Origin of the sequence: Amycolatopsis jejuensis, assembly GCF_000717335.1 — a bacterium.
GTDB lineage: Bacteria > Actinomycetota > Actinomycetes > Mycobacteriales > Pseudonocardiaceae > Amycolatopsis > Amycolatopsis jejuensis.
Map to the genome: position 1 here is coordinate 229081 of NZ_JNYZ01000010.1, position 56437 is coordinate 285517.

The 56437-nt window shown below is 68.5% G+C and carries 53 protein-coding genes, 2 tRNA genes, 1 other RNA gene and 2 pseudogenes (1 of these 58 cut by a window edge); 23 read left to right on the plus strand and 35 right to left on the minus strand.

Annotation, left to right across the window (positions count from 1 at the left end; genetic code table 11):
• Positions 1–41 precede the first annotated feature (41 nt).
• The gene (locus OO71_RS14720) at positions 42–251 is read left to right on the plus strand and encodes a hypothetical protein (RefSeq protein WP_033290299.1); all 210 of its coding nucleotides are present in this window, start codon (positions 42–44) and stop codon (positions 249–251) included.
• The gene (locus OO71_RS14725; RefSeq protein WP_033290300.1) at positions 248–976 is read left to right on the plus strand and encodes a hypothetical protein; all 729 of its coding nucleotides are present in this window, start codon (positions 248–250) and stop codon (positions 974–976) included. The genes OO71_RS14720 and OO71_RS14725 overlap by 4 nt, the downstream gene beginning before the upstream one ends.
• On the opposite strand, the gene OO71_RS14730 is transcribed toward OO71_RS14725, so the two are convergent.
• From OO71_RS14730 to hutH, 7 genes are all read right to left on the minus strand, one after another.
• Positions 958–1179: a hypothetical protein gene (locus OO71_RS14730; RefSeq protein ID WP_033290301.1), complete on the minus strand. Its 222-nt coding sequence runs from the start codon at positions 1177–1179 to the stop codon at positions 958–960. The genes OO71_RS14725 and OO71_RS14730 overlap by 19 nt on opposite strands.
• Positions 1180–1191: 12 nt before the next feature.
• Positions 1192–2505 carry an inorganic phosphate transporter gene (locus OO71_RS14735; RefSeq protein ID WP_245633670.1) on the minus strand — a complete coding sequence of 438 codons (1314 nt, stop codon included), beginning with the start codon at positions 2503–2505 and terminating at the stop codon, positions 1192–1194.
• 668 nt (positions 2506–3173) lie between these two features.
• Entirely contained in the window at positions 3174–4319 is a 1146-nt protein-coding gene (gene hutI, locus OO71_RS14740; protein ID WP_033290302.1) for an imidazolonepropionase, read from the minus strand.
• Positions 4307–5611, minus strand: coding sequence for a formimidoylglutamate deiminase (locus tag OO71_RS14745; RefSeq protein ID WP_033290303.1), 1305 nt, complete (start codon positions 5609–5611; stop codon positions 4307–4309). Before OO71_RS14745 ends, hutI begins: the two co-directional genes overlap by 13 nt.
• A complete protein-coding gene (locus OO71_RS14750; protein ID WP_033290304.1) occupies positions 5608–6804 on the minus strand; it encodes an allantoate amidohydrolase in 1197 nt (398 codons plus the stop codon). Before OO71_RS14750 ends, OO71_RS14745 begins: the two co-directional genes overlap by 4 nt.
• On the minus strand, positions 6801–8459 hold the full coding sequence (hutU, locus tag OO71_RS14755) for a urocanate hydratase (RefSeq protein ID WP_033290305.1): 1659 nt from the start codon (positions 8457–8459) through the stop codon (positions 6801–6803). Before hutU ends, OO71_RS14750 begins: the two co-directional genes overlap by 4 nt.
• Entirely contained in the window at positions 8456–9985 is a 1530-nt protein-coding gene (gene hutH / locus OO71_RS14760; protein ID WP_033290306.1) for a histidine ammonia-lyase, read from the minus strand. The genes hutU and hutH overlap by 4 nt, the downstream gene beginning before the upstream one ends.
• A 169-nt stretch (positions 9986–10154) precedes the next feature.
• Here hutH and OO71_RS14765 point away from each other — a divergent pair, with 169 nt between their 5' ends.
• On the plus strand, positions 10155–10940 hold the full coding sequence (locus tag OO71_RS14765; protein ID WP_033290307.1) for an IclR family transcriptional regulator: 786 nt from the start codon (positions 10155–10157) through the stop codon (positions 10938–10940).
• A 2-nt stretch (positions 10941–10942) separates the two neighbouring features.
• Here the strand turns inward: OO71_RS14765 and OO71_RS14770 are convergent, their stop codons facing one another.
• Positions 10943–11878 carry a zinc-dependent alcohol dehydrogenase gene (locus OO71_RS14770; protein WP_033290308.1) on the minus strand — a complete coding sequence of 312 codons (936 nt, stop codon included), beginning with the start codon at positions 11876–11878 and terminating at the stop codon, positions 10943–10945.
• A gap of 91 nt (positions 11879–11969) precedes the next feature.
• Here OO71_RS14770 and OO71_RS14775 point away from each other — a divergent pair, with 91 nt between their 5' ends.
• Complete coding sequence (locus tag OO71_RS14775; RefSeq protein ID WP_063740066.1) at positions 11970–14456, plus strand: winged helix-turn-helix domain-containing protein; 2487 nt, start codon at positions 11970–11972, stop codon at positions 14454–14456.
• Here OO71_RS14775 and OO71_RS14780 read toward each other — a convergent pair.
• Complete coding sequence (locus tag OO71_RS14780; protein ID WP_033290309.1) at positions 14440–14694, minus strand: hypothetical protein; 255 nt, start codon at positions 14692–14694, stop codon at positions 14440–14442. The genes OO71_RS14775 and OO71_RS14780 overlap by 17 nt on opposite strands.
• Positions 14695–15057: 363 nt before the next feature.
• Between OO71_RS14780 and OO71_RS14785 the strand changes: the two genes are divergently transcribed.
• A complete protein-coding gene (locus OO71_RS14785) occupies positions 15058–15264 on the plus strand; it encodes a hypothetical protein (protein ID WP_033290310.1) in 207 nt (68 codons plus the stop codon).
• Positions 15261–16196 carry a hypothetical protein gene (locus tag OO71_RS14790; RefSeq protein ID WP_033290311.1) on the plus strand — a complete coding sequence of 312 codons (936 nt, stop codon included), beginning with the start codon at positions 15261–15263 and terminating at the stop codon, positions 16194–16196. Before OO71_RS14785 ends, OO71_RS14790 begins: the two co-directional genes overlap by 4 nt.
• 47 nt (positions 16197–16243) lie before the next feature.
• On the opposite strand, the gene ssrA is transcribed toward OO71_RS14790, so the two are convergent.
• Positions 16244–16618, minus strand: a transfer-messenger RNA (tmRNA) gene (ssrA, locus tag OO71_RS48220).
• 165 nt (positions 16619–16783) lie between these two features.
• Between ssrA and OO71_RS14795 the strand changes: the two genes are divergently transcribed.
• The 7 genes from OO71_RS14795 to OO71_RS14825 all read left to right on the plus strand — a co-directional run bounded on the left by OO71_RS14795 (position 16784) and on the right by OO71_RS14825 (position 22209).
• A complete protein-coding gene (locus OO71_RS14795) occupies positions 16784–17476 on the plus strand; it encodes a sensor domain-containing protein (protein ID WP_033290312.1) in 693 nt (230 codons plus the stop codon).
• On the plus strand, positions 17473–18606 hold the full coding sequence (locus tag OO71_RS14800; protein WP_033290313.1) for a sensor histidine kinase: 1134 nt from the start codon (positions 17473–17475) through the stop codon (positions 18604–18606). The genes OO71_RS14795 and OO71_RS14800 overlap by 4 nt, the downstream gene beginning before the upstream one ends.
• A 55-nt stretch (positions 18607–18661) precedes the next feature.
• Entirely contained in the window at positions 18662–19303 is a 642-nt protein-coding gene (locus tag OO71_RS14805; protein WP_033290314.1) for a response regulator transcription factor, read from the plus strand.
• An 85-nt stretch (positions 19304–19388) separates the two neighbouring features.
• Positions 19389–19607: a hypothetical protein gene (locus OO71_RS14810; RefSeq protein ID WP_033290315.1), complete on the plus strand. Its 219-nt coding sequence runs from the start codon at positions 19389–19391 to the stop codon at positions 19605–19607.
• 239 nt (positions 19608–19846) lie between these two features.
• Positions 19847–20308 (plus strand): Panacea domain-containing protein, encoded by a 462-nt coding sequence (locus OO71_RS14815; protein ID WP_033290316.1) that lies wholly within the window; start codon positions 19847–19849, stop codon positions 20306–20308.
• Positions 20309–20428: 120 nt separating this feature from the next.
• Complete coding sequence (locus OO71_RS50080; protein ID WP_063740067.1) at positions 20429–20731, plus strand: hypothetical protein; 303 nt, start codon at positions 20429–20431, stop codon at positions 20729–20731.
• 188 nt (positions 20732–20919) lie between these two features.
• On the plus strand, positions 20920–22209 hold the full coding sequence (locus OO71_RS14825; RefSeq protein WP_033290317.1) for an acyltransferase family protein: 1290 nt from the start codon (positions 20920–20922) through the stop codon (positions 22207–22209).
• Here OO71_RS14825 and OO71_RS14830 read toward each other — a convergent pair.
• The 9 genes from OO71_RS14830 to OO71_RS14870 all read right to left on the minus strand — a co-directional run bounded on the left by OO71_RS14830 (position 22199) and on the right by OO71_RS14870 (position 30635).
• On the minus strand, positions 22199–23095 hold the full coding sequence (locus OO71_RS14830; RefSeq protein WP_033290318.1) for an amidohydrolase family protein: 897 nt from the start codon (positions 23093–23095) through the stop codon (positions 22199–22201). The two genes, OO71_RS14825 and OO71_RS14830, sit on opposite strands and share 11 nt — an antisense overlap.
• The gene (gene smpB / locus OO71_RS14835; protein ID WP_033290319.1) at positions 23092–23574 is read right to left on the minus strand and encodes an SsrA-binding protein SmpB; all 483 of its coding nucleotides are present in this window, start codon (positions 23572–23574) and stop codon (positions 23092–23094) included. The genes OO71_RS14830 and smpB overlap by 4 nt, the downstream gene beginning before the upstream one ends.
• A 52-nt stretch (positions 23575–23626) precedes the next feature.
• Positions 23627–24520, minus strand: coding sequence for a permease-like cell division protein FtsX (gene ftsX, locus OO71_RS14840; protein ID WP_033290320.1), 894 nt, complete (start codon positions 24518–24520; stop codon positions 23627–23629).
• A 45-nt stretch (positions 24521–24565) separates the two neighbouring features.
• On the minus strand, positions 24566–25255 hold the full coding sequence (ftsE, locus tag OO71_RS14845) for a cell division ATP-binding protein FtsE (protein ID WP_033290321.1): 690 nt from the start codon (positions 25253–25255) through the stop codon (positions 24566–24568).
• Between the two features lie 74 nt (positions 25256–25329).
• Entirely contained in the window at positions 25330–26433 is a 1104-nt protein-coding gene (gene prfB, locus OO71_RS14850; protein WP_033290322.1) for a peptide chain release factor 2, read from the minus strand.
• 63 nt (positions 26434–26496) lie between these two features.
• Positions 26497–26997 carry a PadR family transcriptional regulator gene (locus OO71_RS14855; RefSeq protein ID WP_033290323.1) on the minus strand — a complete coding sequence of 167 codons (501 nt, stop codon included), beginning with the start codon at positions 26995–26997 and terminating at the stop codon, positions 26497–26499.
• A gap of 223 nt (positions 26998–27220) precedes the next feature.
• A tRNA-Met gene (locus tag OO71_RS14860) sits at positions 27221–27297 on the minus strand.
• Between the two features lie 247 nt (positions 27298–27544).
• A tRNA-Met gene (locus tag OO71_RS14865) sits at positions 27545–27618 on the minus strand.
• A 68-nt stretch (positions 27619–27686) separates the two neighbouring features.
• Positions 27687–30635, minus strand: coding sequence for a UPF0182 family protein (locus OO71_RS14870; RefSeq protein ID WP_211260528.1), 2949 nt, complete (start codon positions 30633–30635; stop codon positions 27687–27689).
• A gap of 146 nt (positions 30636–30781) precedes the next feature.
• Here OO71_RS14870 and OO71_RS14875 point away from each other — a divergent pair, with 146 nt between their 5' ends.
• Positions 30782–31333 carry a PPA1309 family protein gene (locus OO71_RS14875; RefSeq protein ID WP_033290429.1) on the plus strand — a complete coding sequence of 184 codons (552 nt, stop codon included), beginning with the start codon at positions 30782–30784 and terminating at the stop codon, positions 31331–31333.
• On the opposite strand, the gene OO71_RS14880 is transcribed toward OO71_RS14875, so the two are convergent.
• Positions 31334–32353 carry a YlbL family protein gene (locus OO71_RS14880; RefSeq protein WP_156096304.1) on the minus strand — a complete coding sequence of 340 codons (1020 nt, stop codon included), beginning with the start codon at positions 32351–32353 and terminating at the stop codon, positions 31334–31336.
• Between the two features lie 191 nt (positions 32354–32544).
• On the opposite strand from OO71_RS14880, the gene OO71_RS14885 reads away from it, so the two are divergent.
• Positions 32545–33885 (plus strand): zinc-dependent metalloprotease, encoded by a 1341-nt coding sequence (locus OO71_RS14885; protein ID WP_033290326.1) that lies wholly within the window; start codon positions 32545–32547, stop codon positions 33883–33885.
• Between the two features lie 49 nt (positions 33886–33934).
• Here OO71_RS14885 and OO71_RS14890 read toward each other — a convergent pair whose 3' ends face one another.
• The 3 genes and pseudogenes from OO71_RS14890 to OO71_RS14900 form a co-directional block, all read right to left on the minus strand.
• Positions 33935–34513, minus strand: a complete 579-nt coding sequence (locus OO71_RS14890; protein ID WP_033290327.1) for a dihydrofolate reductase family protein — start codon at positions 34511–34513, stop codon at positions 33935–33937.
• Between the two features lie 67 nt (positions 34514–34580).
• Positions 34581–35403, minus strand: a pseudogene (locus tag OO71_RS46410) (helix-turn-helix domain-containing protein).
• Positions 35404–36348: 945 nt separating this feature from the next.
• Positions 36349–36858: a M48 metallopeptidase family protein gene (locus OO71_RS14900; protein ID WP_033290328.1), complete on the minus strand. Its 510-nt coding sequence runs from the start codon at positions 36856–36858 to the stop codon at positions 36349–36351.
• A gap of 216 nt (positions 36859–37074) precedes the next feature.
• On the opposite strand from OO71_RS14900, the gene OO71_RS14905 reads away from it, so the two are divergent.
• The 3 genes from OO71_RS14905 to OO71_RS14915 all read left to right on the plus strand — a co-directional run bounded on the left by OO71_RS14905 (position 37075) and on the right by OO71_RS14915 (position 40613).
• Complete coding sequence (locus OO71_RS14905) at positions 37075–38169, plus strand: ThiF family adenylyltransferase (protein WP_033290329.1); 1095 nt, start codon at positions 37075–37077, stop codon at positions 38167–38169.
• A 60-nt stretch (positions 38170–38229) separates the two neighbouring features.
• On the plus strand, positions 38230–39573 hold the full coding sequence (locus OO71_RS14910; protein WP_033290330.1) for an ABC1 kinase family protein: 1344 nt from the start codon (positions 38230–38232) through the stop codon (positions 39571–39573).
• 101 nt (positions 39574–39674) lie between these two features.
• On the plus strand, positions 39675–40613 hold the full coding sequence (locus OO71_RS14915) for a hypothetical protein (RefSeq protein WP_051791559.1): 939 nt from the start codon (positions 39675–39677) through the stop codon (positions 40611–40613).
• 692 nt (positions 40614–41305) lie between these two features.
• Here the strand turns inward: OO71_RS14915 and OO71_RS48815 are convergent.
• From OO71_RS48815 to OO71_RS14945, 5 genes and pseudogenes are all read right to left on the minus strand, one after another.
• Entirely contained in the window at positions 41306–42439 is a 1134-nt protein-coding gene (locus OO71_RS48815; RefSeq protein WP_342669931.1) for a methyltransferase domain-containing protein, read from the minus strand.
• A 216-nt stretch (positions 42440–42655) separates the two neighbouring features.
• A complete protein-coding gene (locus OO71_RS48820; protein ID WP_084144947.1) occupies positions 42656–42919 on the minus strand; it encodes a hypothetical protein in 264 nt (87 codons plus the stop codon).
• A gap of 200 nt (positions 42920–43119) precedes the next feature.
• Positions 43120–43452, minus strand: a pseudogene (locus OO71_RS14935) (WhiB family transcriptional regulator); the annotation flags it as partial.
• A gap of 154 nt (positions 43453–43606) precedes the next feature.
• The gene (locus OO71_RS14940; protein ID WP_033290333.1) at positions 43607–43852 is read right to left on the minus strand and encodes a hypothetical protein; all 246 of its coding nucleotides are present in this window, start codon (positions 43850–43852) and stop codon (positions 43607–43609) included.
• A 207-nt stretch (positions 43853–44059) separates the two neighbouring features.
• Positions 44060–46159, minus strand: a complete 2100-nt coding sequence (locus OO71_RS14945; protein WP_033290334.1) for an ATP-dependent DNA helicase UvrD2 — start codon at positions 46157–46159, stop codon at positions 44060–44062.
• Between the two features lie 64 nt (positions 46160–46223).
• Here OO71_RS14945 and OO71_RS14950 point away from each other — a divergent pair, with 64 nt between their 5' ends.
• Positions 46224–46952: a DUF4191 domain-containing protein gene (locus OO71_RS14950; RefSeq protein WP_033290335.1), complete on the plus strand. Its 729-nt coding sequence runs from the start codon at positions 46224–46226 to the stop codon at positions 46950–46952.
• 67 nt (positions 46953–47019) lie between these two features.
• Here OO71_RS14950 and OO71_RS14955 read toward each other — a convergent pair whose 3' ends face one another.
• A complete protein-coding gene (locus OO71_RS14955) occupies positions 47020–47505 on the minus strand; it encodes an RDD family protein (RefSeq protein ID WP_033290336.1) in 486 nt (161 codons plus the stop codon).
• 172 nt (positions 47506–47677) lie between these two features.
• Between OO71_RS14955 and glnA the strand changes: the two genes are divergently transcribed.
• Both glnA and OO71_RS52940 read left to right on the plus strand, forming a co-directional pair.
• Entirely contained in the window at positions 47678–49102 is a 1425-nt protein-coding gene (gene glnA, locus OO71_RS14960) for a type I glutamate--ammonia ligase (RefSeq protein WP_033290337.1), read from the plus strand.
• A 284-nt stretch (positions 49103–49386) separates the two neighbouring features.
• Complete coding sequence (locus OO71_RS52940; protein ID WP_281178419.1) at positions 49387–49515, plus strand: hypothetical protein; 129 nt, start codon at positions 49387–49389, stop codon at positions 49513–49515.
• 213 nt (positions 49516–49728) lie between these two features.
• On the opposite strand, the gene OO71_RS14965 is transcribed toward OO71_RS52940, so the two are convergent.
• Entirely contained in the window at positions 49729–50484 is a 756-nt protein-coding gene (locus tag OO71_RS14965; protein WP_033290338.1) for an SDR family NAD(P)-dependent oxidoreductase, read from the minus strand.
• Positions 50485–50532: 48 nt separating this feature from the next.
• The gene (locus OO71_RS14970) at positions 50533–51201 is read right to left on the minus strand and encodes a helix-turn-helix domain-containing protein (RefSeq protein WP_162186072.1); all 669 of its coding nucleotides are present in this window, start codon (positions 51199–51201) and stop codon (positions 50533–50535) included.
• Positions 51202–51361: 160 nt separating this feature from the next.
• Here OO71_RS14970 and OO71_RS14975 point away from each other — a divergent pair, with 160 nt between their 5' ends.
• Both OO71_RS14975 and OO71_RS14980 read left to right on the plus strand, forming a co-directional pair.
• Entirely contained in the window at positions 51362–52291 is a 930-nt protein-coding gene (locus OO71_RS14975; protein WP_033290340.1) for a helix-turn-helix transcriptional regulator, read from the plus strand.
• A gap of 42 nt (positions 52292–52333) precedes the next feature.
• Positions 52334–53134, plus strand: coding sequence for a dioxygenase family protein (locus tag OO71_RS14980; RefSeq protein WP_033290341.1), 801 nt, complete (start codon positions 52334–52336; stop codon positions 53132–53134).
• Between the two features lie 50 nt (positions 53135–53184).
• Here the strand turns inward: OO71_RS14980 and OO71_RS14985 are convergent, their stop codons facing one another.
• From OO71_RS14985 to OO71_RS52180, 4 genes are all read right to left on the minus strand, one after another.
• Complete coding sequence (locus tag OO71_RS14985) at positions 53185–54087, minus strand: hypothetical protein (RefSeq protein ID WP_033290342.1); 903 nt, start codon at positions 54085–54087, stop codon at positions 53185–53187.
• Between the two features lie 216 nt (positions 54088–54303).
• Positions 54304–54834, minus strand: a complete 531-nt coding sequence (locus tag OO71_RS14990; protein WP_033290343.1) for a hypothetical protein — start codon at positions 54832–54834, stop codon at positions 54304–54306.
• A 143-nt stretch (positions 54835–54977) separates the two neighbouring features.
• A complete protein-coding gene (locus OO71_RS14995; protein WP_033290344.1) occupies positions 54978–55901 on the minus strand; it encodes a glycoside hydrolase domain-containing protein in 924 nt (307 codons plus the stop codon).
• Positions 55888–56437 carry the 3' end of a DUF6519 domain-containing protein gene (locus OO71_RS52180; protein ID WP_051791560.1) on the minus strand. 1610 nt of this gene lie beyond the right edge of the window, so 550 of the gene's 2160 nt are visible here — the last part of the coding sequence; its start codon lies off the right edge, out of view — the gene reads right to left on this strand; it ends in the stop codon at positions 55888–55890. The genes OO71_RS14995 and OO71_RS52180 overlap by 14 nt, the downstream gene beginning before the upstream one ends.

Below are 56437 nucleotides of genomic sequence, written 5' to 3' on the forward strand. Positions count from 1 at the left end.
CCGAAAGTCAAGGTCAGCCCCGCGGGTGCATGATGAGCGGCATGGCTGAGCGCACTCTGGCCGACCAGCTCGGCGGCCCGCTGCCGGACGGCATCGAAACCTTGCCTGAGCAGCACAAACAGGACCTCGCGGCGGCACTGCGAGACGCCCGGCACCGGCAGGCGCAAGCCCTCGCCCGCGCGGGTGAGGAAAGCCTGAAATACGTACCTGCCCTGCTGCGGGGCGCGGTGCGGAAAGCGGTCGGCCTGTGAACCCGGAGATCCTCAAGCTCGCCCGGGTACTCGACGTCGCCCCCGAGCGGCTCGGCTACCTCGCCGACGTCGACCAGGGCGAGGTACGGCTGCTGCGCGAACAGGTCACCACGACGCTGTTCGACGCGAACGTCGTCGTGCTCGAACGAATGGCGCTGGCGAGCAGACTGCTTCCGGCGCCGATCGTCGCGAAGATCGCGGAGAAGGTGTTCGGCCCGCTGCTGTGCGCGCGGATCGCCGGGCTGGTCGACGTGTCCCGCGGAATCGACGTGGCGAAACGGCTGTCACCGAAGTTCCTCGCGTCGGTAGCAGCCGAAATCGACCCGCGGCGCGCGACGGCGATCATCACGCGGATCCCAGTGCCGACAGTCGTGGCGGTGGCCGAGGAACTCACGCGCCGGGAAGATTGGATCACGCTGGGCCGGTTCGTCGGACACCTGCCGGACGACACGGTCCGCCGCTGCATCGGCCTGCTGGACGACGCCGGTCTACTGCACACCGCGTACGTACTGGACGACAAGGACCGTGCCGACCACGTACTCGGCTTACTCGCCGACGGACGGCTGACTGACCTGGTACGCACGGCCGCCGCGGACGAGTCGCTGTGGGAACCGGCGCTGGACGTGCTGGCGCACCTTGGTGAAGCCCGCCGCGCTGCAGTTCGGCCGCTGCTGGACGAGCTGCCAGACGGTCTGCGAGCCCGCGTTCAGGCCATGATCAGGTAGATCCCGTACCCGATCACGGCAGCACAGACGGCAAAACACACGACGGCGCCGGTGAGCTGCATCGTGCCGGTCCCACCGTTCGCGCGGGCGGTGACGCGCTCGGACAGGCCGCGCACACCGTACGCGAACAGCCCAGTGAGCACGACGGCCGCGGCGAGCGCAACGACGAACACGATGCCGAGGCCGCTCCAGTTGATGTTCACGTGGTTGCTCCTTCAGGCTGTCCGGTTGCGGTCCACGCTGTGTGCTGCTCGGTTGATGCGCACGCTGCGAGCTTTTCGGCTGTCCGGGTTGATGCGGGCGCCGCGTTCTTTCAGACCGGCCCGGTTGATGCTCACGCCGTCTTCCTTCAGACCGGCCCAACCGATACTCACGCCGCGTTCCCTCAAACCCGCCCGATCGATACTCACGCCGGATTCCCTCAAACCCGCCCAACCGATACTCACGCCGGATTCCCTCAAACCCGCCCAACCGATACTCACGCCGGATTCCCTCAAACCCGCCCAACCGATACTCACGCCGGATATCGTGCCCCAGCTGCCCCGGGTGGACACCGCGGCAGCGACGGCGCCGACGATCGCCGCGGCGGGCAGCGTCAGCGCCCAGGCGATCACCATCTTGCCCGCGACGCCCCAGCGGACCTCGGCGAGCTTGCGGCCCAGCCCGGACCCGATGATGCCACCCGACGTGACGTGCGTGGTGGACAGCGCGAACCCGAGGTGCGACGAGGCCAGAATGACCGCCGCGGAGCTCGTCTCGGCCGCGAACCCTTGCGGCGTCTGGATTTCCGTGAGCTTCTTGCCCATCGTCTGGATGATCCGCCACCCGCCGAAGTACGTGCCGAGCGCAATTGCCGCCCCGGAAGCGAGGATGACCCAGAGCGGCGGGTTCGAGCCGGGAGCGAGCGTGCCGCCGGCGATCAGGGTGAGCGTGATGACGCCCATGGTCTTCTGTGCGTCGTTGGTGCCGTGCGCGAGGGAAACCAGGCTGGCCGAAAGGACCTGCCCGGTCTTGAACCCCTTGCCGACGACGTCCTGGCGCGCCCGCGCGGTGATCCGGTAAGTGAGAAAAGTCCCGACGAGCGCAACGATTCCCGCCACCACCGGCGAGGCCAGCGCCGGAATCAGCACTTTTTCCACGACCTTCGCGAAGTGCACGGCGTCCGCACCGGACGCAATCCAGGTCGCGCCGATCAACCCACCGAACAGCGCATGCGAAGAACTGGACGGCAACCCGACGAGCCACGTCACCAAATTCCAGACGATCGCCCCGATCAACCCGGCGAAAATCACCACCGGCGTGACTTTGGCGTCGTCGACGATGCCACCGGAAATCGTCTTGGCGACCTCGATCGAGAGAAACGCCCCGACGAGATTCAGGACCGCCGAGATCGCCACCGCAACCCGCGGCTTGAGCGCCCCGGTGGCAATCGAGGTGGCCATCGCATTCGCCGTGTCGTGGAACCCGTTGGTGAAGTCGAACGCCAGCGCCGCGACGATCACCACCAGGACGATCAGAGAAAAGTCCATGCCCGCGTCTCCAGTCCGGAGTGTCCTGCAGCTCCTGACGCTACCGATCAGCCCCAGACACCCAGATCCCTCGACGAGTGGCGAGTGGTTGAACTCTGCATGAACCGGCGCGCGCAAATGAGCGGGTCTCCGGCTGTTCACCTGCCGGTCGGCAACCGGCCGGGATCCGCCGGTCCGGTGAAGGCGTGACTGCCAGGCAGGATCGGCATGGCGAGACCGGCACGGCGGGATTGGGCTTGGCGGGATTGGGCTTGGCGGGATCGACACGGCCGGGTCGGCACTGCCGGTTCGGCTTCGCGGGAGTCGGCTGACGGCGGTCGGCGCGGCACCGGAACCGGAACTGCCGAGCCGCCCGAAGACCGGCCTGGCAACACTCGATGGGGCACCTGCCCCGCGGAGCAGCTAGCAACGTTCGGCGCAGCACCCGACACCGCCGAACCTCGCGAACCGGCCCGGCAACACACAACGCACCGCCCGAAACCCCGAACCTCCCGCGGACCAGCCCAGCGACGCTCGCCGCACCGGGCGCCCGAAAACACCGCACGTCACGCAGAACCAGCCCAGCCACACTCGCCGCACCGGCCACCGAAACCGCACGTCACGCGGAACCAGCCCGGCAACACTCCCGCAGACCCGGAAACCCCGTCACCCGGCGTCCCGGCTGCGGATTACCTCATCCGCACTCCCTTCCGCCACACTGCGTGGGTCAGCGGTACCCCTGGGCGGTACGCGAGGTGGGTCGTCGATGGGGCGGCCAGGACGTGCACGTCGGCGCGGGCGCCTGGGCGCAGGTAACCCACGTCGCCTCGGCGGAGGGCTTGGGCGCCGCCTGCGGTTGCGGACCATACGGCCTCGTCGATGGTCATTCGCATTTGCAGTACTGCCGTCGTCACGCAAAAGGCCATCGACGTCGTGTACGAGCTGCCTGGGTTTGCGTTGCTTGCCACCGCGACCGTCGCGCCTGCGTCGAGCAAGCGTCGCGCCGGGGCTAGGGGGTGGCGGGTCGACAAATCGCACGCGGGGAGCACCGTTGCGACCGTGCTGGACGACGCGAGTGCCTCGACGTCTGCATCGCTCAGGTACGTGCAGTGGTCGACGCTCGCTGCATCCAGCTCCACTGCCAGCTGGACACCCGGGCCCTCACCGAGCTGGTTGCCGTGCACCCGAAGCCCGAGACCCCGTTGCGCGGCGGCCTTGAGCACCCGCGCCGACTGGGCCTCGTCGAATGCGCCGGTCTCGCAGAACACGTCCGCCCACCGGACGTGCGGCGCGACTGCGTCCAGCATCTTCCCGCACACGAGGTCCACATAGGACTCGGCGTCGGCGCCTGGCGGCACGAGGTGCGCACCGAGGAACGTCACCTCGTCGGCAACCGTCGCGGCGATCCGGGCCGAGCGGGCCTCGTCGGCGACCGTCAGGCCGTACCCGGTTTTCGTTTCCAGGCAGGTGGTTCCCTGCGCGGTCGCTTCCTCGACATGTCGACAAAGATTCGCCAAAAGCTGGTCGTCCGACGCGGCCCGCGTTGCCTCGACGGTGACGGCGATTCCGCCTGCGGCGTAAGCCTGTCCGGCCATCCGTGCTTCGAACTCGGCCGTACGGTCGCCTGCGAACACGAGGTGCGTGTGGCTGTCGACCCAGCCCGGCAGCACCGCCCGGCCCTCGACGTCCACGCGCTCGTCGGCATCCGGCGCCTGCGCGGCCGGACCGACCCACGCGACCGTGTCACCGTCCAGCACCAATGCGGCGTTGCGCAGCTTGCCGAGCTCCGGGTCGTTCGTGGTGAGCTCGCCGATTCCGGTGATCAGAATTGCCACAGCGCCTCGATCTCCTTGGCCAGTACGGTCTCCGGTCGTTCGATCAGCACGTGCACCCCATCGCGCACCACTTCGCGGCCTGCCACCACGACCGTCCGGACGTCGGCCGCCGTTGCCGCGAACAACACTCCCGACGGTTCGATTCCGGCGGTCCGCACGGTGCCCAGCGCGACGGTCACGAGATCAGCCCCGGCACCAACCGCAATTGCGCCGTTCTCCGGCCAGCCCGCGGCGACGTGGTCGGTCCCGGCGGCGAGCAGCTCGTCCGCGGTGAACCGGCCGCGTTCCTCGCTGGCCAGCCGCTCGTCGAGTTCGAGCGCTCGGGTTTCCTCGAACGCGTCGACCACCGCGTTGCTGTCGCTCCCGACGCCGAGCCGGACCCCCTCGTCGAGCAGGCTCCGTGCCGGGCCGATGCCGTCGCCGAGGTCCCGTTCGGTGGTCGGGCAGAAACACGCGCCCGCCCGGGATTCGCCCAGCCACTTGATGTCTTGCGTCGTGAGATGGGTGGCATGGACCGCGGTGAGCCGCTCGTCGAGCAGGCCGTAGTCCCACAGCATCCCGGTGGGTGTCCAGCCGTAGGCCGCTTCGCACTGCTCGTTTTCCGCCCGCTGCTCCGACAGGTGGATGTGCAGCGGACGGTCTCGCGGCACCGCGTTGCCGACCTCCGGCAGCTCGTGCTCCGGCACCGCACGCACCGAGTGAATCGCCCCGCCGACGCGGAACAACTCGTCCTCCTTCAGCAACGCGACCCGTTCCGCCCACCTTTCGGCGGAACCATCGGAAAACCGCTGCTGTACCTCGTCCGGTGGCTGGCCGATTCCGCCCGCGAGATAACAGGTGTCGAGCAGCGTCAGCCGAATCCCGGCGTCACGGGCGGCTTTCCGCAGCGCATCGCCCATTGCGTTGGGCGACGCGTACGGCGCGCCGCCCGGCCCATGGTGCAGGTAGTGGAATTCGGCGACGCCCGTGTACCCGGCCAATACCATTTCCGCATACACGCCCCGCGCGAGCCGGTAGTACGCGTCGGGATCGAGCCTCGCAGCCAGCGAGTACATCCGCTCCCGCCAGGTCCAGAACGTGCCCCGCCCGTGGTGCGTCCGGCCACGCAGCGCGCGATGGAACGCGTGCGAATGCCCGTTGGCGAACCCGGGCAGCGTAAGTCCGTTGAGGACGGTCCCGGCTCGCTCCGCCCCAAGGGTCACCGAGCCGATCCGGCCGTCGAGCACCTCGATCCGGACCGCCTCCGCGATCCCGCCGGGCAGCCAAGCCCGTTCGCACCAGTACGTGGTCATTTCGCGAGCCGCTCCAGCACGTCGGCGAGCGCGCGGGCACCAGCCTCGACGTCGTCGACCTCGGCGAATTCCTCCGGCGCATGACTGATTCCCGTCGGATTTCGCACGTAAAGCATTCCGCACGGCACGAATCCGGCCAGAATCGCCGCGTCGTGCCCGGCGCCGGTGGGCAGCTCGGGCGGACTGCCGAGCCACTCCCCCAGCGACCGCCGCAACGCCTCGTCGAACACCACGTCGTCGGAGTACGACTCACGCGTGACCGCCAGCGTGCACCCCTCCTCCTCGGCCGCCTGCCGCGCTGCCCGCGTGATCTCCTCGACCAGCTCCGGCGTCGAAGTACCGGGTACGCGGGCATCCAGCCAAAGGTCCACAGTGGACGCAATCACGTTGGTACCACCTGGTGTGGGCACCAGCCTGCCGACGGTCGCCCGCGCATCCGGCCGCGTCCGTGCCTGCCGCCGTACCGCCAGTACCGTCTCCGCAGCAGGCAACATCGGATCGACCCGATCCGCCAGCAATGTGGCACCGGCGTGATTGCCCTGTCCAGCGAACGAAAACCGCCACCGGCCATGCGCGATCACGGTGTTGCCCACGGCCACCGGCGACCCGAGGTCGATCAGCCCTCGCCCTTGCTCGACGTGCAGCTCCAGGAACTGCCCGATCAACCCCAGCCGCTCCGGATCCGCACCGGCCCGCTCGACGTCCAGCCCGGCCTTCGCCGCCGCCTCGGCGAACGTGACCCCGTCCGGATCACGCAACCCGCGAGCCCGGCCGGCATCGATCGTCCCGGTGAGCAGCCGCGAGCCGAGGCACGGTACCCCGAACCGGCCGCCCTCCTCCTCGGCGAACACCACCACGGCGAACGGCCTTCCCGGCCGAAAGCCCTTGACCTGCAATGCTTCCACCGCAGCCAGCGCGCTGACGACCCCGAGCGGCCCGTCAAAGGCACCACCGCCCGGTACCGAGTCCAGATGACTGCCGGTCACCAAGGCGTCCGGACCGGGCGCGCCCCACCATGCCCACAGATTGCCGTTGCGATCGGTCTCGACGTCGAGGCCCAGCTGCTGCGCGCGTTCGACGAACCAGGTACGCAGGTCGTGCTCCGGCGAGTCGAACGCGTGCCGCGAGTACCCACCGCGCCGCGCGTCGCGGCCGACGTCGGCGATCTCGCCGAGCAACCCGGATGCGGTCATGCCTGCTCCCGCATCGGAATCCGTACCCCGCGCTCGTCGGCGACCTCGGCCGCCCGGTCGTAACCGGCATCGACGTGCCGGATCACGCCCATGCCCGGGTCGTTCGTGAGCACCCGTTCGAGCTTCTGCGCGGCCAGTGGCGTGCCATCCGCGACCGACACCTGACCCGCATGGATCGACCGGCCCATGCCGACGCCGCCACCGTGATGGATCGACACCCAGCTCGCCCCGGACGACGTGTTGACCAGCGCGTTCAGCAACGGCCAGTCCGCGATCGCGTCCGACCCGTCGGCCATTCCCTCGGTCTCGCGATAGGGCGAGGCCACGCTGCCCGAGTCGAGGTGGTCACGGCCGATCACCACCGGCGCCTTCAGCTCTCCGCTGGCCACCATCTCGTTGAACCGCAGCCCGGCCAGATGCCGTTCGCCGTAACCCAGCCAGCAGATCCGGGCGGGCAGCCCCTGGAATGCGACCCGCTCCCCGGCCAGCCGGATCCAGCGGGCGAGCGACTCGTTCTCCGGGAACAGCTCGAGCATCGCGCGGTCGGTGGCTGCGATGTCGTCGGAGTCCCCGGACAGCGCGGCCCAGCGGAACGGCCCGTTGCCCTCGCAGAACAGCGGCCGGATGTAAGCGGGCACGAATCCGGGGAAGTCGAACGCGCGCTCGCAGCCGCCGAGTTTTGCCTCACCACGCAGGGAGTTGCCGTAGTCGAACACCTCGGCGCCGCGGTCGAGGAACCCGAGCATGGCGTCCACGTGGTCGGCCATCGAGTCCCGCGCGCGGTCGGTGAACTCGTCCGGCTTCTTGGCCGCGTAGTCGGGCCAGTCGTCCACACTGACGCCCTTCGGCAGATACGACAGCGGATCGTGCGCCGACGTCTGATCCGTGACGATGTCCACCTCGACTCCGCGACGCAGCAACTCCGGCAACACCTCGGCGGCATTTCCCACCACCGCAACAGAAAGCGCCCGCCGCTCCTTCTTCGCCGATGTGACGCGGTTGATCGCGTCGTCGAGGTCGTCGGCCACCTCGTCGAGGTACCGCGTTTCGACCCGCCGGTGCGCTCGCTGCGGATCGCACTCCACCACGAGCGCCACGCCGTCGTTCATCGTGACGGCCAGCGGCTGCGCACCACCCATCCCGCCCAGCCCGGCGGTGACCGTGAGCGTGCCGCGCAGCGTGCCGCCGAAACGCTTCTTCGCCACCGCGGCGAACGTTTCGTACGTACCCTGCAAAATGCCCTGCGTGCCGATGTAGATCCATGACCCGGCCGTCATCTGGCCGTACATGGTGAGGCCCTGCTGCTCCAGCCGGCGGAACTCCGGCCAGGTTGCCCAATCGCCCACCAGGTTCGAGTTCGCGATCAGCACCCGTGGCGCCCACTCGTGCGTGCGGAACACGCCGACCGGCTTGCCGGACTGCACCAGCAGCGTCTCGTCCAGGTCCAAAGTGGTCAGTTCGCGGGTGATCGCGTCGAAGCTCGCCCAGTTGCGCGCGGCCCGGCCGGTCCCGCCGTAGACCACCAGGTCGTCGGGCCGCTCGGCGACCTCGGGGTCGAGGTTGTTGTGGAACATCCGCAGCGCGGCCTCGGTCTGCCAGCTCTTCGCGGTGAGCGTGGTACCCCGGGCGGCGCGGACGGTGCGGGCGGTGCTCATCGAACCTCCAGTTCGGCCGCGGCCAGGACAGCGCCCGACCGCACGAGTTCTTCGGCGGCCGCGATCTCCGGCGCCAGATGACGGTCCGGCCCCGGGCCGGGAACCTTGGTACGCAACAGATCCCGCACGCGTCCGGTGACCGGCGACGGCGCGAGCGGCGCCCGCATGTCGAGCGCACGGGCGGCGGTGAGCAGTTCGACCGCGAGCACGGTGGTGAGCCCGTCGACCGCCTTGCGCAGCTTTCGCGCGGCCGACCAGCCCATCGACACGTGGTCCTCCTGCATGGCGCTGCTCGGGATCGAATCCACCGACGCCGGCACGGCCAGCCGCTTCAGCTCGCTCACCACCGCAGCTTGTGTGTACTGCGCGATCATGTGCCCGGAATCGACCCCCGGGTCGTTCGCGAGGAACGGCGGCAGCCCGTGCGACCGAGCCTGGTCGAGCATGCGGTCGGTGCGCCGTTCGGCGATGCTCGCGACGTCGGCGACCGGGATGGCCAGGAAATCGAGCACATACGCGACCGGCGCGCCGTGGAAGTTCCCGTTCGACTCCACCCGGCCGTCAGCCAACACCACCGGATTGTCCACCGCGGACCGAAGTTCCCGGTCCGCGACCAGTTCCGCATGCGCCAGCGTGTCCCGCGCCGCCCCGTGTACCTGCGGTGCGCAGCGCAGCGAGTACGCGTCCTGTACCCGGTTGCAATCCGGACCACGGTGGCTTTCCACGATTTTCGAACCCTGCAACGCCGCGAACATCCGTGCGGCACTGGTCGCCTGGCCCGGATGCGGCCGTAACGCCTGCAGATCGGCAGCAAAAGCCCGATCAGTACCCAGCAATGCCTCGACGCTCATCGCCGCCGTGAGGTCCGCGATGTCCAGCAACCGATGCAGATCGACTGCAGCGAGCAGGAGCATGCCGAGCATCCCGTCGGTGCCGTTGGTGAGCGCCAGCCCCTCCTTCTCGGCCAGCACGATCGGCGTGATCCCGGCCGCACGCAACGCATCCGCAGCCGGTTTCTGCACTCCCTCGTGCACGACCTCGCCCTCACCCATCAACGCCAGCGCGACGGCCGCCAGCGGAGCAAGATCGCCGGAACACCCGAGCGAACCGTACTCGTGGACGATCGGCGTGATACCGGCATTGAGCAGCGCCGCAAGCGTTTGCGCCGTTTGCGGGCGCACGCCGGTGTACCCGCTGGCCAGCGTGCGCAAGCGCAGCACCATCAACGCCCGCACCACTTCCGGCTCCACCGCTGGCCCGGCGCCCGCGGCGTGCGAACGGATCAGGCTGCGTTGCAGCGCAGTGCGGCTCTCCACGGGGATGTGGCGCGTGGCGAGCGCGCCGAAGCCCGTGGAGACGCCATAGGTCGGCGACGTAGCGTCGGCCAGCTTCTCGATGTGCTGGCGGGTGGCGGTGAGGTTCTTCTCGACCGCTTCGGCGAGCCCGACGTGCGCGTGTCCGCGGACGACGTCGACGACCTCTGCCGCGGTCATCGGCTGCGAGCTCAGAAGGACTGATTCCGGCATGCCGCCATTGCACCCTCCGGCAAGCCCCGGCGACAGGGCGGGTTTCCGGGTAGTGTCTGGTATCCAAGACAATACGTGGCGGGAGCCTCGGCGCCCGGAGCGAGAGTCCCCTTCGCTCCGCTTTCGGATGGTGCGAGGGTCCCCTTCGCTCCACCCGGAAGGACCCGACGTGAGCAGTTCCGACGTCCCCGCGCTGCGCAACGGCCTCGCCATGCTGCGGCTGCTCGCCGGGCACGCCGGTCCGGTGTCTGCCGCAGCCATCGCCCGCGACCTCGCACTGCCGCGCTCCACGACGTATCACCTGCTCAACGAGCTGACCGCGGCAGGTTTCGTGACGCATCTGCCGTCCGAACGGCGCTACGGCCTCGGCATCGCCGCGTTCGAACTCGGCTCGGCCTACCTGCGGCACGACCCGCTGGAGCGACTGGCCGGGCCACTCCTGCGCAAGCTCGTCGACCGCGTCGGCCACACCGCGCACCTGGGCATCCTGCACGGCAACGAATCGCTGTACCTGATCAAGGAACGCCCGGCCCGCCCGGAAACGCTGGTCACCGACGTCGGCGTCCGCTTGCCCGCGCACCTGACGGCGTCGGGACGGGCAATGCTGCAACATCTGCCCGCCGCGCACGTCCGCGCCCTGTTCCCGGCCTCGACGTCGTTCGTGCTGCGCACCGAGCGCGGTCCCGACTCCCTGTCCGCCCTCCGCCGCACGCTCGCCGCCGAACAACGAAGAGGCTGGTCGGTGGAAGACGGCCACGTCACGGCCGGTTTTGCGTCCGTGGCGGCGCCGGTTTTCGACCACGGCGCCCGCCCGATGGCCGCGATCAGCGTGACCCTGCGCCACCTCTGCCCCGACGACGGCCCCTGCCAGGAAACCTTCCCTGACCTGGCAGAAGCCGTCGCCGCGACCGCGGCCACGCTCACCACCCACATCGGTGGCACGCGACCGGCGTGAGGTCAGGGTTCGAGGACCACCTTGATCGCCCCGGACGCCCGGTCGCCCGCGACGCGGAACGCTTCCCGCGCGTCCGCGATCGGGTACCGGTGCGTGATGATCGTCCGTGCCAGCTCCGGGTTTCCGGCCAGCATTCCGGCCACCTCCTCGACCTCGCGGACCCCTTGGTACCGGCCATACGCGACGCTGTTCACGTACGTCAGCTCCTTGACCTGGCTCACCGCGCTGCCCGGTACCGGCATCCGCTCCAGGTAGACGCCCAGCGACACGATCCGAGCGCCCGGCCGGGCAACTTCCGCGGCCCGATCGAGACTGGTCGCGCTCCCGGCGGCATCGATGACCACGTCATACGCCCCGCTCGGCCGGCCGAATCCGAGCCGCTCGGCCGCCGCCAGCTGCGCGGGATGCCGTGCCTCCAGGTCGACGTCGATCCCCTGGTGGCGCGCGGCAGCGGCGGCCAGCAAGCCGATCGAACCACCGCCGATCACGAGCACCCGCTCCCCCTCGCGCACCTGTGCGCGCCGGACCGCGTGCCACGCGACCGCACCCGGCTCGATCAGGCAGGCGTCGCGGACCGGCAGTTGCGGCGGCAGCGGCAGAAGGGTGTAAGAGGGCACCACGATGCGCTCGGTCATCCCGCCGTCGGTGAAGATCCCCAGGTTCCCGTGGCCGTCTTCAGTGCACCGCTGCGGATTGCCTGCCCGGCATTCGTCGCAGGTCGCGCCGTAAATTGTCGGTTCGATGAAGTAGCCTTGGCCCATCTCATCCAGTCCGGCGAACTCGTGGCCATACACGAATCCGGTCAGACCGATTCCGGCGAACAGCACGTCCGTGCCGCAGATCCCGGCGGACGCGACCGAAATCCGTACGCCCTCCCCGTCCGGTTCGCCGACCTGCACGGTCCGGATTCCCTCGTCGGTGTTCACGACTGCCTGCACGTACTCTCCCTGTGTCCGATTGGTTCGACCTCAGCTTCCGCGGGCCCGGGGTGAGCCACCCTCACCCCGTTCGGGTGGTTTGATCACGACCATGAGAGTCGTGCTGCGACCGGCGCTGTTCGACCGGCTCGCGACGGCAGGCCGGGTGACTGTGGTGTCTGCCCCGCCTGGCAGCGGAAAGAGCGTGCTGGTCCGGTCGTGGATCGAGGACACTGGCCTGGCCGAGCGGGTGGGATGGGTCAGCGTCGTCGATCCGCCGCAGTTCTGGCCTGCGGTGCTCGACGCTCTCACGGACCGCCCGGTCACTCCGGCGCCGAATCCGGACGCCTGGGCCATCGTCGAACGGCTGCTCGGCGACCTCGCACCGCTGGCGGAACGCCGCTGGCTCGTGATCGACGACGTGCACGAACTCTCCCCCGAAACCCGTCGTCAGCTCGAACTGCTCGTCCTGCGCGCACCAGCTGAGCTGCGGTTCATCCTGCTGACCCGGGAGGATGTCCGTGGTCTGCACCGCTTGCGGCTGGACGGTGACCTCACCGAAATCCGCGACCTCCGGTTCACCCCCGACGAGGCCAGGCAACTGCTCGACGACGTGCCGCTGCCGGAGAAATCGCTGACCTTGCTCCTGGAGCGCACCGAAGGCTGGGTCGCGGGCCTGCGGCTGGCCGCGCTGTCGCTCGCCGGGCATCCGGACCCGGAGCGGTTCGTCGCCGAATTCTCCGGCAGCGAGCGCACCGTCGCGGAGTACCTGGTGGCCGAAGTGCTGGAGCGGCAGCCGGACGACGTGCGGAACCTGCTGCTGCGGACGTCGATCCTCGAGCAGGTGAACGGCGATCTGGCCGACCTGCTCACCGGTGGTGGTGGCGGTGCGCGGATCCTGCAGGATCTGGAGCAGGCAAACGCTTTCGTACAGGCTCAGGACACCGGCCGGACCTGGTTTCGCTACCACCGGATGTTCGCCGACCTGCTGCGCCTGCACCTGCGCCGGACCGCCGCGGACGAAGCCGCACTGCACCGGACTGCAGCGGAATGGCTGTCGCAGCACGGTTTTCCGGTCGAAGCGATCCGGCAGGCCCAGGCCGCGCGGGAATGGCCGCTCGCCACGCGGCTGCTCGTCGGGCATTGGCCGGCCCTGCTGCTCGACGGTCAAGCCGCGACGGCACACGATCTGCTCGCCGGATTTCCCCCGGACGGAGTAACCGGAGAGCTGGCCGTTCTGCTTGCCGCGGATGAGCTTGCGCACGGCTCGGTCGAAGTGGCACAACGGTATTTGGAACAGGCGGCCGAATCACCGGTACGGGAGGTCGTCCGGCTGATGCTGGCCCGGCGCCTCGGCGACCTGCCGACCGTGGACGAGCTCGTCCGGCAGCAGTCTGCGCTCGACGAAGACCTGCGCGCGCTCGCCCTGATCAGCCTCGACAGCACCGAGTACTGGACTGCGGATTTCGCCGAGGCACAACGTCATCTGGAACGCGGACGTGCGCCGAACCAGCGGCCGTACCTGGAATTCGCAAGCCTCGCCTACCAGGCGGCGAACGAGTTCTTCCTGTCTTTTGACCAGGCCGTCGACCACGGATTGCAAGCAGTCGAACTCGCGCAGCGCCACGGCTGGACGGACGAACCGCCCGCCGGCGCCGCGTACATGACGCTCGGCGCGGTCCGGGCGTGGCAGGGGCGGCTCGACGAATCAGAGCCGTGGGTCAAGCGCGCCGAACGGACGATCCGGCCCGAGGCCCATCCGCTGGCGGGAATGGGAATCGCGCACGTCCGCGCGACGCTCGCAATGGCCCGCGGCCGCAACACTGAGGCCGTCGCAGCCTTCGGCACCGCCGAGCGACTGTCCCGGCTGGTGACCGCGCCGAACCCGGTAACGCTTGCCATGCAAGGCTTCCAGCTGCAAGCCCTGGTGCGACTAGGTGACATCGAGCGCGTCGAACAGGTAATCGCCGGATTCGACCCGCGGCACCGCAACCACAGCGAAGTGCGGATCGTCCAAGCGATGCTACGGCTCGCCGACTCCGAACCGCTTGCCGCGTCGGACGTTCTCGCGCCGGTGCTGGACCATTCCGCACCGGTGCTGTGGCCGGCTTGGCGGACCCAGGCCTACCTGCTGGAAGCCGTTGCCAGAGATGCACTCGGCCACCCGGCGGCCGCCGGGCACGCTCTCGAACGCGCGCTGGACCTGGCCGAACCGGACGGTGCGCTGATCTGGTTCCTCCTCCACCCGGTCCCGGACCTGCTCGCCCGGCACGCCACGCACCGCACCCGGCACGCGGGTCTCATCGCGGACCTCCGAAGCCTGCTGGCCGGGCGGACGCCCCCGTCCTCCTCGGTCGAGCCACTGCTGGACCCGTTGAGCGAGAGCGAAATCCGCGTGCTGCGGTACCTGCCGACGAACCTGTCGATCCCGGAGGTCGCTGGCGCGCTCACGGTCTCGCGCAACACGGTGAAGACGCACATCCGCAATCTGTACCGGAAACTCGGGGTACATCGGCGGAGTACGGCCGTTGATCGGGCGCGGGCGTTGGGGTTGCTGGCGCCTTCGACGGGTCCGCAGGCCATCAGACCGCGGCAGTGATCTGAGCGAGCACGGTGATCACGACCGCAGCCACGGACAGCACCATCCCGACCCCGGCGAGGACCTTCCGGCTCCCGAACAGCCCGATCACGCCGAGCGTGAACCCGGCAACCGCGGCGAGATCGTCGAGAAAGACCACCGGCGACCCGACCACGCCGACGACCCCGAAAACCACCGAAGCCCAAGCCAGCGCGACAAACCTGGCCTGCGACACGTCGGACGGCGGCGCGTAGGACATGACAACGGTCTCCCAGGCACTTTTCGGACAAACGGGCCGCCAAGATCTTCGCCTGCCGAGAGCCGTCCGTTACCTGGGCTTGGGCAGCGTGATCAGATCGTCACCAGAGGCCACCAACCCGCGGGCCGGGACGGTGGTGTTACGAAACGGAAAGTCAGATGACTCGAGTCAGAGAAACCCAGCCTGAACAGGCAAGACGCGCCACCGGAACCGGCCATAAATAGCCCCTTGCCGCCTGCTAGACTCCTTCCCGTGGGGCAGATTTCTGCCCGCAAAGCCCAGCGGCCCATGCCGACTGGGCTTTTTTGTTTCCAGGGCCTCCGTGTTCCACGAACGGAGGCCCTTTTTTCGTAAGGAGACCCAATGACCGACACCGCCGCCTTGTCCGCTGTCATAGTGATGGGCATGTGGTGCGTCACCGCCGCAGTTGCACTGCGCACCTTTCGAGCCGTCACCACCACGGCGATCAACCGGGCGAAGCCGTGCGATCTGGCCGCAGTACTCGGCGCCCTGCCTGGGGTGGTCGGCGGGATCAACCGCATCCGCCTGACTGCGAGAGGGCTCGCATGAGCCCGGCGGACCCCACCGCCAAAGCAGCACTCCACTCCGGCGACAACGACATACTCGGCGCAGCCCTGGCGCAACTGAATGAGCGGGACGCGGTCTACGTCGCCCTCCACTACGGCTTCGACGTGCCCGTGGCAGCGCTGGTCCGGCTCTTCAAAGCGCGTAGCACCAGGCTGATCCACAACTACGACTACCTCGGGCATATGCACGACGTCCTGGCCACCGGACGGAACCGGCTGGGCGAGCTACTCCGAGACAGCGGCCTGACTCCGGGCGACCTCGACTGGCAACGGTCCCGTGCGGTGCGCGACATCGGAACTCAGCACCGGGTCGAGCAGCTCGTTCCATGCATGCATTGCCGTCAGCAGAAGCTCCCTCTCATCACCAGCAGCGGCAGGCCGCGCAGATACTGCTCCGACTCCTGCAGACAAGCCGCCTACCGGAAACGTCGCGCCGACCCGCCCTCACGTGACGACCCCGAACACGGAATGCTGCCCTGCTTTGCCGGAATCGAACAGCGGATTCCCATCGAAATCCGCCGCGGGCTCATCGACCTGCAATGCCGCGGCGCCATCCGGATGGAGCAACTCACCCTCGACAACCCTGGCATCACCGACCTCGAACGCTACCTCGCAAGACGTTGGTCACCCACCAGCCCACTCATCCGCGCAGCCCGGATCGCCTTGGCCTACCTCGAACAGCGCGGCGCAAACCTGTACGAAGTGTTCCTCCACGGGAAGGACATCCGCAGCCGGATGACGCCCTACTCGGTGGGATTCGAATGCCGGTACCTCCGCGCGATGCCCCGCGTCTTCACCGAGTTCGGCGGTACCGAATGGCTCGAAATCCCCCGCCCATCCCCCACCGAACCACTGATCGCGCTGCGGATCCAAGCCCTGGATCGCAAGCACCTCGCCAAGTTTCACTGGGACTGACAAAACGAAAGGTGCCCCCGCAGATCGCGGGGGCACCTTCCTCCAAGGGGTGGAGGTGCCGGGAATTGAACCCGGGTCCTCCAGCGCCTCCTCAAGGCTTCTCCGTGCGCAGTCCACACTGTCTCTACTCGACCCCTTCAGTCACGTGAACAAGCTGAAGTGACGGGCCCAGCCACTGTTTGCTTCCCTACCAGGCCCCGTGGCCGGGACTGGCGGTAAGCCTCCTAGCTGATGCCGGCGACCGGGTCGGAGGCGACCCCGGGCCGACAGACTTGCTCTACTGCGATCAGGCAGCGAGAGCGAAGTCGCGCTGGCTATTGGCCTTGGCGCTTATTAGGTTGCGATGACGCTTGCGGTGGTCTCTCGCCTGCACCGGCACGCTTCCCTTGACTCGACGTCCAGAGTCGAAACCGTTCACCCCCTTGTAGGTGTTCGTAACCTGCCCATCATAACGCCCCCGGCAACCGGATAGTTCCACCCCGGGGTAGGGCTGGCCCCACCTCCGAGATGCCCGCGCGCCCCCTGGCAGGTGACCACCTCGGCAGCGATGCTGAACAGGTCGGATTCAGTCGAGAGGGAGCCCCGCCATGGTCACCGTGCCTGCCACCCGCCGCTTCGGGCGCCGTACCCCGCCGCTGGGCGGGTCGCTGGCGTATCTGCTGCTCAACCTGCCGCTGGGCATCCTGACGTTCACGCTGATCATCACGCTGGCCTCGGCCGGGGCGGGGACGCTCGTCGTCTGGGTCGGGGTTCCGCTGCTCGGTCTGCTCGTGCTCTTCGCCAGGGCCGCCGGGCGCGTCGAGCGAGGACGGCTGTACGCCCTGCTCGACGTGTACATCGACAGCCCGTACCTGCCGCTCCCGCCGTCCGGGCAGAAAAGCCGCTGGACGACCCGGCTGAAGGACAGCGCGACCTGGCGCGACCTCGCGTATCTCTTCCTGCTGTTCCCGCTCGGGGTGGTCGAGTTCGTGCTGGTCGTGGTGGCCTGGTCGGTGAGCCTCGGGCTGGTCGCGCTGCCGATCTACTACCGCTTCCTTCCCGACGGCGTGTACGCGTTCCCGAGCTACGATGTGCGGTGGTTCACCGTCGACTCGACGGTGACCGCGTTGCCGTGGGCAGCGCTGGGGGTGCTGCTCGCCGCGGTCGCCGTCGCCCTCACCAAGGGCCTGGCCTCGCTGCACGCAGGTTTCGCGGGTGCACTGCTCCGCCCGACGGTCGCCCAGCGCCGCCGCATGGAGCGCTCGTGGAACGAGATCGACGGAATCACGGTGGCCGGATGACCTCGCAAGACCAGCTTCCGGAGCACCCGCGGCCGAATCCGGCGCGCACGATCGCGTACATGGTCCTCACGTTCGTGCTGCGGCTCCTGCAGTTCGTGCTGATCGTCGTGGGCGCGACGGTCGGGACCGCGACGGTCGTGGTCTGGATCGGCTTCCCGATCCTGCTTGCCACCACCGCGTTCGTCCGCTGGTCGGGCGACGTGGAGCGGCGCTGGGCGCGGAAGATGCTCGGCACTCCGCTCGGCCCGATCGAACGGCTTCCGCTGGACGGGCAGTCGCTCACCCGCCGCTGGCTCACCCGGCTGTCGGACCCCACGACCTGGCGTGACCTCTCCTACCTGCTGCTCGCGTTCCCGCTGGCGGTCGTCGAGTTCCCGATCGCGCTCGCGTCGATCGTGCTGCTGCCGATGGCCATCTGGGTCGTCCCGTGGCTTGGCTGGCTGCACGGGACCCTGGCGCTGTCCATGCTGGGCCCCAACCGCGCGCGGAAGCTCGAGAAGAAGGCCGAGCACCTTCAGGCGTCGCGGGCCAGGGGGGTGGACGCGGCGGAAGCCGAGCGGCGCCGCATCGAGCGGGACCTGCACGACGGCGCCCAGCAGCGGCTCGTGGCCGTCGCGATGAGCCTTGGCCGGGCGAAGTCGAAGTTCGACCAGGACCCCAACGCCGTGCGCGAGCTCATCGACGAAGCGCATTCCGACGCCAAGCTGGCCGTCTCCGAACTGCGTGACCTCGCCCGCGGGATCTACCCGGCGGTGCTGGGCGACCGCGGTCTCGACGCAGCGTTGTCCGCGCAGGCCGCAAAAACGCCCATCCCGGTGAACGTGCAGGTGGACGTGGAGCCGCGGCCACCGGCTGCGGTCGAGACGACGGCGTACTTCATCGTCGGCGAGACGCTCACCAACGTCGCCAAGCACTCCGGCGCCACCGAGGCGAGCGTGCGGGTTTGGCGGAGCGACACGCATGTGATTGCGGAAATCACCGACAACGGCCACGGCGGCGCCGAAGTCCGTCCCGGCGGCGGGCTCGCCGGGCTGGCCGACCGCGCGGCCACCATCGACGGCGTGATCACCGTCGTGAGCCCGGACGGCGGTCCGACCGTCATCAGAGCTGACCTGCCGTGCCAGTGGTAACCCGTTCGTGAGTGAATAGGCCCCAGGGAGCTTCACTCACGAACCTGGGGGCCTGATGCGGGTAGTGATCGCCGAGGACGCCGTGCTGCTGCGGGCCGGGGTCACCCGGTTGCTCGCCGACGAGGGCATCGACACCGTCGCCGCCGTCGACAACGGGGACGACCTGCTCGGCGCGGTCACCGAACACCGGCCCGACCTGGCGATCGTCGACGTCCGGATGCCGCCGACGTTCACCGACGAAGGCCTGCGCGCCGCCCTCGCGGCCCGCAAGGAGGTCCCCGGGCTGCCGGTGCTCGTGCTTTCCCAGTATGTCGAGGAAAGCTACGCCGTGGAGCTGCTGTCCGCGGGCGCAGGCGGCGTCGGATACCTGCTGAAGGAGCGCGTCGCCGACGTCGCCGAGTTCCTGGACGCGGTCCGCCGCGTCGCGGGCGGCGGCACGGCCATCGACCCGGACGTCATCGCCCAGCTGATGGCACGCGGACGGCGTAATCCGCTCGACTCGCTCACCGCGCGCGAGTCGGAGGTACTCGGCCTGATGGCGCAAGGACTTTCGAACACCGCGATCGCCGGGTCGCTCGTGGTTTCGCACGGGGCCGTCGAAAAACACATCGGCAACATTTTCGCGAAGCTCGGGCTCGAAGCCAGCGCGGAAGAACACCGCCGGGTACGGGCGGTACTCACCTATCTGGGCCGCTGACCCTCACCCGAACTGACGGCAGCACACGCGCCGGTCCCTCGCCTACCATGGACGAATGCCGCCCGAACCGAGCGAGGAGAGCCCGATGACCGACCGCAGCGTCCGCTTCTTCGGCGGGCCGCTCGACGGCCGGGTCCAGGAGCTCACCGACGACGAACCGGTTCCGGGCACCGTGGTCCGCCACATCCACCTGCACGGCGGCCCGAAAATCGAGACACGCTACGAGCTCGGCCTCACCGAGAACGGCTGGGAATACCGCGTGCAGGCCCACGAAACCAGCCACGAGCCGGACGGTCTGCGTTAGCGCGCCTGGATCTTCGGCCACCGCCAATCTGCAGCTTCGTCGTCCAGCATTCACCCGACCCAGGGAGTAGCAGAAGTCTCACTCTCCGTGTACGATCGAACGTATGTTCGCTCACATGACATGGTCGTCACTACGCCGGGAACTCGTGGCTTTCGGCAACATTGTGAACACCTGTGACACACTTGAACACGGCGCAACGACTGACCAAGTGGCCGGCCCAAGACCGAAGGAGGGAAGCGATGGACGCACCATATAGCGCAAGAACAATTGCCAAGTGGTTCATCGCTTGGGCCGAGGCAGAAGAGGCCGATCTATCGAACCTCAAGTTGCAGAAGCTCTTGTACTACGCACAAGGTCACTACGTTGCGCTCCATCGGAAGCCACTCTTCAAAGAAGATATCCAAGCATGGTCTCATGGCCCCGTTGTGCCAGCCGTCTACCACGAGTGGAAGGGCTACGGATCAGCTGACTTGCACCTCGAACCAGCCGACCCTTTCAACTGGGCAGACGTCAGCGGAGAAGACTCGCAATTCCTGGGACAGGTTTGGAATTCTTATGGATGGTACGCTGCCTGGCATCTGCGCAACATGACACACGACGAACCTCCGTGGCAGAAGAACTGGCGAGGCGACCAGTTCAGAGGAATCGTGATCAGCGTTCCCGACCTCGAGGAACACTTCACCCCCCTCACCAAGAAGTAGATCATGGCGCGGAGCGCTCGAGGAACCCGGCCTTCGAAACCTGCGACGTCCATCCAGGTATCTGCCCCGGCTCAACCGACGAGCTACGATGAGGAAACTCCTAAGTTCCGCCTTCACCATGTGAGCAAAGAGCTCGACGTAGGAAACCTTGACCCTGCCCGGCGCGCAGCGTTTGCAACGACTCTTCAAAAGCTGTCGAGTCTGCAATGGAAGCAGATCCTCACTGCTCCTCGGCACGGCTCAGGAACCGAATGGATGCCCAAAGACAGCATTACTGAGAAAATTCCGGTCAGGTTTCAGGATGTCGACAGATTTCTCGTCTTCCGGTACCTCGGCAAACTCCCCATGGTGGGCGTGCGAGTAAGAGATGTGCTGCACATCCTGTGGATAGCGCCCGACTTCCGCCGTATTTACCAGCACTAGAATCCGGATTCGGATACCGGCCACGCCCGTCGGATGGGACAGCGAACCGGACTCCGAATGACAGCAGGGGCGATGGGCACGAGGGTGAGGTAGGGCCAGCCCCCGGAAGCGGGACCCGGCTGGCCGGAGGGTGAAGTCGGCGGTCTGCACCGCTGTTTCCGGGGCCCCGGAACGACAGGCTCGTCGGTATGACGACGAGCCAGCTGCATACCGGCAGCACGAGAACCGGACGGGACAAGTTCCTCGACGTGGTGCGCGCCGGGGCGATCATCGCCGTGGTCGCCCAGCACTGGGTCATGCCGGTGCTTTCCTTCTCCGGCACCACGGTCACCACCGGAAACGCCCTCGCCACCCCCGGTTGGTGGATCATCACCTGGGCCTCGCAGGTCATGCCCCTCGTATTCTTCGCCGGTGGTGCGGCGAACCTGATTTCCTTGCGCCGCGCGGAATCCACCCGTGCCTGGTTCGCCGGACGCGTACGTCGCCTGCTCATTCCCGTGCTGCCGCTCATGGCCGTCTGGCTCGTAGTCCCGGACCTCTTGCTGGGCATGGGAATTCCCGCGCAACCCGTGCAGGTCGCCAGCTCGATTGCCGCCCAGTTGCTCTGGTTCCTGTCGGTCTACCTGCTCACCGTGCTGCTCACGCCGTTGATGGTCGCCGCGCATCGGCGCTGGGGCATCGCCGTCCCGGTGGTACTGGCCGGTCTCGGCGTTCTCGTCGACGTCGCCCGCTTCTCCGACCTCGGTCTCATCGGCTACGCCAACGCCGTCATCGTCTGGGTTGCCGTGCACCAGCTCGGTTTCCACTACGTCGAAGGACGCCTCGGCACCCTCACCCGCCGCGCCGCGCTTGCCGTGTCCGCCGCCGGGTTCGGGGTGACCGCGCTGCTCGTCGCGTTCGGGCCGTACCCGGCCAGCATGATCGGCATGCCGGGTGCGCCGGTGTCCAACATGAGCCCGCCCACCGTGTTGCTGCTGTTCCTCGCGCTCGGGCAGATCGGCTTCCTGCTGGCGTTCCGGGACAAGCTCGCGTCCCCTCGCCTGGATGCCGCCATCGGCTGGCTCGGCCCGCGCTTCATGTCGGTGTACCTGTGGCACATGCCGGCGCTGGTCGTGGTGTCCGGAGTGACCGTGCTCGGCCTGCGTTACGCGACGCCGGAACCCGGGTCGAGCCTGTGGTTCCTGATGGTGCCCGCCTGGGTCTTCGCCTGCGGCGTGGTGCTCCTGGGCCTGCTGCGGCTGTTCGAGCGCTTCGAAACCCAGCCCGACGACCTGGTGGTGACCGCGAAAACGCCGCAGCTCGTCATCGCGGGCCTGCTCGCCTCCGGCGGTCTCCTGGGCTTGGCCGCACACGGGTTCGCGCCGCTCAGCGAAAGCCTCCTGCACGGTCCGGTGCCCTGGGTCGCGCTTACCGCGGCTGGGTTCGTGCTGGCCGGACGACAGGCCCCTCGCCTGACCCCGGCGCCGGTCAAAGGCTGAGCAGCTTCGCAGGCGTGTCGTGCAGCACGGCACGCAGGAACGGTTCGCCCAGGCGATCGTCGGCTGCCCAGCCGGCGATCGCCTGCAGCTGTGTGGCGTAGGAGTACGGAATGTTCGGGAAATCGGTGCCGAGCACCACCCGGTCGGCGACCGCAGCGAGACGCGCCGTCCAGTCCGGCGGCAACGGAGACATCGCCTCCGCAAACGGCACGCCGACCATGGTGGTGTCCAGATGCACCCGCGGGTAGCGGTCCATCAGCTCGAACGCCGTGGTGAACTCCGGCATCGCGGAGTGCGCGAGGACCGCGGTGAGCCGCGGATGCCGTTCGAGCACCTCAGCAAACACTGACAGCCCGGTGAAATCACCCCGCAGCGGACCGTGTCCACAGTGGACGACCACCGGCACCCCGGCGTCAGACAGCGCGCCCCACACCGGGGTGAGCAGCTCGCTTCGCGGATCGTACGCACCCACCTGCACGTGCGCCTTGAAGCAGCGGGCACCGGCCCGCAGCGCAGCGTCCACAGAGGACGCCGCACCCGGCTCCGGGTAGAACGTGCCGGTGGGCACCGCTTCCGGCACCTGCTCGCCGAACTCCAGCGCCCACGACGTGAGCCACTCCGCCATACCCGCCTTGTGCGGGTACACCAGCGGCGCGAAGCACTTCACGCCCAGCGTGCGCAGCGTTTCGAGGCGCTGCTCCTCGGACGTGCGGTAGTGGATCGGCCACGGCGTGCCGTAATGTTGCTCGGCGCGGTCGAAGTACGCCCAGACCTTGTCCAGCACGGGTTTCGGCAGGAAGTGGACGTGCAGGTCGACGATCCCGTCGAGGCCGAGGCCCGCGACCCAGCTCGCTACCTCGGCGTCGGTGGCCGGGCCCGCCGTCACTCCGTGAACCGGCCCTTGAGCGCCCGCCCCATCGCGCGGCTGATGTCCTTCTGCGCGTCGCGTTTGGCCAGCGACTGCCGCTTGTCGTAGGCCTTCTTGCCCTTCGCCAGCGCAATCTCGACCTTGACCTTGCCGTCCTTGAAGTACATCGACAGCGGCACGAGCGACAGCCCGCTCTCCTTGGTCTTGCCGATCAGCCGCTCGATCTCGCTGCGGTGCAGCAGCAGCTTCCGCGTGCGCCGCGGCATGTGGTTGGTCCAGGTGCCCTGCGTGTACTCCGGGATGTGCACGTTGCGCAGCCACACCTCCCCGTCGTCGACCGTGGCGAACGCGTCCACGAGCGACGCCTTGCCCGCGCGGAGGCTCTTGACCTCGGTGCCCTGGAGCACCAGTCCGGCTTCGTAGGTGTCCAGGATGGAGTAATCGTGCCGAGCCTTGCGGTTCGACGCGATGACCTTCTGTCCACGTTCCTTGGGCATACCGACCACTTTACGTGAGGAGACCGGGATCGAGCAGCCGATTTGCCGCCGCTCAGTGACGGACGTAGAGCCGCAGCGTGACGTACCCGGTGATCGCCGAGATCACGATCGACACCGCGAGCAGGATCGGCGCGACCGGGAACAGCACTTCGAGCGTGGTGATCTGCGGGAACACCTCGCCGGTGAACACCGTGTCGAGGAACGACAGCTTCGTCGCCAGCAGGAACACCACCCCGAGCACGGCACCGACCGTGCCGGCGACCACCGCCTCCAGCAGGAACGGCAGCTGGGTATACCAGCGTGTGGCGCCCACCAGGCGCATGATGCCGACTTCCGTCCGCCTCGTGAACGCCGACACCTGGATCGTGTTCGCGATCAGCAGCAAGGCGGCCACGGCCATGATGAGCGCCATCACGAACGCGATGTTCCGGACGCCGTTGAAGACGTTGAACACCCGATCGAGGAACTTCTTCTGGTCGTCGACCTTCTTGACGCCGGGCTGGCCGGTGTACTGCTTGATGATCGCGTCGGAGCGGTCCGGGTCCTTGAGCTTCACCTGCAGCGACGCGGGCAGCGCCTCGGGACCGGTGAGCTCGAGCAGCTCGGGCTGGCTCGCGAAGATCTTCTTGAACCGCTCGTAGGCCTGGTCGCGGTTCTCGTACACCACCGACTCCACGCCAGGGTTGTTCTGCAGCGACTGGCGAAGCCCGCCGCAGAGCGCCTGCGTGCAGTTCTTGTCGTTGGTGCTCACGTCGTCGACCAGCGCGATCGAAACCTCGACCTCGGCGAGGAAGTTCGCCTTCATCTTGTCGATCGTGCGGACGGCGAGCAGCCCGCCGCCGAGCATGGCGAGCGAGACCGCGGTGGTGAGGATCATCGCGATGGTCATCGTGACGTTCCGGCGCAACCCGGTGACGACCTCGCTGAAGACGAAACTGGCTCGCATCGCTCTCGTGTTTCCTTGGTTCGGGGGAAAAGGGCGGGGGCAGTGTCAGCGGCCGATGCCGTAGACACCGCGGGCGTCGTCGCGGATCACGCGACCGAGCTGCAGCTCGACGACCCGCCGCCGCATCGAGTCCACGATGGAATGGTCGTGCGTGGCCATCAGCACGGTGGTGCCGGTGCGGTTGATCCGCTCCAGCAGCAGCATGATGTCCTGGCTCGTGTCCGGGTCGAGGTTCCCGGTGGGCTCGTCGGCGAGCAGCACGAGCGGGCGGTTCACGAACGCGCGGGCGATCGCCACGCGCTGCTGCTCACCGCCGGACAGCTCGTTGGGCAGCCGGTCGGCCTTGCCGTCGAGGCCGACGAGCTCGAGCACCTCGGGCACGACCTTGCGGATCGTCGGCCGCGGCTTGCCGATCACCTCGAGCGCGAACGCCACGTTCTCCGCGACGGTCTTGTTGGCCAGCAGCCGGAAGTCCTGGAACACGCAGCCGATGGTCTGGCGCAGGCGGGGGACCCGGCGCCGGGCGAGCTTCGCGACGTCGAAGTTCGACACCATGACCCGTCCCTTGGTGGGTACCTCCTCCCGCAGCAAGAGCCGCAGGAACGTCGACTTCCCGGAGCCGGACGGGCCGATGAGGAAGACGAACTCACCCTTGTCGACCTCGACCGACACCCGTTCGAGGGCGGGGCGGGTCGAGGTCTTGTAGACCTTGGAAACCTCTTCGAGCCGGATCACGGTTCGGCATCCTACCCATGAGCCTCGTTAAGCCCTGGTTGCCGGTGTCCTGGGACACTCCGGCCCGGCGCGGATCAGACCGCGCTTGCCTGCCTGCGCCAGCGGATCCCTGCCTCGAGGAACCCGTCGATGTCGCCGTCGAGCACCCCGGACGGGTTGCCGACCTCGTACTCGGTGCGCAGGTCCTTCACCATCTGGTACGGGTGCAGCACATAGGAGCGCATCTGGTTGCCCCAGCTGGAGCCGCCGTCCTTGAGCGCGTCCATTTCGGCCCGCTCCTCCTCCTTCTTGCGCTGCAGCAGGCGCGACTGGAGGACCTTCATCGCCGCCGCTTTGTTCTGCAGCTGCGATTTCTCGTTCTGGCAGGACACGACGATGCCGGAGGGCAGGTGGGTGATGCGGACCGCGGAGTCGGTGGTGTTCACGCTCTGTCCACCGGGTCCGGACGACCGGTACACGTCGACGCGGATGTCCTTCTCCGGAATGTCGACGTGGTCGACCTCTTCGACCTCGGGCAGCACCTCGACGTGCGCGAACGACGTCTGGCGGCGGCTCTGGTTGTCGAACGGCGAGATGCGCACGAGGCGGTGGGTGCCTTGCTCGACCGAGAGCGTGCCGTAGACGTACGGGGCGGACACTTTGAAGGTGGCGGACTTGATGCCCGCTTCCTCGGCGTAGGAGATGTCGTAGACGTCCGTGGGGTACCCGTGGCGCTCGGCCCAGCGCAGGTACATCCGCAGCAGCATCTCGGCCCAGTCGGCCGCGTCGACGCCGCCTGCTTCGGAGCGGATGGTGACGACGGCGTTGCGGTCGTCGTAGTCGCCGGACAGCAGCGTGCGGACCTCGAGGGCGTCGATGTCCTTGGTGAGGTCGGTGAGCTCGCCCTCGGCCTCGTTCATGCTGCCGGTGTCGCCTTCGGCGCCGGCGAGCTCGTACAGCACGCCCAGGTCGTCGAGGCGCTGGCGCAGCTCGGAGACGCGGCGCAGCTCGCTCTGCCGGTGGGACAGCTGGCTGGTGACCTTCTGGGCTTCCTCGGGGTTGTCCCAGAGGGTGGGGCTGGAGGCCTGCTCCTCGAGCTCGGCGACCTGCGCGCGCAGCGCATCGAGGTCCATCACCGACTCGATCTGGGTCAGCTTGCCGGTCAGGTCCTTCAGCGCCGCATCGAACTCATCACTCACGTCTGACCACGTTACGGCAAAACCCACGACCGGTTGCGCACCGGTCGTGGGCCGCGGGGGTGCTCAGGCCTGCGGAACCGAGTCGAGCAGCTTGAGGGCGGCCTTGGCCTGCGCCTGTGCGAACTCGGCGACGGCCTTGGCGTACGGGCCCTCGGCGGACTTGCCGGTGTTCTTGGCCTCTTCGAGCTGGGCCTGGTAGGTGGTGCGCGCGCTGTCGACGAGGGCGCTGCGCTGCTTTGCCGTCAGCGAGCCGGCGTGCACGAGCCGCAGGATGAGCGGGCTGCGCAGGTGGTCGGGGCCAGCCTCGGACGTGAGCCACGTCTTGAAGGCCTTCTTGCCTGCCGCGGTGAGCACGTACTGCTGGCTCGAACGAGGCCCCTGCTTGCCGAGTTTGACGAGTCCTTCTTTGGACAGCGCCGGGAGCTCGCGGTAGACCTGACTGCGCGTGACACTGAAGAAGGCGCCGAATCGCTCGTCGGCTCCCGAGACGAGCTGCCCGCCCGTGGCGGGGCCGTCGTGGAGCAGACCGAGCAGAGCGGCGGCTGTTGCATTCAATTCGGACACCCCTCTACCGTCCCACTTAATCGCTTCTGTGTCCACAGTGGTCAGGCGATCTGTCCATTGTGGCCAGTAAGCCCCACCGATCGGCCCAAGTCCACAATGGACTCCGAGGACTCCGGCCACCCTCCGCAACCACAACCACCCCGGGCCGCACCTGACAACCCCCACCCGGGCGACAAAAAAGAACCCGGCCCGTGCCACCGCACGAACCGGGTCCTTCTCACATTGGTAGCGGGGACAGGATTTGAACCTGCGACCTCTGGGTTATGAGCCCAGCGAGCTACCGAGCTGCTCCACCCCGCGTCGTTGTAAACACAACCCTACACACCCGAAAACACTCCCCCACACCCACCCCCCAAACACCCCTGACCAGCACCAACACCAACCAAGGGGAAACCAACCCAACCGGACACACCACCACCCAACCCGCGCCAACCGGGGGGTCCAGGGGGGCTTGCCCCCCTGGCGGGGGTCTGGGGGTCCGACCCCCAGGACATGCGAAAGAGGCCCATGCTTGCGCGTTCCGCAAGCACAGGCCTCCCAAGCTCTGTAGCGGGGACAGGATTTGAACCTGCGACCTCTGGGTTATGAGCCCAGCGAGCTACCGAGCTGCTCCACCCCGCGTCGGTGACACCTACCTTACGCCGTGGTTTCCCACGGGCGCAAAGCAGGTGCCTTCTACGTAACCGGCGTCACCCGCCCGGCTTCGCAGTCGCGGCCTTGGCGGTCTCGTACTCCTTCGCCGCCTGGTCGAGTGCGGCGAGCGCCGCGCCCTGGTCGGTGAAGTTGCCGGACTGCTGAGCCGCCTTGAGCTTGGCGAGCGCCGACTGGATGTCGGCGACGGCCTTGTCGAGCGCCGGGTTGCTGCCGCCGGAACTCGGCGGCGCGCTGGGCGGGTTGCTGGTGCTCGGCGTGCTCGGCGGGGTGCCGGTGTCGCCTTCCTTCGGCGTGGTCGCCGCCGCGCCGGTGCCTTTGCCGAACACTTGGTCCAGCGCCTCGTTGAGCGTGGACGCGAAGCCGATCTTGGCGCCGTAGGACACGAGCACGCGCGCCAGCTGCGGGTAGCTGAGCTGGTTGCGCTGGCGGATGTAGACCGGTTCGACGTACAGGAACCCGTCGGCTACCGGCAACGTGATCAGGTTGCCGTAAATCGGGATGACGTTGGGGTTGTTCAGCAGGGTGCGGTCTTGTGCGACGCGCGGGTCGCTCTGGAACCGGTTCTGTACCTGGACGGGTCCGTCGACCTGGTTGGCCCCGCTTGCCGGGGGTAGCCGGAGGACGCGGATGGTGCCGTAGTCCTCGGGGTCGGAGGAAATGGACATCCAGGACGCCAGGTACTGCCGTTGCAGACCGGTGAGCGCGCTGGTGAGCTGGAACGTCGGTTTGCCTTCGCCCGCCGCGTTCGCGAGGACGTAATAACCGGGCTGGTTCGTGACGTTCGCCGCCGTCGTGGTGGAGCTGCCGTCCTCCGTCGGATCCTGCGGAACGCTCCAGAACGCTTGCTGTGCATAGAATTCCTGCGGGCTGTCCACGTGGTAGCGGGCAAGCAGCTCACGCTGGATCTTGAACAGGTCCTCCGGGTACCGGAAGTGCGCGCGCAGTTCGGGCGAGATCTCGGAGCTGGGCTTCACCAGCCCCGGGAACACCTTCTTCCACGCGTTCAGCACAGGTTCGTTGTCGTCGATCGAGTACAGCGTGACGGTGCCGTCGAACGCGTCGACGGTGGCCTTCACCGAGTTGCGGATGTAGTTGATCGAGTTGTTGGCCTGTTTGGTGACGCCGTTGAGCGAGTCGTTCGTGGCTGCGCCGAGCTGCGTCTGCTGCGCGTACGGGTAGTTGTCGAGGGTGGTGTACCCGTCGACGATCCACTGGATGCGGCCGTTGACCACCGCGGGGTACGGGTCGCCGTCGAGCGTGAGCCACGGGGCGACCTTGCTTACGCGGTCGCGTGGCTCGCGGTTGTACATGATCTTCGAGTTGTCGCCGATGGCGTCGGAGAAGAGGATCTTCGGTTCGCGGTACTCGGCGGCGAACATGAGCCGGTTGAACCAGTTGTCGAGCGAGACGCCACCCTTGCCCTCGTAGAGATAGCCGCGCTGGGCGTCGGTGTCGTACTCGCCGGGTGCCTTGCCCGGAGTGCCGCCGACGATCGCGTATTCGGCTTGGTTGGCCAGTTCGCCGTAGTAGATGCGCGGCTGGTCGACCCGGATCCCGGGCTGGCCGTTGACCGAACCGGCGCCGGTGGGGTTGGTGGTGTCGCTCGTGGTGGCGATCGGGTAGCCGCCGTCGGAGTTCGAGTCCTTCACCGCACGGTCGATGGTGTTGGCGGGCGCGGCCACGAACCCGTTGCCGTGGGTGTAGACCAGATGCTTGTTGATCCAGTTGGTCTGGTTGCCGGTGAGCCCGTCGGTCTTCATTTCCTTGGCAGCCACGATGTAGTCCTGCGTGGTGCCGCCGATGGTGTACCGGTCGATGTCGAGCTTCGCCGGGAAACCGTAGAAGTTCTCGCGGCCGACGCGCTGGGTGAAGGTGTCGCTCAGGATGTTCGGGTCGAGCAGCCGGATGTTGGACACGGTGCCGGTGTCGGCCTTCACCGCTTCGGCCGTGGTCTCGGTTTTGCCGGGGTACTGCTCGTATTTGACCTTGGTGAGGCCGTACGCCGACCGCGTCGCGTCCATGTTGCGCTGGATCGACGGGGCCTCCTTCTCGTTCGCGTTCGGCTTCACCGAGAACTGGTCGAGGATCGCCGGCCACGCCACGCCGACGAGCACGCCGGACAGGATCAGCAGCACGAGCGAGATCGCGGGCAGCTGCAGATTCCGCAGGAATGCGCCCGCGAAGAACGCGATTGCGCAGATCACCGAGATGCACAGCAGGATCAGCTTCGCCGGCAGCACCGCGTTGAGGTCGGTGTACGTGGCGCCGCTGAAGAGCGGCATGTCGCGATCGGACAGCAGCAGGTTGTACCGGTCGAAGAAGTACTCGACGGCCTTCAGCAGCACGAAAAGCCCGACGGTGATCGCGAGCTGCGCCCGCGTGGGACCGGCCAGCTGCCCGCCGCGGCCGGCGAGCCGGATGCCGCCGAAGATGTAGTGCGCGATCAGCGCGCCGAAGAACGAGATGACGACGGAGATGAAGAGCCAGCCGAGGAGCCAGTTCACGAACGGCAGGCTGAAGACGTAGAAGCCGATGTCGATCCCGAACTCGGGGTCCTTCTGGCCGAACGACGTGCCGTTGAGGAAGAGCTGGATCGTCTGCCAGTCACCGGTGGCCGACGCGCCGGAGATGATTCCGGTGAGCGCCGGGATGCCGATGCCGAACAGCCGGATGTGGCCGACGATCACCGAGCGGTAGCGCGACAGCGGATCGTCGCGGCCGGAGACCGGGACGAACACCGGGCGGGTGCGGTAGGCGATGATCAGGCTGATCGCGAGCGTGCCGCCGACCAGCAGCCCGACGGCGAGGAAGAGGATGATCCGGGTGACCAGCTCGGTGGTGAACACCGAACGCGCCCCCACCTCGCCGAACCACAGCCAGTCCACATAGGTGTCGAGCAGCCGGACGCCCGCCAGCAGCGCCAGGATGATCACCGCGGCGATGATGAGGAGGATCCTGCTGCGGCGGGACAGCTTCAGGCTCACCGGGGGCCGAGTCGCCACGGCACTGCTCCTGTCTTCGTGAACTCGTTCGCGAGGGGACGGCAGCGTCCCCCTTGACCTCTAACTCTACGGATGGGTGCCGGAGTTCCCGGGACCGCCCGAACGAGACGCGTGCGACCATGGTCGCCATGCCATCGAGTAAGCCGCCCGCAGTCCAGCAGATCGCCGGTCTGGCGCGGGAAGTCGAAGAGTTCGTCGCGTCCGCGGGATGGGACCAGCCGCCGCAGCTGTTCGCGCTGGTACCGACCGCGGCGCTGCTGGACGAGCAGCCCGAGCTGGCCGGTCAGCTGGACCGGGCGAACCCGCTGACCCCGGTGGCACAGGAAGCGCTGCCCGAAGGCGACCTCGCCGAGTCGCTCGGCCGGATCGCGTGGCCGGAGATCGTGGTGGGCTGTGCGCTCGCGCAGGAGATCATCGTGCTGCCCCCGGACGCGGAGGCCGAGCTGGAGGGGCTGGCCGACGCCGACCGCCTCCGCCGCGCCGCGGCCGACCACCCTCGCCGCACCGAGGCCCGTCTGGTCGCAGCTGTCCTCCGCGAGGGCGACGCGGCCTGCGTGATGCGGCTGCGCGGCATCCAGCCGGGGGCGGAGGAGACCGACGAGTCGGTGGACGAGCTGGTGGAGAGCCCCGATCTGGCGCCGAACCTGCTGGACGCGCTCAGGACGACCTTTCAACCCTGATCAGCAGTGCGCCACCGCGCGGCCGGACTTCAGGTTCTCGAGCTGGGTGAGCGCGTCGTCGAGGGTGGACACCTTGATCAGGTTCAGCCCTTCGGGTGCGGCCGAGCGCGCCTCGGGGCAGTTGTGCTCGGGCACGAGGAAGTCGGTCGCCCCGGCTTCCCGTGCGCCGATGACCTTGAACGAGATGCCGCCGATCGGCCCGACCTGGCCGGTCTCGCTGATCTCGCCGGTACCCGCGATGTGCCTGCCCGCGGCGAGGTCGCTGCCCGGTTTCCCGGGCGGCGTGAGGCGGTCGATGATCGCGAGGGTGAACATCAGCCCGGCCGACGGGCCGCCGACGTCCTGCAGGGAGATGTCGACGGTGAACGGCGCCGCGGCCCGGTCGACGGCGGTCAGCCCGAGGAAGCCCTGGGTCCGGTCGTCGCGGTGACCGAGCGTCACCGGAACGGTGCGTTCCGGTGAGCCGGGGTGCTGGAAGGTGACCTGGACGGTGTCGCCCGGCTTGGTGCCGGTGAGCGCCGCGGCGACCTCGGTGGCCTCGCGCACCTGCTTGCCGTTCACCACGACGAGCTTGTCGCCGGGGGCGAGCACGTGGTCGGCGGGGCTGCCGGACACGATTTCCTTCGCGACGACCTGCACCGGGTAGCCGAGGTGGCGCAGCGCGGCGACCTGCGCGTTGCTCTGCGAGTCCTGCAGCTGCTGGATGTTCTCCTGCTTGACCTGCTCGTTCGTCTCGCCGGGCTTGTAGTACTCCTCGCGCGGCGCGAGCGCGTAGCGGCCGCTGGCCCAGAGACCGAGCGCGGTGAAGAGGTTGATCCCGTCGTTGAGCGACACGGTGGTCATCCGCAGCTCGCCGGTGGTGCCGTAGGTCTGCTGCCCCTTGACCTGGATCACCGGGTTGCCCGCGACGTCGCGGCCGAGCGTGTCGTAGGTCGGACCGGGGCTGATCGCGACGTAGGGCACCTGGACCAGGAACCCGGCCACGACGAACACCAGGAACAACGCACCGCTGACCACCATGGTCCAGCCGCGGCGGGTCATCCGCCGGTCGGCGCGGGCCGGGGCACGGGGCGGCTCGGCCCGGCGGGACTGGTGCGCGGTCTCCTCGTCGGGTTTGGTCACGAGCGACAGCGTACGGTGACCGTGTTCGCTTCCCGGTGAAGGCCATGGTTGACGCGCTGAACCGGGCGTCACCCGCGTACGGTGGACATATGAGCAATCCCCCGTTCGGCTTCGGACCGCCCGATCCCGACAAACGCGGCGACGGTGACCCTTCGGACCCCTCCGGCCAGTCCGGCGCGGAGGCGTTCAACCAGCTCGGCCAGATGCTGAGCCAGCTTGGTCAGATGATGAGCCAGGCGGGTACGTCGAGCGGTCCGGTCAACTACGACCTGGCGAAACAGATTGCACTGCAGAACCTGAGCGGTCGCGACGACGCCAAGATCGGCTTCTCGTCCTCGGGTTCGGGGGACTCGGCCACGGCGGTGCGCGACGCCGCACACCTGGCGGAACTGTGGCTCGACGCGGCCACCATCCTGCCCGCGGGCGCCACCACCACGGTGTCGTGGTCCGCGCGTAGCTGGGTGGAGAAGACGCTGCCGACCTGGCAACGGCTGTTCGATCCGGTCGCACAGCAGGTGTCCAGCGCGTGGATGCAGGCGCTGCCAGAGGAGGCCAAGCAGGCCGCCGGTCCGCTGCTGTCGATGATGGGTCAGATGGGCGGGATGGCCTTCGGGTCCCAGCTCGGCAACGCGCTGGCGCAGCTCGCGCAGGAGGTGCTCACCTCCACGGACGTGGGCCTGCCGCTCGGCCCGGCGGCCACGTCGGCGCTGCTGCCCGCGAACATCGAGAAGTTCACCGAGGGCCTGGAGCTGCCGGCCAGCGAGGTACTGGTGTTCCTCGCCGCCCGCGAGGCCGCGCACCAGCGCCTGTTCGCACACGTGCCGTGGCTCGGCCCGCGTCTGCTGGCAACGGTCGAGGAGTTCGCGCGCGGGATCACGGTCGACACGTCCGCGCTGGAGTCGCTGGCCGGCCGCATCGACCCGGCCAACCCGGCGAGCATCGAAGAGGCGATGTCGTCCGGGCTGCTGGAACCGCAGACCACGCCGGAGCAGCACGCCGCGCTGAAGCGCATGGAAACCCTGCTGGCGCTGGTGGAAGGCTGGGTGGACGTGGTGGTGGCCGAGGCAATCGGCGACCGTCTCCCGGGTGCGGGCGCGCTCCGCGAGACGCTGCGCCGCCGCCGCGCCACGGGCGGTCCGGCCGAGCAGACGTTCGCCACGCTCGTCGGCCTGGAGCTGCGCCCCCGCCGCATGCGCGCGGCGTCGTCCCTGTGGAAGCTCGTGGGAGACCGTCACGGCCTCGAGAAGCGCGACGGCCTGTGGTCCCACCCGGATCTCATGCCCACCAGCGAGGACCTCGACGAGCCCCTTGACTTCGCCGACCGGATGACGGAGGTGACGTCCCTCCCGGACGACCTCGACCCGATCGCCGAACTGGAACGAACGGAACGCTCCGCCAAGCCGGACGAGGAGACCGACAAGGACTCCTGATGCGTTTCGCCGGGCGTTGGCTGCAGTTCTGGCGGGCGTTACCGCTGGATCAACGGCGCACGCGATAACTCAGGTGAAGCACCCGGTCGCCCTGAATCACGTCCGGGTCCTCCAGCAGGTGCTGCGCGTCGACTGACCCGAAGAAGCGCTTGCCGGACCCGAACACCACGGGTACGACGTCCATGCGCACCTCGTCGACCAGGCCCGCGGCAAGCATCTGGCCACCGACGTCACCGGCGGCGACCTCCACGATCCGGTCACCCGCAAGTTCCTGCGCCTTGGCCATGGCAGCCTCGACGCCGTCGACGAAGTGAAACGGCGCCGAGGGGTCCCAGCCCTCCGGCGCCGGTCGGCGCGTCACGACGACGACGTGGTCGATTCCGCCCGGCGGCTTCCCGTCCCAGCCGTCGGTCATGTCGAAAACGTGACGACCGGCGATGGTCACCCCGATCCGGTCCCAGTACGCCCGGGTGTAGTCGTAGGACACCTGCGACACCTTGATCACGCCGCTCTCGTCGAGCGGAACGTCACCGCTGGTCAACCAGTCGAACAGCGGCCCAGGCTGATCGTTCTCGTCCGCGACGAAGCCGTCCACCGACACCGAGCTATACATGACCACCTTGCCCACCGGGGCCCTCCTCTGCTTGCGGGTGGCCCCAAATTAGCGCGCCACGAGCGGTCGCTCTTGTAAGAAATCAATCGACCGGCAGCGGCCAGCCGTCCAGCGTGTGGCCGGGATGCTCACGCAGAAACCGCCGCCGGACCTCGAGGTACCGGGTCGGCGTGAGCCCGGTGAACGCCCGAAACTCGTGGCCGAAGTGAGCCTGGTCGAAGTAGCCCGCGCCACCGGCGAGCTCCCCCCCAGTCGATCGGCCCGGCGGGGTCGATCGAGAACACCGTGGCGGTGAACCGGTAGGTGCGGGCCAGCCGCTTCGGCGTGACGCCGATGAGCTCCTTGAACCGCTGTGCCAGATGCGTACTGCTGACCCCGGCTGCCACGGTGAGGTCACCGATCGCCGCCGCCCCACGGGTCGCCGCGATGACGCTGCTCGTATGGCGGACCAGCCCAAGGCCAGTCGTCTCGGAAAGCCGCCGCATCAGCTCCGCTTCGAGCAACGTGAGCATCTGATGCGGCCCGTCCGCCGTGGCCAGCCGGTCACGCAGCTCGGCAACAGCGGCCCGACCCCAAACCTGCTCGATCGTCACGGGCCGGTCACACAGCTCGGCCGCAGGCATGGACAGGAACGGCGCCAGCCCCCACGGCTTGACGTGCACGCCGACGGACCGCGTCCAAGGTGGGTAACCGAACTCGAAAGCACGGGTGGACATGGTGACAACGCAACCATCGACGTACTCAGCCGCCGCGATATCGGTACCGCCCCGAATCCGGAACGGCGCCCCAAGATTGACAATAAGCAACGCCGACGGCGAAGGCGGCAACATCAGCCGTGCGTAAGGAGGCGCGCCCTCCAGGTAGTAGAGGTCGTAGACGAGCCCATCCAGCGGCGGCCGCGGCACTCTGGACACGTACTCCACACGTCACAGCATCGCCGACCCCAGGCCGACATCACACGCCGGGACGGGTCCAGCTCGGCCGCCGCACCGCCCCAGCGCTGCTACGACGCTCAGCGTCGCCGCCATCCCAACGTCACCGCACAGCCCAGCGTCGCCGCACAGCCCAGCGTCGCCGCACAGCCCAACGTCACCGCACAGCCCAACGTCACCGCACCGCCCGGTGTCACCACCGCCCGGCTCTGCCGCAACGGCCAACACCACCGCACTACCCAACGCCGCACAGCCCGACCTCACCGCACCGCCCAACGCGGTCGCACTGCCGAACGCTGCCGCAATGGCCAAACGCCACTGCTCCACCCAGTGCCGCCGCACTGACCAACGTCACTGCACTGCCCAACGCCGACTACTCAGCGCCGCTGCACAACCCGGCGCCACCGCAACGGCCCGACCTCGCCGCACAGCCCAACCTCACCACAGCCCAGTGCCTCCCCGCACCGCCCAACGCCGCACCGCCCGTCGCTGCCGCCATCCCAACGCCGCCGCACAGACCCAGCGTCACCGCACAGCCCAGCGCCGCCGTGTCCGCCTCAGCCCATTGCCACCCCTCGCCTCGCAACCTCGTCCCAGCAGCGCCCCGCCTCGGCACCGCCCTTTGCTCAGGTCCGCCCTCCGCCCCAGCTCAGCCCATCCGGCAGCGGCTTCCCAGCCCTCCTCGGAAACCCACCCGGTCCCAGGGAGTCACGAGCCGCCCACGGCCCACCCCGAGCCACCTCGGAGGGGCCCCACCCGAACCCGCCCAGTACCCCAGCCCGAGTCCCGAGCCCTGAGTCCCAAGCCCGTGCCCCGGAGCCCCGAGTCCCAGGCCCGAGGCCCGAGGCCCAGGCCCGAAGACGACCCAACCTGCAACCCGAAGCCGAGCCAAACCCCCACCTCAGCAGTCCTCAGTCCTCAGTCCTCCTCCGAAATCCCCCATCCCGCCGCCGCTGAAAGCCCCTCGAGGTAACCGATCGCCCGCTCGGTTTTCGGGTAGCGGTTGACCAATGTCCAGAACGCCGGGTCGTGCCCGGGTTCGCGCAGGTGTGCCAGCTCGTGCACCAGCACGTAGTCCAGCACCCACTGCGGCACGCGCTGGAGCCGGTCACTGACCCGGATCGTCGCGTCCACCGGCGTGCACGACGCCCACCGGGTGCGCATCGGCGGCACCCATCGCACGCTGGCGGGTAACGCTTTCCCGTCCAGGTACTTGGCCCCGAGCAGCGCACACCGCGTCAATAACGCCGCGTCCGACGCCTTGGGCGGGGCCATCTTGCGCGGTTCGGCGCGCTGCAGCTTGCGCTCCATCTCCGCTACCCAGTGTTTTTCTTCTGCGCGGGTCATGCGTGCCGGGATGAGCACCACCAGGGTGTCGTCGTTCCAGTACGCGGTGACCGTCCGGTGCCTGCGCTGGCTGCGCCGCACCTCGACCTTGTGTTGAGGAGTGTCCGACGGGGCATTCGCGCCCCGGCCCCTCAGCGAGGGCATCCGTGCTTCGACCACTCGACAACGGTAAGGCCCGGCACCGACAACTTGGAGCGCCGAAAGGTCACAGCCCTGAGTTGTCCACAACAAGATTTCCCTGTGGACAACTCGGCTTCTCACCCTCCTGGGTCGGACCGGAGCTGCCAAGCTGGCCGCATGACCTTGTCCGATGTTCCGCCGCCGGACGTGCTCCTCCCGGCGTACCCCACGTTGCTTCCGGGCATCCACGTGCTCGAACGCGACGGCAACGAGATCCAGTTCGGCCTCGACGCCCGTCACGGCGTGATCGCCGGCGGGCTGCCCGCGCCGATCGTCGACGTCGTCCGCCGGCTCGACGGCCGGCGTGCCCTCGACGACGTCCTGCTCGCTGTGGGCGAACACCGGGACCAATTCCAGCTGCTGCTGAAACAACTGACCGCGCTCGGTCTGGTCACGGAAGCGGCCCGGCACAGTGCGAAGCGTGTCGAAACCGGTTTGTGGTCACTGCGCGCGCGGCACTACCAACCTGCCCTCACCGACCGTCGCCGCCAGAGCCTGATCGCGATCCAGGGCAACGGGCGGATCGCCGTGGCAGTCGCCGTGCTGCTCGCGACCGCGGGCGTCGGGCACCTCGACATCCGCGCGGCGGGCACCGTCACCGAAGCCGATCTCGGCTCCGGGCTCACCCCCACCGAGCTGGGTCAGCCGCGGCAGCGCGCGATCCGCACGGTGGTCGCGCGGGTGGCCCCCGAGGTCTCCACCGCGCGGAACCAGCGGCGCGTCCCTGATCTCGTGCTGCTCACCGACACCCTCGTCCCGCCGCCCGAGGAAGTCGCAGAACTGGTCGATGCGGGCATTTCGCATCTGCCGGCCCGAGTGTGTGAGGGCACCGGAGTGGTCGGGCCGCTCGTGGAACCCGGCCGCAGTGCCTGCCTCCGATGCTGTGACCTGCACCGGACCGACGAGGATTCATCGTGGCCGCGGATCGCGACCCAGCTCGTCGGCCGCGTGCCACGGCCCGATCTAGGCGCAGTGCAAGCTTGCGCAGCGCTCGCCGTCGCACAGGCGATGCGTGTCTTTTCGCCGAGTGAAACACGGCCGCCGGCATGGAACACCACGTTGGAGATCGACAGCTACGACGGGGAACTGCGGCGCCAGATCTGGGAGCCGCACCCCGACTGTGGCTGCGGCGCCCCGGTGCCTGTCGGAGAAGCATTCGACGCCACGGAGGAGCCCCCGGCCGAACGAGAGGAGGTACTGCAGGAGACGTAGCCCACACGCACGCCCTGAGCGGGCTGCGGCCATCGAGCCGACCAAGGCAGAATCGCAGGCGTGACCGACTTCCGCGACCGCACCGGAGACCGCGATTCCGCCATGCCGCGCCGAGGCGCTGCCCGCACCGCGAAGCTGGCGAGCCTTCCACTCGGCATCGCGGGACGAGCCGTGGGCGGATGGGGCAAGCGGCTGGCCGGGCACAGCGCTGAGCAGGTGAGCGCGACGCTCTCGGCGAAGGCGGCCGAGCAGCTCTTCGAGGTACTGGGCACGCTCAAGGGCGGCGCGATGAAGTTCGGCCAGGCCCTGAGTGTGTTCGAGGCCGCGGTGCCGGACGAAATGGCGCAGCCGTACCGGGAAGCGCTCACCAAGCTGCAGTCGGCGGCGCCGCCGATGCCTGCCCGGCAGACGCACCGGGTGCTCGCAGAACAGCTGGGCCGGTCGTGGGTCGGCAGGTTCGCGCACTTCGACGACGAGCCGGCCGCCGCCGCGAGCATCGGACAGGTGCATCGGGCGACCTGGCACGACGGTCGCGAGGTCGCGGTCAAGGTCCAGTACCCGGGCGCGGACGAGGCGCTGCGCAGCGACCTGCGTCAGCTGCAGCGGTTCAGCAGGCTGTTCCAGGCATTCGTGCCCGGCACCGACGTGAAACCGCTGCTCGCGGAGCTGGCCGAGCGGATGGACGAGGAACTCGACTACCTCGCCGAGGCCGACAACCAGCGAGCGTTCGTGAAGGCGTTCGAGGGTGACCCCGAGTTCCTGATCCCGCGGGTCGTGGCGAGCGCACCGAGGGTCGTCGTCACCGAGTGGGCCACCGGCACCCCGCTGGCGGAGATCATCGCGAACGGCGACGCGGCCACCCGGAACCTCGCCGGACGGCTGCTCGCGGAGTTCCACTACTCGTCGCCGGTGCGGGCGCACCTGCTGCATTCCGACCCGCACCCCGGCAACTTCATGCTGACCTCCGACGGCCGCCTCTGTGTGATCGACTTCGGCGGCGTCGCCAAGCTGCCACAAGGCATTCCGCGCCACCTTGGCGAAATCACGCGGTTGGCCCTAGACGGCCACTCCGCCGACCTGATGCGCCTGCTGCGCGAAAACGGCTTCGTACGCCCGGATTCGCCGTTGTCGTCGGACGAGGTGCTGGCGTATCTCTCGCCGTTCACCGAGCCGCTGGCCACGCCCACGTTCCACTTCACGCGCCGCTGGATGCAGCGGCAAGCCGGACGCGTCGGCGACTCCCGGGGCAACGACTTCCACGTCGGCCGTTCTCTCAACCTGCCGCCGGAGTACCTGATGATCCACCGCGTCACGGCCGGCTCCACCGGCATCCTCTGCCAGCTCGACGCCGAGATCCCGGCTCGCGGCATCGTGGAACGGTGGCAGCCCGGATTCGCCGTCTGAGTTGTCCACAGGCAAAGCGGGTTTTGATGGAATAACACGGAGTTGTCCACAGATTGCTCAGAGTGGTTCCGCTCGGTTGATCGAGCCGCCATGCTCGAAACATGGTGACTACGACAAGCACTGACTCCATCGCATTCGGTGACCTGGTCTCGCACGGCGTGCTGCATCGGCGACATCTCCGCGTCGCCGGGATCTCCGACCGAAGAGCCGCGCAGCTGTCCGGTCCGGGCGGTCCGTGGCGGCAGGTGTATTCCGGGGTGTACCTCGTGCACGACAAACCGCCGAGCAGAGAACAACTTCTGCACGCGACGATCGCCCGGTACGGCTCCGGGACCATCATCACCGGCACGGACGCGTTGGGTGCGCACGGCATCAGCCATCCGCGGACAGAGGAGATCCATCTGCTGGTGCCGCACAATCGCAGGCTCGCGAACCAGCCGGGTGTACTCACGTGCCGCACAGCCCGGATGCCCGACCCGATCCTGATCGACGGCTTGCCATACGCAAGCGCTGCCCGCGCCGCGCTCGATTTGGCCCGTCGGGCAGCCGATCCCGACGAGATCGCGAGGCTCGTGTCGCTGCCGCTGTACTGGGGGCTCGCGGACCGCGCCGAACTCTTGGCCGAGCTCGACGCAGGCAACCAGCGCGGTACGGCGGCGGTCCGCGCAGTCCTCCGCGACCTCGACGACGACGAAACATTCGCGCACGGCCAAGCACTCCGGGTCCTCCGGCAGACGCCGCTGCCCACCCCGCAATGGAACGTCACGGTCTGCGACCTGCGCGGCCGACGGGTCGGCACCGCGGACGCTTGGTGGGATCAAGTCGGCCTGGCTTGGCGGTACCGCACCGCAGCCGGCCCGACCGACTTCAGCCACCTCGCCCTGGCCGCGACGGGCACAGTCCTGTTCCGATGCACGCCACAACAACTGCGATCCTCACCCGACGAGATGAGCCGCGAACTGCTCCGCGCCTACCGCCAAGCCACCCGCACACCCCGCCCGAAAGTACGAGCGGTCTACCGAACGGGGAATGCCGCATGACTCCACGCTGACTAGGAGATCGGCTGCCCGCACACGGTTTCAGACACGTGATCGCTATCCGCCCACGATTCGAGGTACGTGATCCTCTGCCTGCCTGCGGTTCCGGGCACGTGATCCACTGCCCGTCTACCGTTCCGGACCCGTGATCCTCTGCCTGCTTACCGTTCCAGGCAGGTGATCCACTGCCTGCTTACCGTTCCAGGCACGTGATCCACTGCCTGCTCACCGTTCCAGGCACAGGATCGGCCGCCCGCGCACGGTTTCAGGCATGCGATCCACTGCCTGCCTATGGTTCCAGGCACGCGATCTACTGCCCGCCCACGGTTCCGGACGCGGGATCGGCTGCCCTCCCACCGTTCCAGGCACGCGATCTACTGCCCGCCCGCCGTTCAGGCACGTGGTTCGCAGCATGCTCCCGAGTCATGGCCGGAGCCGATCCGTTGCAGACCCGGGGTTCCGGCCGTGGCCGCCTGGCCCATCGCAGGTGTCAGGTTCCGGCCGGAAGCAGCGGGGTCACCAGTACTCGTCTGGCAGTTTGCCCTCGATGGCACGGACGTGGTCGCGCGCGCCGTCGGGGCAAAGCCAGCGCTGGGCGCCGTTCTCCTTGGAGGTCACCCACGCCAAGGTGGCAAGCGGATCGGTCTCGGCGGCGCGGGACCGTCCGCACCGCACGCACGCCGGGCCCGGCGCGGTCATGTGCGGCGGCCGTGGTGAACGGTGCGGACGCCGAGCAGATAGAGGTCGCGGCGCTTGGCGAGGGAGTGCTCGCCGTCCGGGTCGAGAAGGGTAGCCAGGGTGGCGCGGTCGTCGGCGGTGAGGAAGTCGGCGCCATGATCGGCAAGACGGGAAAGGTGGTGGTGCACATAGTCAGTGAGACCGTCGGGCCCCGGGGCGGGATGGTCTACGAGCGCGCTGAACGAGCTGACGTCGGCGAGCCCAGCGCGTTCGAGTGCGATCGGCCAGCCATACGGCATCGGCACGGCGCCGTCGATGCCCTCGCGCATGCCGACGAACCACTCGGCCTGCGCAGCCTGCAGCCGGTCCTCCAGCCCAGGCCGGCCGACACCGAGATCCCAAGGGAGGCAAGAGAAATTCAACCCGCCCTCGGCAAGCGCGACAACGCCACCGTCCCGCGCAACGGCCGAGAGCGTGCCAATAGCCGCCTGCTGGTCCGGCAGGTGGTGCACCACGCGCGAGGCCCACACGAGGTCGGCGGCCGGAAGCAGCCCAGGCAACCCGGCGTCCGCAAGGTCGGCGACCACCGCCCGAACCTCGACGGTCTGCACGGAATCCGCTTCCGCCTGCCTACCGCCATCGGCTGGGGTGCGAACAGCCCGCTCGGCCTCCGGGCGAACAACACCGTCGACGGCGGGGTGAATGGCATGCTCACGTGCTGGGCCAACGACACGCTCTGCCGCCGAGCGGACGGCACGCCCTGCCGCTGGACCAACGGCACCGTCGACAGCGGATCGGACGGCACCCCCTGCCGCTGGGCCAACAGCACCGTCGACAGCGGACCGGACAGCATGCTCTGCTGCAGAGCGAACAGCCCGCTCCGCTTCGTGGAGTAGCTCAGGCGTTGCGTCGACCAGGATGACCGTGCCGCCGTCTCGGGTCGCGAGGGCTTGGGCGAAGTGTGTGCTCATCCCGCCTGCGCCGCAGCCGAGGTCGATCACCGTCGGGTGCGGGGGAAGCTTCGCGACGAGACGCTCGGCTATCGAGGCCTGCGCGGGTGCGTCGAGGGTGTCGGCCGCACGGAGGAGAGCCAGCCGGTCAGCCCAGTCGATGTGGTCGTGCGTATGTCCGGACACGAGTTCATTCAACACCAACCCGGACTGCCACGAACGAGAACGAGCCTGGAAGGGCCCCCGACGGAACCTTCCAGGCTCGACCAACCGGGTGATCGACGTCGCCAGCGACCGGCGTCCGGATCGGGCGCAACGGCTGCAGCCAGCCGACCTCAGTCAGGTCGGAACCGAGCCTCGGGCGGTGCCTCCCGTCGGGAGATCGGCGGGAGGCACCAGCCTTTGGAGAGGCGAGCGTCAGTTCGGTGGCAGGTAGCGCTCCGCTCGTTTTGTTGCCCAGCGGGCAAGTCTCGACCAGCGGCGGGCTGCTCGGGCTCGGCGCCATGGGCGTTCGGCTTCGTGTTCGGTGATGAGTTCGCGTATTCGTGCTCTGGACAGTTCTTCGTGAAGCAACATCATCGTGATCTCCTGAGACTTGTTCTGCTTGGGTTTTGCCTGCACGCGGGGCGTTTTTCCGCTGCGGGCCTCGTAATCGCGCGTGGTCATGACAGTGGCGGTCATGCGGCGGCGCTCCGGGATGCGGTGGCGGAGCCGGTCACGGCGGTTCCCCGGACACCGGCGGCACTGCGGGCGACACCAGTGCTACCGGCAACACCGGCGCGCCCAGCGACACCGGCGCTACCAGCGACACCAGCGCTACCGGCAACACCGGCACGCCCGGCGACACCGGCGACTCCGGCGCTCCCGGAGACACCAGCCGTGCGGGTGGCAGCGGCGGGCTCGAGGGTGGAGTTCTTGCGCGGACGACCCCGGGGACGCTTGCGCGCGATCACGACACCGCGCTCGAAGATCTCGCCTCCCCAGACTCCCCACGGCTCGCGCCGGGCCAGTGCGCCCGCGAGGCACGCCTCGCGGACCGGGCAGGTTGCGCAGAACGCCTTGGCTCGCTCCAATTCCGCGGGCGACTCGGCGAACCACAGGTCCGCGTCGCGCGAGCGGCAGGGCAGCTCCGGCTCGGCGACCCCGTCAAGCAGGTCGCCGATGTCGAAGCCGTCGGCCACGGCTCCCTCGGCCAGGGCGATGGCGGATGACATGTCCGTGCTCCTTTGCGGTGAGGTGGAGGTGGTGGTGGGACTGGCGATCGAACTGGACAACTTGTTCCTTCTGTTGTGCAGCCAAAAAAACACGAAGGCCGCGGATCCGGTTACCGGTTCCGCGGCCTTCGTGAGCCTCGTGTCCTGACGCTGGTCAGGAACTTCGCTCCCGTATCGACAACGGAACACGGAACTGCTTGATGGTCGGCAGATCGGCATCAACCTGCGGGTACGCAACGACGGCGGCGCTCGCCAGAGCGATGCCATCCCGGGTCCAGGTGCGCTCGACACGGCGCGTTCCGCCGAAGTGCGCAGCCATGAACACACCGGTGTCCTGGCGCAGGGTCGAGCAGACGGGCAGACCGGTGCCAGGAATCGTGAGCTTCGTGTTGCTGGTCATTTCACTGGCACCGCCTTTCTCTCTCGGACGTTCACCGCTGCGGGCGGCAACCATCGGACCCCAGACCGGGCGCTTCCCACCCGGGTACCTCTGCAGGCTATTCGTCCCCGCGCGACCGGGGCAACTTATTTTCCCAAATCTCTGCCGAAGCGACGAAGATCGCGTCCGGGCAGCAGCTTCGCCGCATCGATCACGGCGTGGACGCGGTCAAGACCGCATCGACGAGCGCACCACGCCGAGTACCTCCTCGCCGAACCGCTCCAGTTTCGTGGCCCCGATGCCGGAGATCGACACGAGCCCTGCGTCGTCGGTCGGTCGCTGTTCGGCGATGGCCATCAGGGTCGCGTCGGTGAAGACGACGAACGCCGGCACCTTCAGCTCCCGCGAACGTTCTCCCCGCCACGCCCGCAGCTTCTCCAGCAGGTCCTCATCCACTGTGGACGGGCATTTCCCGCACCGGCCCAGCTTGACCTCCATGGTCTGGATCAGCGGACCGTCGCACAACCGGCAGCGGGCGACCTTGCCCCCGGCCTTCGGCGCGTGCTGCGACCGCGCGATCCGCGCCGCCGGGTGGTCTTCCGGGATCAGCCCGTACAGGAACCGCGACCGCCGCCGGTTGCGCCTGCTGCCCGGCCCGCGCGAAAGGGACCAGGACAACGACAGATGTTCACGCGCACGGGTGACGCCGACGTAGAACAGCCGCCGTTCCTCCTCGATTGCCGCGTCGTCGCCGTCCGCGTGCAAGATCGGCATCGTGCCCTCGGCGAGCCCGACTAGGAACACTGCGTCCCACTCGAGCCCCTTCGCCGCGTGCAGCGACGCGAGCGTTACGCCCTCGACAGTGGGCGGGTGCTGGGCCGCCGCGCGCTGCTCGAGCTCTGCGACGAACCGCGGCAGGTCTGCGTCCTCGACCGTCGCCGCCAGCTCCTCGGCCAGTTCCACGATCGCGAGCAGCGCGTCCCACCGCTCCTTCGCCGCTCCGCCCGACGGCGGCTGCTCGGTGAGCCCCACTCGCGAAAGGACCGATCGCACCGCGGTGACCAGCTCGAGGCTCGTCGGATCCGCCGACGCCGTGCGCAGCGCCGCCATCGCCTGCCGCACCTCGGTGCGCTGGAAGAACCGCTCGCCACCGCGGACCAGGTACGGGATCCCGGCCTCGGTGAGCGCCTGCTCGTACGCCTCCGACTGCGCATTGATCCGGAAGAGCACGGCGACCTCACTCGCCGTGACCCCCTCGTCCAGCAGCTCGCGGACCCGCTTCGCGGCGGCTCCCGCCTCGGCGGCTTCGTCCTCGTACTCGGCGAACCGCGGGTCCGGCCCCTCCGATCGCTGGCCGATGAGCTTGAGCCGCGACCCGGCCGGACGTCCGCGCGCGGCGCCGATCACGCGGTTCGCCAGCGCCACGACCTGCGGCGTGGACCGATAGTCGCGTTCGAGGCGGACGACCGTCGCCTCCGGGAACCGCCGCGTGAACTCCAGCAGCGACTTCGGCGACGCCCCGCCGAAGGAGTAGATGGTCTGGTTGGCGTCGCCGACCACGGTGAGGTCGTCGCGGCCGCCGAGCCACGCGTCGAGCAGCCGCTGCTGCAACGGCGTGACGTCTTGGTACTCGTCGACCACGAAGCAGCGGTACCGGTCGCGGAACTCAGCGGCGACCGCGTCGTGTTTCTCCAGGACAGCGGTGGTGTGCAGCAGCAGATCGTCGAAATCGAGGACCTGCGCCTCGTTCTTCAGCTGCTCGTATCGCCGGTACACCTCGGCGACCTGCGCGACCGGCGCTGGCGTGTCCCGCTGCATGCGCGCCGCGACCGACGGGTATTCATCCGGCGAAACCAGCGACGCCTTACTCCACTCGATCTCGCTCGCCAGGTCGCGCAGTACTTCGGTCTCGGTGCTCAGCCGCAGCCGCTGGGCGGCCTGCGCGACGAGGCGGAACTTGTTGTCGATCAGGTCCCAGGGCCGGTCGCCGACCACGCGCGGCCAGAAGTAGCGGAGCTGGCGCCGGGCGGCGGCGTGGAAGGTGAGCGCCTGCGCCGCGTCGACGCCGAGGCCGCGCAGCCGGGTGCGCATCTCCCCCGCGGCCCGCGTGGTGAACGTGACCGCAAGCACCTGACCTGGGGAGACATGCCCCGATTGGACGAGGTGCGCAATGCGGTGCGTGATCGTGCGCGTCTTGCCGGTGCCTGCGCCGGCGAGGACGCAGACCGGACCGCGAGGGGCCGCCGCGGCGGCACGTTGCTCGGGATCGAGCCCGTCGAGCAGCCCGGCACGACCCGGACGAGCGGGGGAAGACGATGCGGTGGCCACCCCGCGATCCTCGCAGAGGGGGCCGACAGAATCCCGGCCGGGCACGCGGCCGTATCCTGGTCAGATGGCGGGAAAGCAGGACAAGGAAGCGGCCAAGCAGGCCAAGCGGGAGAAGCGCGCGGCGAGCAAGGCCCGGCGCGGGCAGTTCTACGAGGCGTTCAAGATGCAGCGCCGCGAAGACAAGATGCTCATCCCCTGGATGGCCGGCTCGATCATCGTCGTGGCGGGCGTGCTGTTCGGGGTCGGGTTCTTCTTCGACATGCAGTGGGCGCTGCTGCCGCTCGGCGTCGTGCTCGGCATCCTGCTCGCCGTGATCATCTTCGGCAGGCGCGTGCAGCGCACCGTCTACGGCAAGGCCGACGGGCAGCCGGGCGCCGCCGCCTGGGCACTCGAGAACCTGCGCGGTAAGTGGAAGGTCACGCCGACCGTCGCGGCGACGACCCAGCTCGACGCCGTCCACCGCGTGCTCGGCCACCCCGGCGTGATCCTCGTGGCCGAAGGCGCCCCGCACCGGGTGAAGGGCCTGCTCGCGCAGGAGAAGAAGCGCGTATCGCGGCTGATCGGCGACACGCCGATCTACGACGTCACGATCGGCCACGACGACCAGCAGGTACCGCTCAAGAAGCTGCAGAGCCACCTCACGAAGCTCCCGCGCAACCTCAAGCCCGCCCAGGTCGACGCGCTCGAGGCGAAGCTGGCCGCGCTCGGCACGCGCGGTGCGGCGATGCCGAAGGGCCCGATGCCCGCCGGCGCGAAGATGCGGAACGTGCAGCGCACCATCCGCCGTCGCTGACGTTGTTTCAAGTCCGTGAAGGGAACCATCACGGAATCTGCTGGCCTGATGGTTCCCTTCACGGACTTCAGCGCATCCGGATGACGACGGTGCCGGTGGCGCGGTCGAGCCAGCTGCGGCCGTCGGCGTTGCGGACCAGCGGGGGCAGTAGCAGGACGGTCAGCGCCATCCGCACGAGGGCACGCCACGCGCCGACCATCGTCGCGCCGTCCAGGCGGGCGACGCGGATGCCCACCACGGCCATGCCCGGGGTGATGCCGAAGAACGTGACCGGCACCACGGTGATCAGTGCCCAGGCCGCACCCGCCCAGAGGTTGAACGTCTGCATGGCGGCGACGTTCTGCAGGTCATACGGGACGAACAGGGCGGTGATGAGCGCGCCGAGCACCAGGTCGACGAGCAGCGCGACCAGCCTGATGCCGCCGCCGGCCACCGAGCCGGCTCCGGTTTCCGGCAGGCCGAACGATTCGCCACGCCATTTCGGGGCCTCGCCCCGGGCCGTGGTGGAGCCGTCGCCTGCTCCCGGCAGCCATTCACCCGTCCATCTCGCCACCCGTCCAGGGTATGCCGGTGGCGGGGACCACATTCCTCCTGGTCGACTGGGCAGTGGCGGCGGCCCGTTAACACCGGCGAAACATTCGGGTGACGGTCGGGCAACACCGCCCTCTTAGCGTGAGCCGAAGAGAGTACTGCCGCCGGTAACGAACGAGAAGGAGTCACCGAGGGTGCCCACTACTCCAGACGACATTCAGCGCCTCATCGCCGATGAGAAGGTGGAGTCCATCGACGTCAGGTTCTGCGACCTGCCGGGCGTCATGCAGCACTTCACGGTGCCCGCGAAGGCGTTCGACCTGGAGGCCTACGAAGAGGGCCTGGCCTTCGACGGCTCCTCGGTGCGCGGCTTCCAGTCGATCCACGAGTCCGACATGCTGCTGCTGCCGGACCCGGAGACCGCCCGGATCGACCCGTTCCGCAAGACGAAGACGCTCTCGCTGAACTTCTTCGTGCACGACCCCTTCACCCGCGAGGCCTACAGCCGCGACCCGCGCAACATCGCGCGCAAGGCCGAGCAGTACATCGCGGAGTACGGCGTCGCGGACAACGTGTTCTTCGGCCCGGAGGCGGAGTTCTACATCTTCGACTCGGTCCGGTTCGAGGACGCCGAGCACGCTTCGTTCCACGAGATCGACTCGGTCGAGGGCTGGTGGAACACCGGCGCCGACGAGCCGGGCGGCAACCAGGGCTACAAGACGAAGTTCAAGGGCGGCTACTTCCCGGTCCCGCCGGTCGACCACTTCGCCGACCTGCGTGACGACATCGTGCGCGAGCTGCAGAACTCGGGCTTCGAGATCGAGCGCGCGCACCACGAGGTGGGTACCGCCGGGCAAACCGAGATCAACTACAAGTTCAACACACTGCTGCACGCTGCCGACGACCTGCAGCTGTTCAAGTACATCGTGAAGAACACCGTGTTCGCCGCGGGCAAGACCGCGACGTTCATGCCGAAGCCGCTCGCCGGCGACAACGGCTCGGGCATGCACTGCCACCAGTCGCTGTGGAAGGACGGTCAGCCGCTGTTCCACGACGAGTCCGGCTACGCGGGCCTGTCCGACACGGCGCGGCACTACATCGGCGGCCTGCTCAAGCACGCGCCGAGCCTGCTGGCCTTCACGAACCCGACGGTGAACTCGTACCACCGCCTGGTGCCGGGCTTCGAGGCGCCGGTTTCGCTGGTGTACTCGCAGCGCAACCGGTCCGCGTGTGTGCGCATCCCGATCACCGGCAACAACGCGAAGGCCAAGCGCGCCGAGTTCCGCTGCCCGGACTCGTCGGGCAACCCGTACCTCGCGTTCTCGGCGATGATGATGGCCGGCCTCGACGGCATCAAGAACAAGATCGAGCCGCCGGAGCCGATCGACAAGGACCTGTACGAGCTGCCGCCCGAGGAGGCGAAGAACGTCAAGCTCGTCCCGGGCGACCTGGGTACCGTGCTGGACACTTTGGAGCAGGACCACGACTTCCTGCTGGAGGGCGGGGTGTTCACGCCCGACGTGATCGAGACTTGGGTGCAGTACAAGCGGGAACACGAGATCGACCCGCTGCGTCTTCGCCCGCACCCGTACGAGTTCTCGCTCTATTACGACGTGTGATCTGAGTCGGGACAAAGGACGGCGGTCGGGGGAATTCCTCGACCGCCGTCCTTTTGTGCGAACGCCGGTGCGTTGTTTCGCCGGAAGCGCGCATGGTTTGTTTGGGGGATGAAATTCGACGGGCACGCGTGTCGACGGCGACGGCTTCAACCAGCCTTCTACTCTGGCGACGAAGCCGTCTCAGTCGCTCCCTCGCACGGCCGTCGAGGAAGCGCCCCTGGCTCTCGACGCTGCCGGGTACGTTGCCCGCGCTGTGCCTCAGGGGATGAGGTAGGTGAAGGCCCATGTCTCGACGGGGCCGGAATAAGCGGTTCACCGGCAGCATCACCGGCAAGGTGACACTGGCGGCGAACCACGCGGTAACCGTGGTCGTGCTGGTCCTGCTAGGCGTCGCAACCTGGTACCAGCGCTGACCTGCGGTGATTCGTCGCCGGGGCGGTGCACTCGAAACGGCTCCGGCGATGGTCTTCCGAGGTTTGTACTCAAACTCGGCTGCATCACTGTAGCTCCGGGCGGGTACCTACACACTCAACTCGCCCGGCATGTTTGACCTGATTTGACGTTAATTGATGTCAAATGACATGCAATGACGCATCGCGGATCACGATCGACGCGCGAACAGAAGGCTAAAGACTCTGTCCCCCGTTGAGTTCGATCACCCCGCCCGTCGCCCAGCCGAATTCCGCGGACAGCAGGGCCGGTACAGCCGCACCGAGGTCGTCCGCGGTGCCCATTCTGCCTAGTGCGATGGCTTTCACCGCCAGGTCCTTGACGTGTTCCGTGCGCATGATGCCGTCGCCGAAGTCGCCGTCTGTTGCGCCTCCCTGGATGGTGTTCACGCGGATTCCGCGGTCGGCCAGTTCGACGGCCAGGTACCTCGTCAGCACCTCCACCGCCCCCTTGGTCGCCGCGTAGGCCGAGCCCGTGGCGACGACTCCTCTGGTCAGCGCGGTGGACAGGTTCAGGATGCGGCCGCCGTCGGCCAGTAGCGGCAGCAAGCGCTGGGTGAGGAAGTACGGCGCTTTCAGGTTCACCGCCACCAGTTCGTCGAACTGCTCCTCGGTCGTCGTGGCGAATGGGGCGAAGGATCCGATGCCTGCGTTGTTGACCAGGTAGTCGAAACGCTGCGCGCCCCAGCCGGACAGCACGTCCGATACGCGTACCGCGAAGGCCGCGAACAGGTCGGTGCGCGCCGCGTCGAACTGGAGGAACGCAATCCTCCCACCGTTTTCCTCGACCTCGGTCACCAGTTCCTCGGCCGCTTCGGTGCTGCGGTGGTACGTGCCGATGACCGACACCCCGGCCTTGGCCAGGTGGGTCGCCATGCTGCGGCCGAAGCCACGGCTTGCCCCGGTGATCAGGGCGATCTTCGAATCGTTCACCAGTGCATCGTTTCCACGCGACCGACGCGCGCGCCACCGGGCGGCCGCTCAGTGGCCACCGGTCCCGCGAGAGGCGAGTGCCTCGATGGTGTTGGCCGCACGCTGGACGGGTCCGGCGAAGTTCTCCGCTCGCGTCCGTGCCGACGTTGCGATCTGCAGCGCGGCCCGCTGCCCGTGCGGCAGGGTGAGCAGCCGCGCGTAGCAGGTGAGCCCCGCCATCAGGTCCTGGTCGTCGACGGCGGCGGCGAACTGCCGAAGCCGATGCGGCTGCCCGTGCGCCGGATCGAGTACCAGTGACGCGGCGGCCTGGTCGGGCATCTCGATTCCCGGGTACGAGTCGATGGGCAGGATCTCCCGGCCGGGGACCATCTCGATCGCCACGAGCGAGGCCTCCGCTGGAACGACCAACGAGACCGTGGCGCCGGTCTGGTCCCGCAAGGCTTGGAGGACCCTGCTGACGCCGGTGCGCTGCCCGGCGAGCGGCTGGGCGCGACCTGCGAGGTCGAGCAGGTGGGGCGACACCGTCCACCGGCCGTCGGGGTGGAGGTCGACCGCTTTGCTTCGCCGGAGCTGGTGCAGTAGCCGGCGAACCGTCGAGCGGGGAATCGAGGTCAGTTCCGCCAGGCTCGACATCTGGCGGCGCTCGTCCGCCTCGGGCAGCGCGCGAAGGATGCGGAAACCACCTTCGAGCACCCCACGTCCGTCGTCACCTGCCATCGCCTGCTCCGTTCCGATCACCGGAATCGATCGTCTCACCTCCGGCCGCCCGGACCGCCGACAACGCTGCTTCGCTGCCCTTGCATACCGCCGGAGCAGTACCCGGATGACCAGAATTGGTCTAGACTTTTCGTCCCGGAAGCAGGGGAAGGGACGGCTCATGCGCGGGACCACGGTGGCACCGGGAACCGCCTGTGCGCCCGTCGGAGCGGGTGAGTTGCCGTTGCACCGGCTGGAGGTACCGGGGCCTGGGGCGATGCCGTTCGCGGTCGGGACGTTCGATGCGGTCGGACCCTTGTCTCGGGCGGCGTTTCCGCATCGGCACACCTTTCACGAGATCGTGCTGGTCACCGGTGGGTCCGGGGCGCACGTCGTCGACCTGACGCGCTGGCCGTTGCAGCCGCCACAGTTTGGCGTGGTCACCCCTGGGCAGGTGCACCACTGGGAGGCCCGCGGGCTCACCGGGTCGCTCGTGCTGTTCACCGACGATTTCCTGCTCGACCATCCGGCCGATCGCGAGACCCTGCGGCGGCTGCGGGACCGGCCGTGGCTGCCGCTCGACGAGCCGGAAGGCTCCCGCACTGCCCGGCTGATTGCCGAGCTAGAGGAGGAATTCCGGCGTGGTGGCGCGGACAGTGAGTCGGTGTTGCGCGCGTTGCTGCACGTGCTCATCGTGCGCGCCGGGCGCCTTCCCGGTACCCCGGCGACTCCGGCGCGCGCCCGGGCGGTTGCGGCGGAGTTCGCCGAGCTGGCCGAACAACCTGAGCTGGGCTTGTGGTCGGTGCGCGCGCATGCGGAACGGCTCGGCGTCACCCCGGGGTATCTCACCGAGGCGGTGAAAGCGGCGACCGGCCGGACTGCCGCGGAGCTCGTACGGGAAGCGCGAACCGGTGAGGCGAAACGGTTTCTGCTGCGCACCGACCTTTCGGTACGGCAGATCGCCAGCCGCGTCGGGTTTGCGGATCCGGCCTACTTCTGCCGGTTCTTCCGCCGGGAGACCGGCTTGAGCCCCGGGGGATTCCGCCGCACGGGCGACACCGCCCCGGAGATTCACCACGACTGCCGACCTCCGTCCATCGCCCGCGGCTGACCGCTTCCCTAGCGTGGGGAATCCCCCCACAAGGAGCGGAAAATGGACGAAAACCGGATGCTCAGCCGCAAAACGGTGCTGCGCGCCGCATTTGCCGCGGGAGTCGCGGCGCCCGTCGCGCTCGTCGGCGGGCCTGCGCTGGCGCGGACGACGTTCGCCGGCGGGCAGGTGGCCGAGCCGACCCCGGCGTGCCACGACGGCGACGATCCGACTCCCGACCAGACCGAAGGTCCGTACTTCAAACCGAATTCCCCCGAGCGGACAGTGCTCGTCGAACCGGGCACGCAAGGCACGCGGCTGACCGTGACCGGGTACGTGTTCGGGCTTGCCTGCCAGCCGATTTCGCGTGCGCTGCTGGACTTCTGGCAGGCCGACGTGAACGGCGCGTACGACAACGTCGGCTTCACGTTCCGCGGTCACCAGTACACGAACAGCCTCGGCGAGTTCACCCTGAGCACCATCGTGCCCGGTCTCTACCCCGGCCGGACGCGCCACATTCACGTGAAAGTGCAAGCGCCGGGACGGCCGATCCTCACGACGCAGCTGTACTTCCCCAACGAACCCCGCAACAACACCGACACGATCTTCGACCCACGGCTGCTGATGACCGTCCGCGACGCTCCGAGCGGTGGCAAGGAAGCCGCGTTCGACTTCGTGCTGAACGTGCCGCAATCCCCGACCAGCACGCCTCCTCCGGGCGGGACCACATGGACCGCAGGCACGGCGTATGCGGCAGGCGCACGGGTTACGTATCGCGGGATCGGTTACGTGTGCCTGCAGGGCCACACCGCCCAACCCGGCTGGGAACCGCCGAATGCGCCGGCGTTGTGGCAGGTGGGCTGACGCGGCAGAAGAGCCGGTGCCGAACGGCACCGGCTCACCCGCGGGATCACTTACGGGGTGTAGATCTCCTTGACCGAGGTGATCTGGTCGTCGCGGTCGACCTTGATCTCGGCGAGCGGCGGGTGGTCGCCCTTGAGCGCCTTCACCAGGTCGTCCTGGTCGCACCACTTCGTGCCGCGGCCGTTGCTGTCGACGGTGGGGGTGCCGCCCGAGCACAGGTCGAGCGCGCTGTAGGTCTCGCTGTGCGCGTCGAGCGGCAGCCGATAGGTCTTGGTGTCACCGGGGACCTCGACCCAGTGGCCGTTGTTGGCGCCGCCCGGCTGGAACTGCATCAGTTTGAACGTCGCCATGTACTCCTTCGCGTCCCACCCGGTGAACGCGACGGTCTGCGTGGTGTTCGGGAACTTCCGCTGCGGTGCAGGCTTCTTCTCGGGCACCGTGCCGGAGTCGGCGCCCGGCGCGGTCCGCATCCGCATGCCGGTCTTGTCACTGCACTGCACGATCCCGCGGGAACCCTGGGGCTCCGGGGCTTCCTCGCAGTCCCAGACGAACTTGAGGCCCGGACCGGAAATGTTGCGGACCCGGCGCACGTCGCCCTCGCCCTGCGGCGCCTTCTTGAAGTACTCGTCGAAGACGGTCCACGCTTCGACGCAGCCGGGGTTTCCGGCCGCGGTCTCCATGGTGATCACGTCCACGAGCGGTCCGCCGGGACGGCCGGTCTGGTACTCGGCCTGGCCCTTGCTGCAGTTGACGTCCCCCGCCCGGTCACCGCCCGACGCTCCCCCAGCGCCCCCCTGGTTCGCCTTCGGGGCCGACTTGACGGCAGCCGCGTCCTTCACCGGAGAACCCTGTCCGGCGACATTGTTTCCGCTACACGCGGAAAGCAATGCGATCGCGGCAACGGCGCCGCCGACAATGACCAGCTTCATCGACTTCTTCGCGGTGAATCCCATTTCGGCTCCCCTTATTCCCCGTCTTTGGTGAATCTCTGTGACTGAAGACGTGACAGCCGGAATGGCGTTGCCCGGAAATTGCGTCCGGATCCGGTATTGCCCTCGCATCCGGCCCGGCCTGCCCACGAGGGCACGGGTTGCGACGGCCTCGCAACCCCCGGCACAGCACAACGCCGGTGCCCAGGGTTTCCCCTGGACACCGGCGTCGTGTCCGGCTCAGAAGTAAAGCGCCGTGACCCGGGTGATGCGGTCGGCCCCATCGACGTTGAGCTCGGCGCTGGTGGTGTCACCCCGGTTCAGCGCGGCGATCAGGTCCTTCGCCCCGCAGCGCATCGGGCTGTGGTTCGAGTCGTCCAAGCTGGGCGAACCTTCCGGGCACAGTCCGACGTAGCTGATCACCGTGGCGTTCTTGTCCAGCGGCAGCCGGTGCACCTTCTGGTCGGTCACCGATTCGGCGTACCCGCCGGTCGGCAGCTTGTCCATCACCCGGAACTGGACCATACCGAGCTTGGCGTCGTAGCCGATCATCGAGACCACCGGCGTGGTGTTCGGGAACCGGAGCTTCGGCTGCCCGGCCCGGAGGCCACCGCCGCCCGCTCCGCCCTGACCCACCTGCGCCGATTCCTGCGCTTTCGGCGCCGCATTTCCGTCGACGCTGTTCGCACTGCAAGCCGAAAGAAGCGCAATCGCGGCAACCGCCCCACCGATAATTGCCAGCTTCATCGGCTTCATCGCTGCGAACCCCATTTCGAAACCCCTCTCGTTTGTTCCCCGCTCGAAAGGACGCGAAACGCGGGCCGACGTTGCTTACGGCCGAAGTCTTGCCCTCGGCGACCCGGTGGTGCGGTCGCGAGGGCAGGACTTCGGATGGCCGGTCAACCGCGCGGCGATCAGCCGACGTACGCGGTGAACGAATGCCGCGCCCGGTACCAGATCGAGATGCCGACCGCGCCCGCCGCGGCGGCGTTGCGCAGGTCGAGCGGTCCGGGGCGGTCGGAGAGGAAGGTGAAGTTCAGCAGCTGGGCGCCGGGGACGAAGTCGCCCTCGGTGCCTTCCTTGCTCGGTCGCACGAAGTCCATCTGCTTGACCTCGACCGTGTCGCCGTAGCCGGCGAACAGGTACAGGTACGGCGGGCGGCCGGCGAGCGGGATGTAGAAGTGGTCGCCGTCCGGGGCAGCGGGAATCAGCATCAGGGTCTCCTCGTCGGTGCTGCCGGCGACGGGCGCGGCGCCGCCGGTGGGTAAGGGGAGGTACTCCTCGTTGATGTCACAGGGAATTCCGGCGACGCTGACCGTGCCGTCGTTGCGTTGCCACAGGTTGGTCCAGGTGCGCTCGGCGGCGGTGGGTTGCGAGCCGCAGCGCCAGTACCAGGAGACGATGCCGGCGTCGTGCACCGCGCGGAGCGTCTCGGAGAAGCCGTAGAACCCGGCGCGGTTGCGGCCGACGACGCTGGTGAACCCGCGGGCGAACTGCACGACGTCGTCGAGCTGATGCGGAGCCGCGTGCTGGTCGGCGGCACAGGCCATGAGGACCGAGTCGGGAATGCCCATCCCGCGCGCGTCCGCGAGACCGGCCTGCCCGAACGCGACGCCGCGGGCGAAGTCGTCGTCGCCGGGACTGCCCCACGCGTCGTCGGTCCCCTGCTCGATCACCAGCGCGACGGTGACCCCGCCGTCGACGAGCTCCCGGTACTCGCCCCCAGTCAGCCGCTTGGGCCCGCGCCCGAGCCCGGCGTAACGGATCGCGCCGCCGAACCCGGCCGACCGCAGCGCGGAGGAACCCGGCCGTCCGGCGGAGTAGTCAGCCCAGCGCATGCTCGACCCCCGCGGCGTAGCTGGGTGGCCGGTTCGAGCCGAGGAGAAGCCGGGTGAGCCAGGGCGGCAGTCCGGCTTCGACGCGGCGGAGCAGCGCATAGAGGACGGCCAGCGCCACGGGCACGATGACCAGGCTGCCGAGACCGGACACCGCCCCGGTCACCGCGGTGGGCAACCCGAGGGAGACGAGCCAGGCGACGAGCGCGGACCACAGTCCGGGGACGACGGTGCGAAGCCAGGAGGTGAGCTGGTCGCCCAGGCGGGTTTTGGGTGCGGTCGGTTGCTCGGGGGTGGTGGGTTGCTCGGGGGTGGGGGTGGTTGGTGGCTGGGGGACGGGTTCTTGGGCGGTGGTGTCGGCGACGGGCGGGCGCGGGATTGGGCTCGAAGCGGGCTCGGCGGGGGATGGGCGCGGGGTTGGGCTCGGAGCGGGCTCGGCGGGGGATGGCAGCGGTGCAGTGACGGGAGCTCCTTGCGGAGGGGCGTCGACGACCATCGAGTGGGCCGAAGCTCCGGCGGGCTGCGCTGAAGTAGCAACG

Excerpts from the sequence above, each read along its gene's own strand:
- OO71_RS14985 (WP_033290342.1), bottom strand. The coding sequence starts at position 54,087 with ATGGGATTCACCGCGAAGAAGTCGATGAAGCTGGTCATTGTCGGCGGC.
- OO71_RS14750 (WP_033290304.1), bottom strand. The coding sequence starts at position 6,804 with ATGACCGCATCCGGGTTGCTCGGCGAGATCGCCGACGTCGGCCGCGAC.
- OO71_RS14790 (WP_033290311.1), top strand. The coding sequence starts at position 15,261 with ATGAGCCCGGCGGACCCCACCGCCAAAGCAGCACTCCACTCCGGCGAC.
- OO71_RS14990 (WP_033290343.1), bottom strand. The coding sequence starts at position 54,834 with ATGGGGTTCGCAGCGATGAAGCCGATGAAGCTGGCAATTATCGGTGGG.
- hutH (WP_033290306.1), bottom strand. The coding sequence starts at position 9,985 with ATGCCGGAATCAGTCCTTCTGAGCTCGCAGCCGATGACCGCGGCAGAG.
- OO71_RS14815 (WP_033290316.1), top strand. The coding sequence starts at position 19,847 with ATGGACGCACCATATAGCGCAAGAACAATTGCCAAGTGGTTCATCGCT.
- OO71_RS14915 (WP_051791559.1), top strand. The coding sequence starts at position 39,675 with ATGGTGACTACGACAAGCACTGACTCCATCGCATTCGGTGACCTGGTC.
- OO71_RS14940 (WP_033290333.1), bottom strand. The coding sequence starts at position 43,852 with ATGACCAGCAACACGAAGCTCACGATTCCTGGCACCGGTCTGCCCGTC.
- OO71_RS14825 (WP_033290317.1), top strand. The coding sequence starts at position 20,920 with ATGACGACGAGCCAGCTGCATACCGGCAGCACGAGAACCGGACGGGAC.
- OO71_RS14950 (WP_033290335.1), top strand. The coding sequence starts at position 46,224 with ATGGCGGGAAAGCAGGACAAGGAAGCGGCCAAGCAGGCCAAGCGGGAG.
- OO71_RS14735 (WP_245633670.1), bottom strand. The coding sequence starts at position 2,505 with ATGGACTTTTCTCTGATCGTCCTGGTGGTGATCGTCGCGGCGCTGGCG.
- smpB (WP_033290319.1), bottom strand. The coding sequence starts at position 23,574 with ATGCCCAAGGAACGTGGACAGAAGGTCATCGCGTCGAACCGCAAGGCT.
- OO71_RS14795 (WP_033290312.1), top strand. The coding sequence starts at position 16,784 with ATGGTCACCGTGCCTGCCACCCGCCGCTTCGGGCGCCGTACCCCGCCG.
- OO71_RS14775 (WP_063740066.1), top strand. The coding sequence starts at position 11,970 with ATGAGAGTCGTGCTGCGACCGGCGCTGTTCGACCGGCTCGCGACGGCA.
- OO71_RS14880 (WP_156096304.1), bottom strand. The coding sequence starts at position 32,353 with ATGGTGGTCAGCGGTGCGTTGTTCCTGGTGTTCGTCGTGGCCGGGTTC.
- OO71_RS14975 (WP_033290340.1), top strand. The coding sequence starts at position 51,362 with ATGCGCGGGACCACGGTGGCACCGGGAACCGCCTGTGCGCCCGTCGGA.
- OO71_RS14905 (WP_033290329.1), top strand. The coding sequence starts at position 37,075 with ATGACCTTGTCCGATGTTCCGCCGCCGGACGTGCTCCTCCCGGCGTAC.
- OO71_RS14980 (WP_033290341.1), top strand. The coding sequence starts at position 52,334 with ATGGACGAAAACCGGATGCTCAGCCGCAAAACGGTGCTGCGCGCCGCA.
- OO71_RS14785 (WP_033290310.1), top strand. The coding sequence starts at position 15,058 with ATGACCGACACCGCCGCCTTGTCCGCTGTCATAGTGATGGGCATGTGG.
- OO71_RS14970 (WP_162186072.1), bottom strand. The coding sequence starts at position 51,201 with ATGGCAGGTGACGACGGACGTGGGGTGCTCGAAGGTGGTTTCCGCATC.
- OO71_RS48820 (WP_084144947.1), bottom strand. The coding sequence starts at position 42,919 with ATGACCGCCACTGTCATGACCACGCGCGATTACGAGGCCCGCAGCGGA.
- OO71_RS52940 (WP_281178419.1), top strand. The coding sequence starts at position 49,387 with ATGTCTCGACGGGGCCGGAATAAGCGGTTCACCGGCAGCATCACCGGC.
- OO71_RS14810 (WP_033290315.1), top strand. The coding sequence starts at position 19,389 with ATGACCGACCGCAGCGTCCGCTTCTTCGGCGGGCCGCTCGACGGCCGG.
- OO71_RS14800 (WP_033290313.1), top strand. The coding sequence starts at position 17,473 with ATGACCTCGCAAGACCAGCTTCCGGAGCACCCGCGGCCGAATCCGGCG.
- OO71_RS14720 (WP_033290299.1), top strand. The coding sequence starts at position 42 with ATGGCTGAGCGCACTCTGGCCGACCAGCTCGGCGGCCCGCTGCCGGAC.
- OO71_RS14875 (WP_033290429.1), top strand. The coding sequence starts at position 30,782 with ATGCCATCGAGTAAGCCGCCCGCAGTCCAGCAGATCGCCGGTCTGGCG.
- hutU (WP_033290305.1), bottom strand. The coding sequence starts at position 8,459 with ATGAGCACCGCCCGCACCGTCCGCGCCGCCCGGGGTACCACGCTCACC.
- OO71_RS14745 (WP_033290303.1), bottom strand. The coding sequence starts at position 5,611 with ATGACCACGTACTGGTGCGAACGGGCTTGGCTGCCCGGCGGGATCGCG.
- OO71_RS14885 (WP_033290326.1), top strand. The coding sequence starts at position 32,545 with ATGAGCAATCCCCCGTTCGGCTTCGGACCGCCCGATCCCGACAAACGC.
- OO71_RS14805 (WP_033290314.1), top strand. The coding sequence starts at position 18,662 with ATGCGGGTAGTGATCGCCGAGGACGCCGTGCTGCTGCGGGCCGGGGTC.
- OO71_RS14780 (WP_033290309.1), bottom strand. The coding sequence starts at position 14,694 with ATGTCCTACGCGCCGCCGTCCGACGTGTCGCAGGCCAGGTTTGTCGCG.
- OO71_RS14995 (WP_033290344.1), bottom strand. The coding sequence starts at position 55,901 with ATGCGCTGGGCTGACTACTCCGCCGGACGGCCGGGTTCCTCCGCGCTG.
- ftsX (WP_033290320.1), bottom strand. The coding sequence starts at position 24,520 with ATGCGAGCCAGTTTCGTCTTCAGCGAGGTCGTCACCGGGTTGCGCCGG.